This window comes from Streptomyces sp. NPDC024698, from assembly GCF_055559015.1.
In genome coordinates, this window is sequence record NZ_JBVHLK010000011.1 from 171338 (window position 1) to 226791 (window position 55454).

50 protein-coding genes, 1 tRNA gene and 1 pseudogene (1 of these 52 cut by a window edge) are annotated in these 55454 nt (G+C 71.6%); 24 read left to right on the forward strand and 28 right to left on the reverse strand.

The features are described from left to right. A protein-coding gene (locus ACZ4AA_RS24400) for a phytanoyl-CoA dioxygenase family protein (protein WP_467606468.1) crosses the window boundary here: on the reverse strand, positions 1-223 show its start. Its footprint begins 545 nt before the window's first position; the window shows 223 of its 768 coding nt (coding positions 1-223); its start codon is at positions 221-223; the stop codon falls past the left edge of the window. Between the two features lie 137 nt (positions 224-360). Between ACZ4AA_RS24400 and ACZ4AA_RS24405 the strand changes: the two genes are divergently transcribed. Continuing rightward, entirely contained in the window at positions 361-1326 is a 966-nt protein-coding gene (locus tag ACZ4AA_RS24405) for a methyltransferase domain-containing protein (RefSeq protein ID WP_467606470.1), read from the forward strand. 127 nt (positions 1327-1453) lie between these two features. After that, on the forward strand, positions 1454-2155 hold the full coding sequence (locus ACZ4AA_RS24410; RefSeq protein WP_467606473.1) for an SDR family oxidoreductase: 702 nt from the start codon (positions 1454-1456) through the stop codon (positions 2153-2155). Positions 2156-2247: 92 nt separating this feature from the next. On the opposite strand, the gene ACZ4AA_RS24415 is transcribed toward ACZ4AA_RS24410, so the two are convergent. The 4 genes from ACZ4AA_RS24415 to ACZ4AA_RS24430 form a co-directional block, all read right to left on the reverse strand. Then, a complete protein-coding gene (locus ACZ4AA_RS24415) occupies positions 2248-2943 on the reverse strand; it encodes a glycoside hydrolase family 75 protein (RefSeq protein ID WP_467606478.1) in 696 nt (231 codons plus the stop codon). A gap of 170 nt (positions 2944-3113) precedes the next feature. After that, the gene (locus tag ACZ4AA_RS24420) at positions 3114-3905 is read right to left on the reverse strand and encodes an aldo/keto reductase (protein WP_467606653.1); all 792 of its coding nucleotides are present in this window, start codon (positions 3903-3905) and stop codon (positions 3114-3116) included. A 198-nt stretch (positions 3906-4103) separates the two neighbouring features. Then, positions 4104-5930 carry an AMP-dependent synthetase/ligase gene (locus ACZ4AA_RS24425; protein WP_467606481.1) on the reverse strand — a complete coding sequence of 609 codons (1827 nt, stop codon included), beginning with the start codon at positions 5928-5930 and terminating at the stop codon, positions 4104-4106. Between the two features lie 229 nt (positions 5931-6159). After that, on the reverse strand, positions 6160-7074 hold the full coding sequence (locus ACZ4AA_RS24430) for a LysR substrate-binding domain-containing protein (protein WP_467606485.1): 915 nt from the start codon (positions 7072-7074) through the stop codon (positions 6160-6162). A gap of 173 nt (positions 7075-7247) precedes the next feature. Here ACZ4AA_RS24430 and ACZ4AA_RS24435 point away from each other — a divergent pair, with 173 nt between their 5' ends. Then, positions 7248-8276, forward strand: a complete 1029-nt coding sequence (locus ACZ4AA_RS24435; protein WP_467606655.1) for a bile acid:sodium symporter family protein — start codon at positions 7248-7250, stop codon at positions 8274-8276. Here ACZ4AA_RS24435 and ACZ4AA_RS24440 read toward each other — a convergent pair. Next, positions 8244-10115 (reverse strand): exo-alpha-sialidase, encoded by a 1872-nt coding sequence (locus ACZ4AA_RS24440; protein WP_467606488.1) that lies wholly within the window; start codon positions 10113-10115, stop codon positions 8244-8246. The two genes, ACZ4AA_RS24435 and ACZ4AA_RS24440, sit on opposite strands and share 33 nt — an antisense overlap. A gap of 231 nt (positions 10116-10346) precedes the next feature. Here ACZ4AA_RS24440 and ACZ4AA_RS24445 point away from each other — a divergent pair, with 231 nt between their 5' ends. Further along, positions 10347-10889 carry an isochorismatase family protein gene (locus tag ACZ4AA_RS24445; protein WP_467606491.1) on the forward strand — a complete coding sequence of 181 codons (543 nt, stop codon included), beginning with the start codon at positions 10347-10349 and terminating at the stop codon, positions 10887-10889. A 70-nt stretch (positions 10890-10959) separates the two neighbouring features. On the opposite strand, the gene fdhD is transcribed toward ACZ4AA_RS24445, so the two are convergent. Next, entirely contained in the window at positions 10960-11823 is an 864-nt protein-coding gene (gene fdhD, locus ACZ4AA_RS24450; protein WP_467606493.1) for a formate dehydrogenase accessory sulfurtransferase FdhD, read from the reverse strand. 278 nt (positions 11824-12101) lie between these two features. Here fdhD and ACZ4AA_RS24455 point away from each other — a divergent pair, with 278 nt between their 5' ends. The 4 genes from ACZ4AA_RS24455 (at position 12102) to ACZ4AA_RS24470 (ending at position 15478) form a co-directional block, all read left to right on the forward strand. Beyond that, on the forward strand, positions 12102-13433 hold the full coding sequence (locus tag ACZ4AA_RS24455; RefSeq protein ID WP_467606496.1) for an OFA family MFS transporter: 1332 nt from the start codon (positions 12102-12104) through the stop codon (positions 13431-13433). Then, positions 13402-13563 carry an MFS transporter small subunit gene (locus ACZ4AA_RS24460; protein ID WP_339132468.1) on the forward strand — a complete coding sequence of 54 codons (162 nt, stop codon included), beginning with the start codon at positions 13402-13404 and terminating at the stop codon, positions 13561-13563. Before ACZ4AA_RS24455 ends, ACZ4AA_RS24460 begins: the two co-directional genes overlap by 32 nt. A gap of 136 nt (positions 13564-13699) precedes the next feature. After that, the gene (locus ACZ4AA_RS24465) at positions 13700-14647 is read left to right on the forward strand and encodes a beta-ketoacyl-ACP synthase III (protein WP_467606502.1); all 948 of its coding nucleotides are present in this window, start codon (positions 13700-13702) and stop codon (positions 14645-14647) included. Between the two features lie 156 nt (positions 14648-14803). Beyond that, a complete protein-coding gene (locus tag ACZ4AA_RS24470) occupies positions 14804-15478 on the forward strand; it encodes a GntR family transcriptional regulator (protein ID WP_467606507.1) in 675 nt (224 codons plus the stop codon). Positions 15479-15559: 81 nt separating this feature from the next. On the opposite strand, the gene ACZ4AA_RS24475 is transcribed toward ACZ4AA_RS24470, so the two are convergent. Next, positions 15560-16891 (reverse strand): DUF2254 domain-containing protein, encoded by a 1332-nt coding sequence (locus tag ACZ4AA_RS24475; RefSeq protein ID WP_467606510.1) that lies wholly within the window; start codon positions 16889-16891, stop codon positions 15560-15562. Between the two features lie 142 nt (positions 16892-17033). Between ACZ4AA_RS24475 and ACZ4AA_RS24480 the strand changes: the two genes are divergently transcribed. Further along, positions 17034-17118 (forward strand) — tRNA-Leu (locus ACZ4AA_RS24480). 187 nt (positions 17119-17305) lie between these two features. Here ACZ4AA_RS24480 and ACZ4AA_RS24485 read toward each other — a convergent pair. Further along, positions 17306-18535: a L,D-transpeptidase gene (locus ACZ4AA_RS24485; RefSeq protein WP_467606658.1), complete on the reverse strand. Its 1230-nt coding sequence runs from the start codon at positions 18533-18535 to the stop codon at positions 17306-17308. Between the two features lie 319 nt (positions 18536-18854). Here ACZ4AA_RS24485 and ACZ4AA_RS24490 point away from each other — a divergent pair, with 319 nt between their 5' ends. Both ACZ4AA_RS24490 and ACZ4AA_RS24495 read left to right on the forward strand, forming a co-directional pair. After that, the gene (locus ACZ4AA_RS24490; RefSeq protein ID WP_467606513.1) at positions 18855-19649 is read left to right on the forward strand and encodes an SGNH/GDSL hydrolase family protein; all 795 of its coding nucleotides are present in this window, start codon (positions 18855-18857) and stop codon (positions 19647-19649) included. A 144-nt stretch (positions 19650-19793) separates the two neighbouring features. Continuing rightward, positions 19794-22562, forward strand: a complete 2769-nt coding sequence (locus ACZ4AA_RS24495) for a SpoIIE family protein phosphatase (protein WP_467606516.1) — start codon at positions 19794-19796, stop codon at positions 22560-22562. Between the two features lie 68 nt (positions 22563-22630). On the opposite strand, the gene ACZ4AA_RS24500 is transcribed toward ACZ4AA_RS24495, so the two are convergent. Both ACZ4AA_RS24500 and ACZ4AA_RS24505 read right to left on the reverse strand, forming a co-directional pair. Next, the gene (locus tag ACZ4AA_RS24500; RefSeq protein WP_467606521.1) at positions 22631-23509 is read right to left on the reverse strand and encodes an ABC transporter substrate-binding protein; all 879 of its coding nucleotides are present in this window, start codon (positions 23507-23509) and stop codon (positions 22631-22633) included. Positions 23510-23664: 155 nt separating this feature from the next. After that, entirely contained in the window at positions 23665-26190 is a 2526-nt protein-coding gene (locus ACZ4AA_RS24505; protein WP_467606524.1) for a heavy metal translocating P-type ATPase, read from the reverse strand. A 195-nt stretch (positions 26191-26385) separates the two neighbouring features. Here ACZ4AA_RS24505 and ACZ4AA_RS24510 point away from each other — a divergent pair, with 195 nt between their 5' ends. Then, a complete protein-coding gene (locus tag ACZ4AA_RS24510) occupies positions 26386-26787 on the forward strand; it encodes a hypothetical protein (RefSeq protein WP_467606528.1) in 402 nt (133 codons plus the stop codon). 13 nt (positions 26788-26800) lie between these two features. Here the strand turns inward: ACZ4AA_RS24510 and ACZ4AA_RS24515 are convergent, their stop codons facing one another. The 3 genes from ACZ4AA_RS24515 to ACZ4AA_RS24525 form a co-directional block, all read right to left on the reverse strand. After that, positions 26801-28435 (reverse strand): serine/threonine-protein kinase, encoded by a 1635-nt coding sequence (locus ACZ4AA_RS24515; RefSeq protein WP_467606530.1) that lies wholly within the window; start codon positions 28433-28435, stop codon positions 26801-26803. A 66-nt stretch (positions 28436-28501) separates the two neighbouring features. Then, positions 28502-30292, reverse strand: coding sequence for an aromatic amino acid ammonia-lyase (locus ACZ4AA_RS24520; RefSeq protein ID WP_467606532.1), 1791 nt, complete (start codon positions 30290-30292; stop codon positions 28502-28504). 107 nt (positions 30293-30399) lie between these two features. Beyond that, the gene (locus tag ACZ4AA_RS24525; RefSeq protein WP_467606535.1) at positions 30400-31359 is read right to left on the reverse strand and encodes an ABC transporter substrate-binding protein; all 960 of its coding nucleotides are present in this window, start codon (positions 31357-31359) and stop codon (positions 30400-30402) included. A 341-nt stretch (positions 31360-31700) separates the two neighbouring features. Between ACZ4AA_RS24525 and ACZ4AA_RS24530 the strand changes: the two genes are divergently transcribed. The 4 genes from ACZ4AA_RS24530 to ACZ4AA_RS24545 are packed head-to-tail and all read left to right on the forward strand — an operon-like array spanning position 31701 to position 35808. Continuing rightward, positions 31701-34256, forward strand: coding sequence for a sensor histidine kinase (locus ACZ4AA_RS24530; protein WP_467606539.1), 2556 nt, complete (start codon positions 31701-31703; stop codon positions 34254-34256). 2 nt (positions 34257-34258) lie between these two features. Continuing rightward, positions 34259-34732, forward strand: coding sequence for a roadblock/LC7 domain-containing protein (locus ACZ4AA_RS24535; RefSeq protein WP_467606662.1), 474 nt, complete (start codon positions 34259-34261; stop codon positions 34730-34732). Positions 34733-34790: 58 nt separating this feature from the next. Further along, positions 34791-35222 (forward strand): DUF742 domain-containing protein, encoded by a 432-nt coding sequence (locus tag ACZ4AA_RS24540; protein ID WP_339132494.1) that lies wholly within the window; start codon positions 34791-34793, stop codon positions 35220-35222. Continuing rightward, a complete protein-coding gene (locus ACZ4AA_RS24545; protein ID WP_467606544.1) occupies positions 35173-35808 on the forward strand; it encodes a GTP-binding protein in 636 nt (211 codons plus the stop codon). Before ACZ4AA_RS24540 ends, ACZ4AA_RS24545 begins: the two co-directional genes overlap by 50 nt. A 126-nt stretch (positions 35809-35934) precedes the next feature. Here ACZ4AA_RS24545 and ACZ4AA_RS24550 read toward each other — a convergent pair whose 3' ends face one another. From ACZ4AA_RS24550 to ACZ4AA_RS24570, 5 genes are all read right to left on the reverse strand, one after another. After that, on the reverse strand, positions 35935-36609 hold the full coding sequence (locus ACZ4AA_RS24550; protein WP_467606547.1) for an ABC transporter permease: 675 nt from the start codon (positions 36607-36609) through the stop codon (positions 35935-35937). Then, complete coding sequence (locus tag ACZ4AA_RS24555) at positions 36606-37310, reverse strand: ABC transporter permease (RefSeq protein ID WP_467606550.1); 705 nt, start codon at positions 37308-37310, stop codon at positions 36606-36608. Before ACZ4AA_RS24555 ends, ACZ4AA_RS24550 begins: the two co-directional genes overlap by 4 nt. Further along, complete coding sequence (locus tag ACZ4AA_RS24560; RefSeq protein ID WP_467606553.1) at positions 37307-38446, reverse strand: ABC transporter ATP-binding protein; 1140 nt, start codon at positions 38444-38446, stop codon at positions 37307-37309. Before ACZ4AA_RS24560 ends, ACZ4AA_RS24555 begins: the two co-directional genes overlap by 4 nt. Before the next feature lie 126 nt (positions 38447-38572). Then, entirely contained in the window at positions 38573-39460 is an 888-nt protein-coding gene (locus ACZ4AA_RS24565) for a DNA-3-methyladenine glycosylase family protein (RefSeq protein WP_467606556.1), read from the reverse strand. An 81-nt stretch (positions 39461-39541) separates the two neighbouring features. Further along, a complete protein-coding gene (locus tag ACZ4AA_RS24570; protein ID WP_467606560.1) occupies positions 39542-40348 on the reverse strand; it encodes a CDP-alcohol phosphatidyltransferase family protein in 807 nt (268 codons plus the stop codon). 108 nt (positions 40349-40456) lie between these two features. On the opposite strand from ACZ4AA_RS24570, the gene ACZ4AA_RS24575 reads away from it, so the two are divergent. The 5 genes and pseudogenes from ACZ4AA_RS24575 to ACZ4AA_RS24595 form a co-directional block, all read left to right on the forward strand. Next, positions 40457-41437, forward strand: coding sequence for a zinc-dependent alcohol dehydrogenase (locus tag ACZ4AA_RS24575; protein WP_467606563.1), 981 nt, complete (start codon positions 40457-40459; stop codon positions 41435-41437). Between the two features lie 137 nt (positions 41438-41574). Then, positions 41575-41973, forward strand: a complete 399-nt coding sequence (locus ACZ4AA_RS24580; RefSeq protein WP_467606567.1) for a 6-pyruvoyl trahydropterin synthase family protein — start codon at positions 41575-41577, stop codon at positions 41971-41973. Next, entirely contained in the window at positions 41970-43184 is a 1215-nt protein-coding gene (locus tag ACZ4AA_RS24585; protein ID WP_467606573.1) for a glycosyltransferase family 4 protein, read from the forward strand. The genes ACZ4AA_RS24580 and ACZ4AA_RS24585 overlap by 4 nt, the downstream gene beginning before the upstream one ends. After that, positions 43181-44152, forward strand: coding sequence for a class I SAM-dependent methyltransferase (locus ACZ4AA_RS24590; protein WP_467606577.1), 972 nt, complete (start codon positions 43181-43183; stop codon positions 44150-44152). Before ACZ4AA_RS24585 ends, ACZ4AA_RS24590 begins: the two co-directional genes overlap by 4 nt. Positions 44153-44331: 179 nt before the next feature. Next, a pseudogene (locus tag ACZ4AA_RS24595) lies at positions 44332-45189 on the forward strand (lysylphosphatidylglycerol synthase transmembrane domain-containing protein); the annotation flags it as partial. 95 nt (positions 45190-45284) lie between these two features. Here the strand turns inward: ACZ4AA_RS24595 and ACZ4AA_RS24600 are convergent. Continuing rightward, a complete protein-coding gene (locus tag ACZ4AA_RS24600) occupies positions 45285-46046 on the reverse strand; it encodes a creatininase family protein (protein ID WP_467606580.1) in 762 nt (253 codons plus the stop codon). A 38-nt stretch (positions 46047-46084) separates the two neighbouring features. Between ACZ4AA_RS24600 and ribA the strand changes: the two genes are divergently transcribed. Both ribA and ACZ4AA_RS24610 read left to right on the forward strand, forming a co-directional pair. After that, positions 46085-46792, forward strand: coding sequence for a GTP cyclohydrolase II (gene ribA, locus ACZ4AA_RS24605; protein ID WP_467606583.1), 708 nt, complete (start codon positions 46085-46087; stop codon positions 46790-46792). Positions 46793-46866: 74 nt separating this feature from the next. Beyond that, positions 46867-48054 (forward strand): MFS transporter, encoded by a 1188-nt coding sequence (locus ACZ4AA_RS24610; RefSeq protein WP_467606668.1) that lies wholly within the window; start codon positions 46867-46869, stop codon positions 48052-48054. Between the two features lie 77 nt (positions 48055-48131). Here the strand turns inward: ACZ4AA_RS24610 and ACZ4AA_RS24615 are convergent, their stop codons facing one another. Genes ACZ4AA_RS24615 through ACZ4AA_RS24625 form a run of 3 tightly spaced genes read right to left on the reverse strand, consistent with a single transcriptional unit; the run spans position 48132 to position 51445 of the window. Then, entirely contained in the window at positions 48132-49358 is a 1227-nt protein-coding gene (locus tag ACZ4AA_RS24615; RefSeq protein ID WP_467606588.1) for a serine hydrolase domain-containing protein, read from the reverse strand. A gap of 39 nt (positions 49359-49397) precedes the next feature. Continuing rightward, positions 49398-50864: an MFS transporter gene (locus ACZ4AA_RS24620; RefSeq protein ID WP_467606591.1), complete on the reverse strand. Its 1467-nt coding sequence runs from the start codon at positions 50862-50864 to the stop codon at positions 49398-49400. Beyond that, positions 50861-51445 carry a TetR/AcrR family transcriptional regulator gene (locus ACZ4AA_RS24625; RefSeq protein WP_467606595.1) on the reverse strand — a complete coding sequence of 195 codons (585 nt, stop codon included), beginning with the start codon at positions 51443-51445 and terminating at the stop codon, positions 50861-50863. The genes ACZ4AA_RS24620 and ACZ4AA_RS24625 overlap by 4 nt, the downstream gene beginning before the upstream one ends. 95 nt (positions 51446-51540) lie before the next feature. Here ACZ4AA_RS24625 and ACZ4AA_RS24630 point away from each other — a divergent pair, with 95 nt between their 5' ends. Further along, complete coding sequence (locus tag ACZ4AA_RS24630) at positions 51541-51978, forward strand: PPOX class F420-dependent oxidoreductase (RefSeq protein WP_467606600.1); 438 nt, start codon at positions 51541-51543, stop codon at positions 51976-51978. A 57-nt stretch (positions 51979-52035) separates the two neighbouring features. On the opposite strand, the gene ACZ4AA_RS24635 is transcribed toward ACZ4AA_RS24630, so the two are convergent. The 5 genes from ACZ4AA_RS24635 to ACZ4AA_RS24655 form a co-directional block, all read right to left on the reverse strand. Then, positions 52036-52701, reverse strand: coding sequence for a TetR/AcrR family transcriptional regulator (locus ACZ4AA_RS24635; protein WP_467606603.1), 666 nt, complete (start codon positions 52699-52701; stop codon positions 52036-52038). 103 nt (positions 52702-52804) lie between these two features. Next, positions 52805-53260, reverse strand: coding sequence for a tellurite resistance TerB family protein (locus ACZ4AA_RS24640; protein WP_355978438.1), 456 nt, complete (start codon positions 53258-53260; stop codon positions 52805-52807). An 87-nt stretch (positions 53261-53347) separates the two neighbouring features. Continuing rightward, positions 53348-53959 carry a histidine phosphatase family protein gene (locus ACZ4AA_RS24645; RefSeq protein WP_467606608.1) on the reverse strand — a complete coding sequence of 204 codons (612 nt, stop codon included), beginning with the start codon at positions 53957-53959 and terminating at the stop codon, positions 53348-53350. A gap of 9 nt (positions 53960-53968) precedes the next feature. Beyond that, complete coding sequence (gene gnd / locus ACZ4AA_RS24650) at positions 53969-54847, reverse strand: phosphogluconate dehydrogenase (NAD(+)-dependent, decarboxylating) (protein WP_467606612.1); 879 nt, start codon at positions 54845-54847, stop codon at positions 53969-53971. Positions 54848-54854: 7 nt separating this feature from the next. Beyond that, positions 54855-55454 (reverse strand): glucose-6-phosphate isomerase (locus tag ACZ4AA_RS24655; protein ID WP_467606615.1); only part of this gene is annotated, 600 nt, incomplete at its 5' end.

The following is a 55454-nucleotide window of genomic DNA, read 5'->3' on the forward strand; positions in this document are numbered from 1 at the left end:
ACGCCTCGTGCAGGGCAGGTGTGTTGACGGCGGCGGCGAAGGGGCCCTGGGCCATCCCGGAGACCCAGCGCACCGGCTCGGTCCAGGTGGCGGGGTCGTCCGGGGAACAGCCCGTCTCCTCCCACAGCAGCCGGACGCAGTCGGCCGCGACCCGTGGCGGGAAGGCGCCCTCGATCCGTACGAAACCGTCCGCGAGGAAGCGCTCCAGCATCACGTCGTCCATGCGGCCATGCTCGACGACGGCCCCCTCCGGGCGCACCCGGTTTTCAGGTGCGCTCTTTTGCCGTTCGAGCAACACGACTGGCCGTTTCCGGGACTGGTGGCGCAGGCTGGCCTCCTACCGCGAGAGAGGCTTCCCCCATGGCACAGGACCACGATCACGACCACGGCAGCGGCCACTGCCAGCGCTCGGCACAGGGGCACGGGAACGGGCACGCACAGGGCCACGGGCACGCGCACGGCGGGACCCATGACCACACCCACACCCACATCGACTTCGCCGAGATGCTGCCCATGCTGGTGCGGGAGGCCGAGCTGTTCACCCCGGCGTACACGCAGGCGGCCGAGTGGCTTCGGGAGCAGCGTCCCGATCCGGGACTGATCGTGGACGCGGGAAGCGGCCCCGGCGTCATCTCCGGCCTGTTCGCCGAGAAGTTCCCCCGCGCCCGGGTCGTCGCCGTGGACGGCGCCGAGCCCCTGCTGGCGGAGGCCCGCGCCCGGGCCGAGCGGCTGGGCTTCGCCGACCGCTTCGGCACGATCGAGGCCGAACTCGCCGACGGCGTGGGCGACCTGGAGTACCCCGCCGACCTGCTGTGGGCGAGCCGGTCGCTGCACCACGTCGGCGACCAGCGGGCCGCGCTCACGGGCTTCGTCCGGAGCCTGGCCCCCGGCGGCACCCTCGCCCTGCTGGAGGGCGGCCTGCCCACGCGGTTCCTCCCGCGCGACACCGGCATCGGCCGGCCGGGTCTCGAAGCCCGGATCGACGCGGTGCACGACGAGTGGTTCACCAGGATGCGGACCGAGCTGCCCGGTTCGGTGGCGGAGACCGAGGACTGGCCCGCCCTGCTCACCGCCGTCGGGCTCCGGCACACGGCGACCCGCACCTTCCTGGTCGACCTGCCCGCCCCGCTCTCGGACGAGGCCCGCGCCTTCGTCCTCACCGCGCTGACCCGCAGGCGGGAGGGGCTCGCCGAAGGGCTCGACGCCGAGGACCTCGCCACGCTCGACCGGCTCCTGGACCCGGACGACAAAGCGAGCGTGCACCACCGCTCGGACGTGTTCGTCCTGACGGCGATGACGGTGTACGTGGGCGTCAAGCCGGAGTAGCCCCGGTGGCCCTCGGCCGGTCGCGCACGGCCGGCGGGCCTTGACATCGAGTGTGCTCCAAGTGGTGAACTCCCCTGGTCCTGAGCACAGTTGGCCCGTCGGGGCCGGACACTCCTGGGGGTGCACCATGACCGATTCTCCTGTCGCGCTCATCACCGGGGGCGGAAGCGGCATCGGAGCCGCGGTCGCCCGCCGGCTGCTCGGCGCCGGGCACCGGGTGGCTGTCACCGGTCGCGGTGAGGAGCGGCTGAACGCGTTCGCCAAGGAACTCGGCCGCCCCGAGGGGCTGTTGACGATCGTCGGGCACGCGGCCGAGTACGACGAGGTGCGCGCCGCGGTCGAGACGACGCTCAAGGGATTCGGGCGGATCGACACCGTCCTCGCCAACGCCGGGTTCGCCACCCATGACACGGTCGCGGACGGGGACCCGGCCGGCTGGTCCGATATGGTGCTGACCAATGTGCTGGGTCCCGCGCTGCTCATCAGGGCGTCCATCGACGCGCTGAAGGAGTCCCGTGGCCGCATCGTGCTGATCGGCAGTGTCGCCGGGCATGTGAACACGCCCGGCAACATCTACGGAGCGACCAAGTGGGCGGTGACCGGGCTGGCCGAGAACACCCGGCGTCAGGTCACCGAGTACGGCGTGGGCGTGACCCTGGTCTCGCCCGGCCGGGTGGAGACCCCGTTCTGGGACAGCTACGGGAGCCTGCCGCCGGGGCATCTCCTGACGGCGGACCAGATCGCCGACTCGATCGTCTGGGCGGTCGGGCAGCCGGCGGGTGTCGACGTGAACACCGTCGTCGTCCGCCCGATCGGCCAGCCCGTCTGATCCGCGCCCGGGGGGGCCGGAGTCCCCGTCTCCCCCCAGGCCGTCACCCTCCGCCGTCCCTGTCCCCCGGACCGTCCCCACCTCGCGGGTCCTCAGTTGTTCGCGAGGAACTGCCTGGCCAGCGAGTCCCCGAGGGACACGGCCGCGCTGTGGCTATCGATGGGGGACACCTGCGAGTTCTTGAACAATATGTACGTCACGCCGCTGTCGGCCCCGCCCGTCTCCGGGTCGGGGTCGATACCGAGCGCGTTCGCCGTGGCGTACGACGCCTCACCGATGATCTTCGTCGGCCCGGTGTCGCCGACCACCGCGTACTCGACCTTGCCGTTGTAGACGACGGCGACCACACCGCCGCCCTTGATGCCCGAACTCGTGTACTTCCAGATGCTGCTGGAACTCGGCACGACGACGTACGGCAGGGAGTCGGCGCGCAGTGGCCTGCCGTCGGACTGGTGGAAGGCGGTGTCGTCCTGGAACCAGGGGTCGGTGTCGGCGTTGCACCTGGAGGTGACCTGGCCGTCGCAGTCGACGTCCATGTCGGCCTTCCAGAACACGGCGCCGTTCTTGCCGCAGACGGGGATCGTGGCCGAAGTCTCTTCGTCGGTCCTGTACTTGCCGTTCGAGATCTGCGAACAGGACGTCACCTTGGCGAGGAGGGCGGCCGCGCTGACCGAGCCCTCCTGCGCCGAGCGGGGGGCGGCGGTGCCGGAGGCACTGGCCGGGAGCGCGGCGACGGCGAGCAGTGCCGCTCCGGCGACCGCGGACAGGGTCAGTGTTCGAGTGCGCACTGTGGGGGACCCTTCTGTTAGGAAACTTTCCTTACCGGGTTGGATCCAAAGTGGCCCTGCTTGCATGACCGCGTCAAGACCTGTTCCCGGGTTGGTCCGGGCCAAGGGTGCGAAAAAGCCGCCGCCCGGATGCGGTGAGCATCCGGGCGGCGGCTGCGGTGCCGGGCCGGTCAGCCGACGTCGAAGGCGGCCGGGTCGGGGCCGATCCGGCGGTCCTCGTTCAGGGCCGAGATCGCCGCGATGTCCTCGGTGTCCAGGGAGAAGTCGAACACGTCGATGTTCTCCTTGATCCGGGACGGGGTCACGGACTTCGGGATCACGACGTTGCCCAGCTGGAGATGCCAGCGCAGCACGATCTGGGCCGGGGTGCGGCCGTGCTTCTGGGCGATGGCGACGATCGCCGGGACCTCCAGGAGGCCCTTGCCCTGGCCCAGCGGCGACCAGCCCTCGGTCGCGATGCCCTGCTCGGCGTGGAACTCGCGGGCCGCGCGCTGTTGGAGGTGCGGGTGCAGCTCGATCTGGTTGACGGCCGGGATGACGGACGTCTCGTCGATCAGTCTCGCCAGGTGTTCCGGCAGGAAGTTCGAGGTGCCGATGGCCTTCGCGCGGCCGTCGGCGTAGATCTTCTCCAGCGCCTTGAACGTGTCGACGTAACGGTCGCGGGACGGCGTCGGCCAGTGGATCAGATACAGATCGACGTAGTCCAGGCCGAGCTTTTCCAGCGAGGTGTCGAAGGCACGCAGCGCGGAGTCGTACCCCTGATCACTGTTCCAGAGCTTGGTGGTGACGAAGAGCTCCTCGCGGGCGATGCCGGAGGCGCTGACGGCCTTGCCGGTGCCCGCTTCGTTGCCGTAGATCGCCGCTGTGTCGATGCTGCGGTACCCGGACTCCAGCGCGGTGGCGACGGCCCGCTCCGCCTCGTCGTCAGGCACCTGCCAGACGCCGAAGCCCAGCTGCGGCATCTCGACGCCGTTGTTCAGGATGATCGGGGGGACCTTGCTCACGAGCTCTCGATCCTTCAGTCGTCGGATGGTTCTCGTATCGTCAACGATCACGGGCCGTGAAGCATTCCTGACCGGGCTCAGGGCGCGCGGAATCGAAGATTGGCTGAAATAGTCCGATCAATCATCCCCGCGCTTGCGCAGGAGCCTGATCCGGGATCACGTCCGGTACAGCGCCTCGACCTCCGTCGCGTACGCCTTCTCGATCGCCTTGCGCTTCAGCTTCAGCGACGGCGTCAGCAGCCCGTGCTCCTCGGTGAACTGGTTGGCCAGGATCCGGAACGTACGGATCGACTCGGCCTGCGAGACCAGGGTGTTCGCGGCGACCACGGCGCGCCGCACCTCGGTCTCCAGATCGGGGTCGCGCACCAGCTCACCGGCGGACAGCGGCGGCTTGCCGCGCATCTGGAGCCAGTGCTCGACGGCCTCGGAGTCGAGGGTGACGAGCGCGGCGATGTACGGCCGGTCGTTGCCGACCACTATGCACTGCGCGACCAGCGGATGGTCGCGCACCCGCTCCTCCAGCACACCCGGCGAGACGCTCTTGCCGCCGGAGGTCACCAGGATCTCCTTCTTGCGCCCGGTGATGGTGAGATAGCCGTCCTCGTCCAGGGACCCCAGGTCTCCGGTGGCGAGCCAGCCGTCGTGCAGGGTGGCGTCGGTGGCCTTGTCGTTGTTCAGATAGCCCTGGAAGACGTTGCGGCCGTTCAGCCAGATCTCGCCGTCGTCCGCGATGTGCACCGTGGTGCCGGGGATCGCCTGGCCGACGGTCCCGAACCGGGTGCGCTCGGGTGGGTTGGCGGTGGCGGCCGCCGTGGACTCGGTGAGCCCGTACCCCTCGTAGATGGTGATGCCCGCGCCCGCGAAGAACAGCCCGAGCTGCCGGTCCATCGCCGAACCGCCCGACATCGCGTGTCGGACCCGGCCGCCCATCGCGGCCCGCACCTTGGAGTAGACGAGCTTGTCGAGGACCTGGTGCTGCATGCGCAGGCTCGCCGAGGGGCCGGGACCGATGCCCCAGGCCTTGGACTCGACGGCGTCCGCGTACCGCACGGCCACGTCCACGGCCTTCTCGAACGGACCGGCCTTGCCCTCCCGCTCGGCCTTGCGGCGCGCGGAGTTGAAGACCTTCTCGAAGATGTACGGCACCGCCAGGAAGAAGGTGGGCCGGAACGCGGCGAGGTCCGGCAGCAGCGCGGACGCGTTCAGCTGGGGCTGGTGCCCGAACTTCACCCTTCCCCGGAACGCGGCGATCTGCACCATCCGTCCGAAGACGTGCGCGAGCGGCAGGAACAGCAGGGTGCTCGCCTCGTCGCCCCGCTTGGAGTGGAAGACGGGTTCCCAGCGATCGATGACGGTGTCCGCCTCGAACATGAAGTTCGCGTGGGAGATGACACAGCCCTTGGGGCGTCCTGTCGTGCCGGAGGTGTAGATGACCGTCGCGGTCGATTCCGGGGTGACCGCGCGGCGGTGCCGGTGCACCACCTCGTCGTCGAGGTGCGCTCCCGCCTCGTACAGCTCGTGCACCGCGCCCACGTCGAGCTGCCAGAGTCTGTGCAGCTGGGGCAGCCGGTCGACGACGGTGGCGATGGTCATCGCGTGGTCCTCGTGCTCCATCATGACCGCCGCCACCTGGGCGTCGTGCAGCATCCAGAAGACCTGCTCCGCCGAGGACGTCGGGTAGATGGGCACGACCTGGGCGCCGATCGTCCACAGGGCGAAGTCGAAGAGGGTCCACTCGTAGCGGGTACGGCACATGATGGCGACCCGGTCGCCGAAGCGGACGCCGTGGGCCAGCATGCCCTTGGCGAGCGCCAGGACCTCGTCCCGGAACTCCGCCGAGGTCACATCACGCCACTGTCCCTGGTCGTCCTTGCGGCCGAGAGCGACGTGGAGCGGGTCCAGGTGGGCATACTCGAACACGGCGTCGGCCAGGCCGCCCACCGGCGGCGCCGACGCCGACGGGGGGTTGGTGAACTCGCGCAATACCGCTCCTCGTGGCCTCCGCACAGCGCCGTGAAAGCTACCCCACCATGCGAGCGGGCGGGAGGGGGCTCGAACCGCCGGGGAGTGTGCCGAGCGCACAGGTCAACCGTGCGAAATGCCCGCACAAGGGGAACGGGCGGACAGTATCGCCTACGGTTCCGTAGGTTTCGGGCGCTTAATCTCCACGGAATCGCTACGACACCGATCGGCCCCGATCGACCACGATCAGTCACGATCCGGTGTCCGCCCGCCGGGTCGGTCCTGGGCCCCCTAGCTGCTCTGCCGCCCGGTGCAGCCGGTCCCCACCTGCGAGGATCGCCGTCGCGAGCGCGTCCGCGGCGCCCTGCGCGGACGGCCGCCGCCGGCCGTGCACCAGCACGAAGTCGACCTCCCCGAGCTCCGGGAGTCCCGCCCGCTCAGGGACCCGAACCAGACCGGGCGGCACCAGTCCACGGGAGTGCGCCATCACACCGAGGCCCGCGCGGGCCGCCGCGATCAGACCGTTCAGGCTGCCGCTGGTGCAGGCGACGCGCCACGGCCGGCCCTGACGCTCCAGCGCCTCCAGGGCGAGCGCACGGGTGATGCCCGGCGGCGGGTACACGATCAGCGGGACCGGTCGGTCCGGGTCGAGCCGCAGCCGCGGGGCGCCGATCCACACGAGACGGTCGTGCCACACGAGCTCGCCGCGCGGATCCTCGGGCCGCCGCTTCGCCAGCACCAGATCGAGATGCCCGGCGGCGAGCTGTTCGTGGAGGGTGCCGGACAGCTCGACCGTCAGTTCGAGGTCCACCTCGGGGTGGTCGGTGCGGAACCCCTCCAGGATCTCCGGCAGCCGGGTCAGCACGAAGTCCTCGGACGCGCCGAAGCGCAGCCGCCCGCGCAGCCGGGTCCCGGTGAAGAACGCCGTCGCCTGCTCCTGCACCTCAAGAATCCGCCGCGCGAAGCCGAGCATCGCCTCGCCGTCCTCGGTGAGCTCCACGGAGTGGGTGTCGCGGGAGAACAACTGGCGGCCGGCCGCGTCCTCCAGCCGGCGCACATGCTGGCTGACCGTGGACTGGCGCACCCCCAGCCGCCGGGCGGCCCGCGTGAAGCTCAGCGTCTGGGCCACGGCCAGGAACGTACGCAGCTGGGAGGGGTCGTACACCCCCCCCCACGTTATCGCGATCCGTGATGACAGTCAGAACGGTATGACGGATTCCTGATCGCACCGGGGCAAGGGACGATGGAGACGGCACGATCCGCCGACGGCGATCGGCCGCACCGAGCCGAGCGACCGAGCAGTGGAGCACCGTGAAACGCCTGACGTGGCCGAGCTGGATGCCGGTCGACCCCTTCATCCTGCTGCTGCTCGGCACCGTGGGCCTCGCCGCCCTGTTCCCCGCGAGCGGAACGGCGGCGGACGTCGCCTCGGGCGCGTCCACGGCGGCCATCGCCTTTCTCTTCTTCCTGTACGGCGTGCGCCTGTCCACGCGGGAGGCGGTGGACGGCCTCAAACACTGGAGACTGCACGGTACGGTCCTGATCTGCACCTTCGTGGCGTTCCCGCTGCTCGGCCTGGCCGCCCGCGGTCTGGAACCGGTGCTCCTGACGCACGACCTCTACACCGGCCTCCTCTTCCTCACCCTCGTCCCCTCGACCATCCAGTCGTCGATCGCCTTCACCTCGATCGCCCGCGGCAACGTGCCCGCCGCCATCTGCGCCGGCTCGTTCTCCTCGCTCGCGGGCATCGTCGTCACCCCGCTGCTCGCCGCGCTCCTCCTCGGCAACAGCGGCGGCGGCTTCTCCGCGGACTCGCTCGTCAGGATCGTGCTCCAGCTCCTGGTGCCGTTCCTGGCCGGACAACTGCTGCGCCCCTGGATCGGCGCGTTCATCACCCGCCACAAGAAGGTGCTCGGCTACGTCGACCGCGGATCGATCCTGCTCGTGGTGTACACCGCGTTCAGCGAGGGCATGGTGCAGGGCATCTGGAGCCAGGTCGGCGCCGTCCGACTGGGAGGCCTCCTCCTCGTCGAGGCACTGCTGCTCGCCGTGATGCTCCTGCTGACCTGGTACGGCGCGAAGGCCCTGCGCTTCGATCGCGGGGACCGGATCGCCATCCAGTTCGCCGGGTCCAAGAAGTCGCTCGCCTCGGGACTGCCCATGGCCGGTGTCCTGTTCGGCGCGCACGCCTCCCTCGCCGTGCTCCCGCTGATGCTCTTCCATCAGATGCAGCTCATGGTGTGCGCGGTGATCGCCCGGCGCCGGGCCCGTGACCCGGAGGTGAGCGGCCGGACCGGCCGGGGTGAGCCGGCCGGCTCCGGAGGCCGACGGTTTCTAGTCCGTGCCGCTCACCCGGTCCAGCGGTAGCCACAGGACGGTGTCCGGGGTCACCTTCCGTGCGGGCGGCGCCGACAGCTCGTCGTCGCTCAACGCGCGGTCGTAGACCCGTACATCGTCGATGGCTCCGGTGAAGTAGGCCCGGCTGTCCATCCGCTGGCCGATGTGCACGCCGAACGGCGAGTTCCGGCTCACCGATCCGGTCACGTCGGCCGTGCTCACGGTCGTCCCGTCGATGAACAGGGTGAGCTCTCCCGCGCCGCGCCGCAGCGCCAGGTGGTGCCACAGGCCGTCGTTGAAGGCGGCGGTGGTCCGCACGAACGCCGTGGCCGGGGGCGAGGCGCCGTTCCGGGTGGTGATCAGACCGGTGATGCGGTTCGAGGCGGGCTCCCCGCGCAGCCACACCTGCGGCTGGCTCGTCCCGATCCCGCCCATCCACAGCAGGGGCTGCTCCCCGCCGGTGGCGGTGTAGCGGAACCACAGGGACGCGGTGAAGTCCTTCGTCCCCAGCGGCAACCGGTCCTGATAGGGCAGCCGTACGGCGTCGTCGGCGCCGTCGAACTCCAGCGCGCCGCCGAGTACGCCCGAGGTCTCGCTCGCGCCGCCGAGGACCGCCGCCCGCCGGGTGTACGGAGCGAGGTCGGCCGTCGTCGGGTCCGGACCCCGGCGCCGCTGGAGCCAGTCCTCGGTGAAGCGGGCGAAGCGGATCTCGTCGCGCGCGTCGACCGCGCCGCCCTCGTAGACCAGGCCCACGGAGTCACCGTCGACACGCACCAGGTCGGAGTAGCCGGACCAGTCGGTGGTGACGACCGTTCCGCGGTCCACGCTGTCCCAGGTGCGCCCTCCGTCGTAGGAGGAGCGGATCATCATGGTCCGGCGGCGGTCCGGGTCGGCGGGGCAGGACAGCAGGATCCGGTCGCCGACCCGCAGCGTCGAGCCCTGCACCTGGGGCGCGTAGAGGCCGGGGAGGTCACGGAAGCGGGACACGAAGCTGTCGCCGCCGTCCCGGCTGACCGCCTCGGTGCGGTGGCCGAGATCGGTGCCGTCCTGTTCGCGGCCGCTGACCAGGACCGATCCGTCGGCGCGCTCGGCGAGCGTCATCTCGGACGGCTTCTGCCGGTAGGTGCCGTCGGCCGCGATCGGCCAGGAGTCCGCCGCCCCGATGCCCCAGTGGTCGCCGCCGTCGTCGCTGGTGATGAGGGCGGCGTTGTTGGCGGTGACCCGGCCGCCGTCCCAGGTCTCGGTGTTGACGGCGAACACCAGCCGGCCCGCGTGCCGGCCCCGGGTGAGCTGGATGCCGTGCACCGGACCGGTGGCGTACCAGGAGTTCCAGTTCGCGGGCAGGATCTCGGAGCTGAGATCACGCGGCCGGGACCAGCTCAGACCGTCGTCGTCGCTGTACTGGAGATGCGGGGTGCGGTCGCAGGGGACCGAGCAGCTCGCGCTGTCGGTACGGCCGGTGTTGTAGGTCTCCGCCAGCACGATCCGGCCGGTCTCCCGGTCCACGACCGGGGTGGGATTGCCGTGGGTGTCCCCGTTCCCGTCGTTGACGACCTGGAGCGGGCTCCAGGTGCGCCCGCCGTCGGTCGAGCGCTTCACCACGATGTCGATGTCGGCCGCGTCACCGCAGTTCAGGACGCGTCCCTCGGCGAACGCCAGCAGGGTGCCCCGGGTCGTCCGGACGACCGAGGGGATGCGGAAACAGGCGTAGCCCGGATCCTGGGACGCCTTGAACAGCACCTGCTGCTCGAACGCGTCGGCGGCGGACCCCGGTTCGGCCCGGGCCGTGCCCGGGAGCGTGACGAGCGCGGCGATGCCGAGCAGTGCGACGAGGAGGGACCTCGGACGGGTGGGGAGGCGTGACGGCATGGTGCGACCTGCCCTTCGTACGACGGCTGGGCATTCCGGATTCTATGGACATCCCACGTCCAACGTTCGCGCCGCAGAGGCTACTTGGGCGTTCACGCACCCCACAAGGAGCAAGCACCGGTCGTGTTCACGCCAGAATTCGCGGGTGCGTGGCCACCCGGCGGGAGCCGTTCACGGGCCCGTCGATCCGGATTTCCGGTACGGACGGCTGATGCGGGCTAACGTTCCGTCATGACCGCACCCGAAACCGAACCCCGCCTCGCCCTCGATCCGACGCGCACGGCCCTCGTGCTCGTCGATCTGATGGAGCGCATCGTGGCGTTGCCTCTCGAACCGCACAAGGGGACCGAAGTACTCGCCGCCGCTCAGGAGTTGGCGGAAACCTTCCGCAAGGCGGGCGCGCTCGTCGTCCTCGTCAGGGTCGAGCGGTCCGGGGTCGCGGAGCAGCCTCCCGGGAGCGGGCTGGTCGCCGGGCTCGTCGCGGAGGGTGATCTGGAGATCGTGAAGAGGACCATCGGCGGCTTCCAGGGCACAGGACTCGACGAGCGGCTGCGCGAACACGGCGTCTCCACCCTGGTGTTCGGCGGAATCGCCACCAACCTCGGGGTCGAGTCGACCGCACGGGCCGGTGGCGACCTCGGCTACGACCTGGTCTTCGTGGAGGACGCGATGGCCGCGTTCACCGCGGCCGAGCACGAGGCCTCGGTCCGTCTGGACTTCCCGCGCCTCGGCACGGTCGTGACCGCGGGCGAGGTGCGCTTCTCGACGGGGTGAACCCCGGCGGACGCCGAAGCCGTCTGCTCCCCGCCTTCCGGGCCCCGCCCGGTGTCGCGGGGAGCCGGTGTCAGCCCTGGCCGGCCGTGGCCCGCAGGCTGATGCGGTGTTCGCCCGCGTACACGTTCATGTTGGCGCCGCGCAGGAACCCGACGAGGGTCAGGCCGGTCTCCGCCGCCAGGTCGACGGCCAGCGACGACGGGGCGGAGACCGCCGCGAGCACCGGGATCCCGGCCATCACCGCCTTCTGCGCCAGCTCGAAGGAGGCGCGGCCCGAGACCAGCAGAACCGTCCGGGACAGCGGGAGCGTGCCGTTCTGGAGGGCGCGGCCGACCAGCTTGTCGACCGCGTTGTGCCGGCCCACGTCCTCGCGGATGTCGACCAGCTCGCCCTCCTCCGTGAACAGCGCCGCCGCGTGCAGGCCCCCGGTCCGGTCGAAGACCTGCTGCGCCGCGCGCAGCCGGTCGGGGAGGCTCGCCAGCAGACCGGGCTCCAGCCGCACGGGGGGAGTGGTGCCGTCCAGCGTGTCGTCGATGGTCCAGCGGGCCGTCGTGCGCACCGCGTCCAGACTCGCCTTGCCGCACAGACCGCACGACGAGGTCGTGTACACGTTGCGTTCGAGCGTGATGTCGGGAACGACGAGCCCGGGTGCCGTCCGTACGTCGACGACGTTGTACGTGTTGGAGCCGTCCACCGTGGCGCCCGCGCAGTACACGATGTTCTGGAGCTCGTCGGCCCGGCCCAGCACGCCCTCGCTCACCAGGAAGCCCGCGGCCAGCGCGAAATCGTCGCCCGGGGTGCGCATGGTGATCGCCAGGGGCTTGCCGTTGAGCCGGATCTCCAGCGGTTCCTCGGCGACGAGCGTGTCCGGACGGGTGCTCACGGCTCCGTCCCGGATGCGGATCACCTTGCGTCGTTCCGTGACTCGTCCCATGTCCTGATCAGTCCCGCTTCCATGCGTGCGGCCGGCCGGATCGGTCCTGGCGATCGCCGGTTGGCGTTCGGGCCACCCGGGGCGCGGCGCGGGGGTGGCCTTCACGCCTCATTGTCCTGCACCCGCGGAGCGGGCGGCGTGGTGCCTCACGGGAGCCCACGGATCCAGGCCGGGGGAGCGACCGTTCGTCGCGCCAGGGATACCGCTCACCGCATACGGCCGACGAGTTCGCGTCCCCCCGCTTCACAGCCCGGCAACCGCTTCCTATGGTCCGGATCATGAGCCCTCCCGTCGCACCCCCCGGTTGGAGCCGCTGGCTCGTCCCGCCGGCCGCCCTCGCGGTCCATCTCTCCATCGGCCAGGCCTACGCCTGGAGCGTCTTCAAGCCCCCGCTCGAATCCGCGCTCGGCCTCAGCGGAACCCAGAGCGCGCTGCCCTTCCAGCTGGCCATCGTGATGCTCGGCCTGTCGGCCGCGTTCGGCGGCACCCTCGTCGAGAGCAAGGGTCCGCGCTGGGCCATGACCGTCGCCCTCGTCTGCTTCTCCTCCGGCTTCCTCATCTCCGCGCTCGGCGCGGCCACCGAGCAGTACTGGCTGATCGTCCTCGGCTACGGCTTCGTCGGCGGCACCGGCCTCGGCATCGGCTACATCTCCCCGGTCTCCACGCTGATCAAGTGGTTCCCGGACAGGCCCGGAATGGCCACCGGCATCGCGATCATGGGCTTCGGCGGCGGCGCGCTCATCGCCTCGCCCTGGTCCGCCCAGATGCTGAAGTCCTTCGGGTCCGACTCCTCCGGGATCGCGCTCGCCTTCCTCGTGCACGGTCTCTCGTACGCCGTGTTCATGACGCTCGGCGTGCTGCTGGTGCGCGTGCCGCGTGGCGGGGCACCGGCCGCCGAAGGGCCGAGCGTGCTCGACGGGGTCCAGGTCTCCGCCCGCGACGCCGTCCGCACCCCGCAGTTCTGGCTGCTGTGGGTCGTCCTGTGCATGAACGTCACCGCGGGCATCGGCATCCTGGAGAAGGCCGCGCCGATGATCACGGACTTCTTCGCGGGCAGCTCCACCCCGGTCACCGCCTCCGCGGCCGCCGGGTTCGTCGCCCTGCTCTCCGCCGCCAACATGGCGGGCCGCATCGGCTGGTCCTCGGCCTCCGACGTGATCGGCCGCAAGAACGTCTACCGGGTCTACCTCGGCATCGGCGCCCTGATGTACGCGCTGATCGCCTGGCTCGGGGACTCCTCGAAGCCCCTGTTCATCCTGAGCGCGCTGGTGATCCTCTCCTTCTACGGCGGAGGCTTCGCCACGATCCCGGCCTATCTGAAGGACCTGTTCGGCACCTACCAGGTCGGCGCCATCCACGGCCGGCTGCTCACCGCCTGGTCCACCGCCGGCGTCCTCGGCCCGCTGATCGTGAACCGGATCGCCGACCACCAGGAGGCGGCGGGCAGGCACGGCCCGTCCCTGTACGGACTGTCGTTCCTGATCATGATCGGGCTGCTCGCCGTCGGCTTCGTCGCGAACGAGTTCGTACGCCCCGTGCACGCCCGCCACCACATCCCCGCGCCGAGGGAGGCCGCCGATGTCGCACGACAGCAGCCCGAGTCCGCCTGACGGCGGCGCCGTCCCGGGTCCCTCCGACCGGCGGGCGCTGACCGTCCTCGCCTGGCTGTGGGTGGGCGCGCCCCTGTGCTACGGCGTCTACGAGCTCGTCCAGAAGGCCACCCAACTGTTCTCGGGGTAGGTGTTCGGACGTCCCAAGGTCTGACAGAAGCCGACAAGCCTGGCGCCGCAATCCTGTGGCATCACCTGCCGTCGTACCCGTGAGTCACTGATCAGACTGGTGGATCCCGCTACCCGAAGCACGAGGGGGACCACTCATGAACGGCTCACGGATCGCCGCCGTCGGTCATTATCAGCCCGCCAAGGTACTCACCAACGAGGACCTGGCGGGCATGGTCGACACCAGTGACGAGTGGATCCGGAGCCGTGTGGGCATCCGGACCCGCCATGTCGCCGGGCCCGACGAACCGGTCGACGAGCTGGCCGCGCACGCCGCCGCCAAGGCGCTCGCCTCGGCCGGTCTGACGCCGGGCGACATCGACCTCGTCCTCGTCGCCACCTCCACGGCCGTCGACCGCTCCCCGAACATGGCCGCCCGGGTCTCCGCCCGTCTGGGCATCCCCTCGCCGGCCGCGATGGACGTCAACGTCGTCTGCGCCGGGTTCACCCACGCCCTCGCCACCGCCGACCACGCCGTGCGCGCCGGCGCCGCCACCCGGGCGCTGGTCATCGGCGCCGACAAGATGACCGACGTGACGGACTGGACCGACCGCACCACGTGCGTCCTCGTCGGGGACGGCGCGGGAGCCGCCGTGGTCGAGGCCTGTCCGGCGGGCGAGGAGCCCGGCATCGGGCCGGTGCTGTGGGGCTCGGTCCCCGAGATGGGGCACGCGGTACGCATCGAGGGCACCCCCTCGCGGTTCGCGCAGGAGGGGCAGAGCGTCTACCGCTGGGCCACCACCCAGCTCCCGCCGATCGCCCGGAAGGCCTGCGAGCGCGCCGGCCTCGCGCCCGAGGACCTGGCCGGAGTCGTCCTGCACCAGGCCAACCTGCGCATCATCGAGCCGCTGGCCCTGAAGATCGGCGCGGTCAACGCGGTCGTCGCCCGCGATGTGGTCGACTCCGGGAACACCTCCGCCGCCAGCATCCCGCTCGCCTTCTCCAAGCTCGTCGAGCGCGGGGAGATCTCCACCGGCGACCCCGTCCTGCTGTTCGGCTTCGGCGGCAACCTCTCCTACGCCGGGCAGGTCGTCCGCTGCCCGTGACGCGGCCCCGGCCGTCCGCCGGGCCCCGCCGCCCCCGGTATGACGGGCCCAACTCCCCTGTCTGCGGCGCGTTTGCGCGCCGTAGACTGCGGGCGCAAGACAGTTGACCGTCGACTTTCCTACCGCGGCGACGGCGCCGCCCGGGGAGGGGCCGTGATGTCGTCGCCAGGCCTGCCGCCGGGAGCGGTGCCCGGGCTGGAGCGGCCCGGGCCGCTCCGCGACCGTGTCCACGAGGCGCTGCTCGAACTCATCACCACCCGGGCCCTGAAGCCGGGCCGGCACCTCGTCGAGAGCGAACTCGCCGGTCGGCTCGGGGTCTCCCGGCAGCCCGTGCGGGAGGCGCTCCAGCGGCTGAGCACCGAGGGCTGGGTCGAACTGCGGCCCGCCCAGGGCGCGTTCGTGCACGAGCCGAGCGAGGCGGAGGCCGACCAGCTCCTCACGGTCCGTACGCTCCTGGAGGCCGAAGCCGCCCGGCTCGCCGCCGCCAACGCGGGGCCCGCCGCCGTCGGCGCGCTCCAGGACCTGTGCGCGCAGGGCGAGCGGGCGGTCGGCACCGACGACATCGACGCCGCGGTCGCGCTGAACGCGCGGCTGCACGCCACGATCATGGAACTCGCCGGCAACAAGGTCCTCGCCGAGCTCGCCGCACAGGTCGACGGCCGGGTCCGCTGGTACGGCGCACAGGTGGCCGGGCGGCGCGGCCGGCAGTCCTGGAGGGAACACCGCGAACTGATCGCCGCGCTCGCGGAGGGCGACGGACAGCGGGCCGGGGACGTCATGCGGGCCCACACCGAACGCACGCGGCAGGCGTACCACGACCGCGAGAAGTAGCCGGCCGACCGGTGCCGCCCGCCGGGACGCTTCCCGGAGAGCCCCCCCTGGCGCCCCGGCACCGGTCGCGAGCCCGGGTGGTCAGCCGATGCCCTGCCGGTCCGGGAGCAGCGCGAAGGCGCGGTCGGAAGGTTCGGGGACCGACCGTTCCACCGCCTCGACGAGCAGTGCCCGGTGCCGGAGCAGGGGCTCGCGGCGGTCCGCGGGAGCGATCGCGGCCAGATCGTCGAGCCCGGCGACGAGACGCCGGGTGACCTGCGGTGTGCCCACGGCGCAGCCGCGGATCTCGGCGAACCCGAGATCGACCAGCTGGGTCCACCCCGGCACCGGCTGCACCAGCCGCACCGTCCCGCGCCGGTCGCGATGGAGCGCCGCGTCGAGGGGCCGGCCGGCGACGGCCGCCAGGAACTGCACGATGCGGTCGATCGCCTGCACGGCCGTGGTCGGGTCGTTCACCGCGGCCGACAGGGCCCGCAGCCCGATGTCGGACAGCTGCCGCAGTCCGAACGCGAAGTCCTGGTGGAAGGTGCGCTCCACCCCGACGGACACGGTGCGGCCGAGCGAGCGGCCCGCCGGGGCGGGACCCCCGTGCACGGCGAACAGCGGCGTGCCCGGTACGACGAAGTCCCCGATCCGCGGGATCAGCCTCAGGACGACGTCGTCCCGCCGGGCCGCCCGCACCAGCCGGGTGATGTTCACGTCCCGCAGGACGCCGGCCCGCCCGTGGTGGGCGACCTGGGCGGTCTCGGGCCCGAGCGTCTCCTGCTCGCCGGTCGAGCGGCCCACGGGCATGCGCGCCACCACCTTGAAGGCCTCGCGGGTGATCCGGGCGATGACATGGCTGATGCGCATGAGACGCAGGGTCTGGTTCACGTACAGCACGAAGAGCAGCAGGCTCAGCCCCAGCATGGTGAGCGTCAGCACCGACTGGATCAGCGGGATCGAGGTCACGTAGCGCGCCTCGGTCTGCCCCTCGTACGAGGTCAGCACGAGCAGCGACAGCAGGAACGTGGCGAGGAACACGGCGAAGGTGGCCTTGGTGATCCTGCTCCGTACGAAGATCCGGACCACGCGCGGACTGAACTGCCCGCTGGCCATCTGCACGGCGACCAGCGAGATGCTGAACACCACACCGATGAAGGTCATCATCGCCGAGCTGACCACGGTCACCACGGCCTTCGCGTCCTCGGCCAGCCGCAGCAGATCGTCGAGGGTGTCGTAGTCGCGCGCGTCGCGCAGCGAGTCGACGATCGCGGTGTCGATCCCGGTCGCCACCGCCCACACCACGAAGACCAGCACCATGGCCGCGGTCGGCGCGAACCAGAACGTGTCCCGAAGGTGCTCCCGCCACGGCGACAGTGCCCTCGGACGCCGACCTTCCCGCAGACCACCGGTAGTCATCCAGTCACCCATGGTGAGACTGTAGGCGCACCCCCACCGCGCTCCGCGGACCCGCTCCGGAGGCCCGGATATGCAGGTGAAGGGCACTCCGAAACCTTGGTATTGTTGTCCATGTCGCCGCGGGGAACACCTCCGGCCAGGCGACAGACACCTTGTCCGGGTGGCGGAATGGCAGACGCGCTAGCTTGAGGTGCTAGTGTCCTTTATCGGACGTGGGGGTTCAAGTCCCCCCTCGGACACTTTATGTAGCGATACACGAATGAGGACCTCGGCCTGACGGTCGTGGTCCTCTTTGCGTTCCCCGGCTGAAGGACGTCCCCGGGCGAGTGCCGGCCGGGCGTCCCCCACGCCGCAGGCGGCGGCCGGCAGTGGGCCGGTCGCCGCCTTGCGGGAGGGATTCGGGTTCGCGGGGGGAGTGGTGGCGGGTCAGTTGGACGCGCTGCCCGAGACCCACTGGCTCCACGGCATGTTCCAGTCGCTCAGGCCGTTGTCCGGGGCCACCTTCGCCTTGTCCGCGGAGTTCTTGACGATCACGACGTCACCGACCATCGAGTGGTCGAAGAACCACGCGGCGGGCTGCGTGCCGTCGCCGGCGTTCCTGACGTCCTTCAGGCCCACGCAGCCGTGGCTGGTGTTGACCTTGCCGAAGACCGAGTCGCCGCCCCAGTAGTTGCCGTGGATGAACGTGCCCGAGGCGGTCAGGCGCATGGCGTGCGGTACGGCCTTGATGTCGTAGGAGGGCTTGCCGTCCTTCTCCGTGAGGCCGACCGTCGCCGCGTTCATGTGGACGTGCCGGAACTTCTCGGAGATGACCATCTGACCGTTGTACGTCGGGTGCTCGGGGCTGCCGGACGAGATCGGGACGGTCTTGAGCGTCTTGCCGTCCCGCACGACGGTCATCTGCTTGGTCTTGGCGTCGACCGTGCTGATCTGGCTTCGGCCGATCTTGAACGTGACCGTCTTCTGGACGCCGTCCAGGCTCATCCTGACGGTGACCGTGGAGCCGGGCTTCCAGTAGTGCTCGGGGCGGAAGTCCAGGCGGCTGCTGTTGAGCCAGTGCCCGGCGACCTGTTCGCCGCTGCTGGTGCTGACCTGGATCCTCGACTCCACGGAGGCCTTGTCGCCGATCGCCCTGTCGAAGGCGAACGACACCGGCATGCCCACGCCGACGGTCGAGCCGTTCTCGGGGGACAGGTGCCCGATGAAGTCGTTGGCCGGGGAGACCGTGGAGATCGTGGCGTTCTCCGTGGCGGAGCGGCCCTTGGCGTCCTCGGCCTCGGCGGCGACCTGGTACCGGGTGGCCTGCTTCAGCGGGCCGTCCGTCTTCCAGGACGTGCCGTCCGCGGACAGGGTGCCCCGGATCTCGGTACCGGTCGCGACGGCGGTCATGGTCACCTTGGTGAGCCTGCCGTCGCTGACGGTGACGCTGACGGGGTCGTTGATCCCGACGCTGTGAACCGCCTGCCCGGGCGATATCGCTATGCGGGCGTCGGACACGTCCTGGGTGCCCGCCTGGGACTGCTGCGCCTGGGAAGGCTGTGCCGTCGCCGGCGCCTGACCCTGCGCGTGCGTCTCCGAGCGGGTCCCGGTGTCGTTGGTGGCCGCATAGCTGGTGCCGCCCAGCGCCGTGAGGGCGAGTGCGCCGACCGTGACCATCAGTCCGGTGCGTTGCTTGCGTGCGGTGATCAAACGCTTCTCCCATGCCACTCGTCGTTGAATCCCTCGAACCGATCGCCGAGGGGGCAATCAGCTCCAAAGAAGCATTTTTACTCTTTAGTCCGTTTTGGGGGAGGGGTTTGTGGCGAGCTTCACGCGCATCGATCTCGACGTCCTGTCCGGCCGGACCGCGGGGGCCTGTGTTTCCGTGACGTCAAACGTGATGTTGAATACGGAAACAATGTTGACATGAACACTTCCGTCAAGTGGTTGCCGGTTGTACTAAATGAGGGCCAGCTTTCCCGCTCAGGGAGGTCCTGTGAGACGCGTCAACTTGCGATCCACCCTTGTCGCCTTCGGTCTCGCGATGATGTTCGGCCTGGTGCTGACCGGTCCGGCGCACGCCGCCGGACCGGCCTATGTCGCGCTGGGGGATTCGTACTCGGCCGGCAACGGCGCAGGGAACTACGACAGTTCGAGCGGAGACTGCCACCGCAGCCTCAGTGCCTACCCCTATCTGTGGAAGAACGCCCACGCACCGTCCTCGTTCGCCGACACCTCCTGCTCGGGCGCGGTCACCACCGACGTCACGAACGGCCAGCTCGCCCCTCTGAACTCCTCCACCGGACTCGTCTCGCTCACCATCGGCGGCAACGACGCCGGCTTCTCGGACGTCATGACCACCTGTGTGACCGGCTCCGACACCGACTGCGTCAACCGCGTCAACACGGCCGAGAACTACGCCCGGAACACGCTCCCCGCCCGCCTGGACGCCACCTACGACGCCATCCGCGCCAAGGCGCCCAACGCCAAGGTGGTCGTTCTCGGCTACCCGCACATGTATACGCTCAACGTCTTCTGTGTCGGCCTCAGCGCCACCAAGCACAGCAAGATCGACGAGGCCTCCGACGTCATCGACGGCGTGATCGCCGGCCGTGCCGCCGCCCACGGCTTCGTCTTCGGCGACGTCCGCACCGCGTTCGGCGGCCACGAACTGTGCTCCAGCGACGGCTGGCTGCACTCCCTGGTGGTCTCACCGAGCTGGGAGTCGTACCACCCCACCGCCACCGGCCACGCCAGTGGCTACTACCCCGTCCTCAACGCCAACAGCTGACCTCCCCCCGGGGCGGGCCGGCCTGGCCCGCCCCCTGACCTCCCCCGCCGAACGGCCGGCCCGGACGGCGACGGCGCCGCCCGGGAACCCGGGACCGGACCGCCCTGAGCCGCGCCCGCCCGGCCGGTCACTGATACTGAGGAAATGGGCAAACTTGGGCGAAAAGTCCCGGCGAGCCGCCGGGGCGATCGTGTGCCGCCGAAGGCCGGACCGCCGGAAGGCGGCCCGGAGGCCCATCGTCGGTCCACCGGCGCCCGCCTGCGGTCGCACCTGACCCCGCGCAGCGTCGCCGGGCAGGTCTTCCTGCTGCAACTGGTGGTCGTCCTGATGCTCATCACCACCGCCGTGGTGGTGCTCGTCATCCAGGACCGCAACCGCGCGATCAGGGAGGCCGCCGACCGGTCACTGGCGGTGGCCGAGTCGTTCGCGAACGCCCCGGGCACCGCGGCGGCGATGAAGAGCAAGCACCCGACGGCGCTGCTCCAGCCCCAGGCCGAGGTGGTGCGCAAGAAGAGCGGCGTCGACTACGTCGTGGCGCTGAGCCCCTACGGCTTCCGGTGGACCCATCCGGACCCGGCGCAGATCGGCAAGCACGTCTCCACCTCCTACAGCGACGCGCTCGGAGGCCAGCCCCACCAGACCACCTTCGACAGCAGTCTGGGCAAGGCGGTCGACTCGACCGTGGCCGTCTTCGACGCCAAGGGGACCGTCGTCGGCCTCATCACCGTGGGAGTCACCGTGGACAAGGTGGCCGGAGTGGTGCAGAACCAGCTCCCGGTGATCTTCGCCGCCGGCGGTGTCGCGCTGCTGCTGGCCGCGGGCGGTTCGGCACTGGTCAGCGGGCGTCTGCGACGCCAGACCGGGGGCCTGGGACCGGTGGAGATGACCCGGATGTACGAGCACCACGACGCGGTGCTGCACGCGGTCCGTGAGGGCGTGATCATCCTGGACGGCGACGGAAGGCTGCTGCTGGTCAACGACGAGGCGCGCCGACTGGTCGCGCTCCCGTCCGAGGCCGAGGGCAGGCCGGTCACCGAACTCGGACTGAGCCCGGCCCTGGCCGCGCTGCTGGCGTCGGGCCGGGCGGCCACGGACAAGGTCTTCCTGGCCGGGGACGTCCTGCTCGCCGTCAACGTACGGCCTGTGGGTCCGAACGGGGGCAGCGTGGCCACCCTGCGGGACACCACGGAACTGCGCGCCCTCGCCGGCCGGGCGGACGTGGCGGGCGGGCGCCTGCGCCTGCTCTACGAGGCCAGCACCCGGATCGGCACCACCCTCGACGTGACGCGTACCGCCGAGGAGCTGACTGAGGTGGCGGTCCCGCGCTTCGCCGACTTCGCCACCGTCGAGCTGATGGAGCCCGTGCTGCAAGGCGGGGAACCGACCGGGGCGAGCACGGACATGCGCCGCATCGCGGCCGCGGGCGTCCGGGAGGACACGCCCCTGCGCCCCCCGGGAACGCTGGTGCGCTATGTGCCCGGCAACCCCGTGACCATCGGGATGACCACCGGCCGTTCGGTCCTGGTGGAGGACCTCGCCCGGGCCGACGGATGGCGGGCCCAGGACCCGGAGAAGGCACGGAGGATCATCGAGTACGGCATCCACTCCATGATCTCGGTGCCGCTCAAGGCGCGGGGCCAGTTGCTGGGGGTGGTGGAGTTCTGGCGTTCGGAACAGGACGCCTTCGAGGTGGACGACCTGTCCCCCGCCGAGGAACTCGCCGCCCGGGCGGCCGTGTGCATCGACAACGCGCGCCGCTACACCCGGGAGCACATCACGGCCGTCACCCTCCAGCGCAGCCTGCTGCCCGGTGTGCTGCCCGAGCTGTCCGCGCTGGAGGTCGGACACCGGTACCTGCCCGCGCAGGCGGGGGTGGGCGGCGACTGGTACGACGTCATCCCGCTGCCGGGTGCCCGGGTGGCCCTGGTGGTCGGCGACGTCGTAGGACACGGTCTGCACGCCGCCGCGACCATGGGCCGCCTGAGGACGGCGGTGCACAACTTCGCCGCCCTGGACCTGGCCCCGGACGAGATTCTCGGGCACCTGGACGACCTGATCACCCGGATCGACGAGGACGCGGCGGCCGAGGCCGTCACCGGCGCCACCTGCCTGTACGCGGTCTACGATCCGGTCTCCGGGCGGTGTGTCCTCGCCCGGGCCGGTCACCCCGGCCCGGCGCTGGTCGCGCCCGACGGCTCCGTGACGTTCCCCGACATCCCCGTCGCCCCGCCCCTGGGCGTGGGGGCGGGTCTGCCGGTCGAGACGGCGGAACTCCGGCTGGCCGCCGACAGCCGGCTGGTCCTCTACACCGACGGCCTGGTCGAGGCCCGCGGACGGGACATCGACATCGGGCTCGGCATGCTGAAGGAGGCGCTCGACGAGACGGACGGCGCCACCCCGGACGACACCTGCCGGGTGGTGCTCGACGCGATGCTGCGCACCGGGTCGAGCGACGACGTGGCCCTGCTCGTCGCGCGGACCCGGCTGCTCGACCCGGACCAGGTCGAGGAGTGGGAGGTGCCCGACGATCCCGCGGCCGTCCCCCGGATCCGCGCCGAGGCCACGCGCAGGCTGGAGGCCTGGGGGCTCGGCGAGGCCGCGTTCACGACCGAGCTGATCCTCAGCGAGCTGGTGACGAACGCCATCCGGTACGGAGGAAGCCCCATCACCCTGCGGCTCCTGCACGACCGCGACAGCCTGATCTGCGAGGTCGGCGACGGCACCAGCACCTCCCCGCATCTGCGCCGCGCGACCCTCACCGACGAAGGGGGCCGCGGTCTGTTCCTCGTCGCGCAGATGTCCCGCCGCTGGGGGACCAGGTACACGGACCGAGGCAAGATCATCTGGGCTGAGCAGGCGCTCGACGCCGGAGCCGCCGGTGACCTGGGGGCTCTGTTGATGGCGGACCTGTGAAGCGGGACGGAACCGGGCAGCCGCACACTCCCGGGGCGGGGAGCGCCGGGCGCGGGAGCCCGGAGCGTTCAGGAGCCGCCGACGACCTTGAAGTACGGGATCTTGTCCGGGTCCTGGCCGAACGCGGCCCCGAGATAGACGACCGACAGTTTCGCGAGGGTCCCGTCGTCGATCAGCTGCTTGATGACCCGGTCCAGCTCGTCCCTGTTGGGCGACCCCATCGGGTACAGGGCGCCGTACCCCTGGTCGGTCCGGTACTGGCCCACCAGGCGCACCCTCCCGGCCCGCTTCTGGGGATACGCCAGCAGGATCGTCGTGTCGTGGACGACCGCGTCGATCCGGCCCTTCTCCAGCGCCGTGACCATGTCCGGGTCGTTGGGGAAGGCGGTGACGGGCTTGGTCGGCTTGAGACGGTTCTTGACGAACGCCTCGCCCGTGGTGCCCTCGGCCACTCCGATACGGACGTCACGGATGTTGTTCTCGTCGATCTTCTCGTCGTCCCTGATCAGCACTCCCAGGGTCGAGTCGAGGTAGGGCGGGGAGAACTCGGCGACCTTGCTCCGTTCCGGGGTGATGGTGATCTGCGCCAGGGCCAGATCGAAGTTCGTGGTCCGCCCGGACACGACCTCCGGGAAGGGCGCGTTCTCCACCTTCACCCGGTCGAGCCCGGACCGGTAGGCGATGTTGGCGGCCATGCAGTACTCGTAGCCGCTCTTGACGGTGGCCGGCGTGCTGCCGTTCCACCAGCCGGGTGCGGGCAGGGTCGTCTTGACCGTGAGGACGCCCGGTGTCCTGGGGGACAGGTGGAACTCCCCGTGATGTCCCGTGACCTGACAGTCCCCGTAGTAGGCGTTCTTCGGCTCCGACTCGCCCTGGTCGCACGCCGAGGTCGCGACGAGGAGCGCCACGCTGACAGCCAGAGGGCCGATCGCTGCCGCGGCGCGCATCATTGCACCTCCGGTCGGGGCATCCTCCTTGAGCCACCATAAATCACCCCGAACCGTACGACCGCCGGAGGCGCGGGGGAGGGGCGCGCCGTCCGGGGGCCGGGCGGATCGCGCGAAGGTACGGGCAGGTCGGAGATTCGGCGCCGGGTCCCGGTCTACTCCGGGGTGATCGCGGAGGGCCGTCCGGCGTCGGGCAGGTGAAGGGCCTTCAGCGCGAGGGCGTTGACGGCGACGATGAAGCTGGAGCCGGACATGGACAGCGCGGCGATCTCCGGACGCAGGACGAAACCGAAGGCCGGTTCGAGGACGCCCGCGGCGATCGGCAGCGCCAGCGGGTTGTAGCCGATGGCCCAGCCGAGGTTCTGACGCATGGTGCGCAGGGTGCCGCGACCGATGCGCAGGGCGGTGGGCACGTCGAGCGGATCGGAGCGCATCAGGACCAGGTCCGCCGTCTCGATGGCCACGTCGGTGCCCGCGCCGATCGCGATACCGAGGTCGGCCCGCGCGAGCGCGGGAGCGTCGTTCACCCCGTCGCCCACCATGGCGACCCTGCGGCCGCCGGCCTGGAGTTCGGCCACCTTCGCCGCCTTGTCACCGGGCAGGACCTCGGCGATCACGGTGTCGATGCCGAGCCGTCCGGCGATCCGCTCGGCGGTCGCCCGGTTGTCGCCGGTGAGCATCACGACCTCGACACCGAGCGCGCGCAGTTCGCGGACCGCGGCCCCGGACGTCTCCCTCGGCGCGTCCGCGATGCCGATGAGTCCGGCCGCGCGGCCGTCGACCGCCGCGATCACGACCGTACGACCCGTGGTGGCGAGCCTCTCCCGCTCCCCGGCGAGTTCCGCGAGGTCGACGCCCTCGCGCTCGGCGAGCCGGTGGTTGCCGACCACGACCCGGTGGCCCGACACCTCGGCGATCGCGCCATGACCGGGCACGTTCTCGAAGCCCACGGCCCGCGCGCCCGCGATCCCCCTGGCCTCGGCGTACCGTACGACGGCCGCCGCCAGCGGGTGTTCGGACTCGCGCTCCACCGCGGCGACCAGCCGCAGGAGTTCCTCCTCGGTCGTACGGGCGTCCGTGAGGACGTCGGTGACCTCCGGTTCGCCCCTGGTGAGCGTGCCCGTCTTGTCCATGACGACGGTTCGGACCCGGGCCGAGGTCTCCAGGCCCAGGGCGTTCTTGAACAGCACACCCCGTTTAGCGCCGAGTCCGGTCCCCACCATGATCGCGGTGGGCGTGGCCAGCCCGAGCGCGTCCGGACAGGTGATCACGACGACGGTGATCGCGAACAGCATGGCCTCGCTGAGCGAGCGGCTCGCGAGCAGCCACACGATCAGGGTCACGGCGCCGCCGATCAGGGCGACGAGCACCAGCCAGAACGCCGCGCGGTCGGCCAGCCGCTGCCCGGGGGCCTTGGAGTTCTGCGCCTGCTGGACGAGCCGCACGATCTGGGCGAGCGCGGTGTCGGAGCCGACCTCGGTCGCCCGCACCCGCAGTGTGCCGTTCGCGTTGACGGTGGCGCCGACGACCGGCGAGCCCGGTTCCTTGTGGACGGGCAGGCTCTCGCCCGTGACCATCGACTCGTCGATCTCGCTGGTGCCCTCCTCGACCGTGCCGTCCACGGCGATCTTGGCCCCGGGGCGGACCAGCAGCAGGTCACCGACCACGATCTCGGCGGTGGGCACCTCGACGGGCCCGCCGTCGCGCAGGACGAGCGCCTTGGGCGGGGCGAGGTCGAGCAGGGCGCGGATGGCGTCGTTGGCGCCACCGCGGGCCCGCATCTCGAACCAGTGGCCGAGCAGGACGAACGAGGCCAGCACGGTGACCGCCTCGTAGAAGACGTCGCCGCCGCCGGTGAGAGTGACGATCAGCGAGTACAGCCAGCCCGAGCCCACCGCGACCGCCACCAGCACCATCATGTCGAGGGTGCGGGCACGCAGGGCACGCCGGGCGCCGTCGAAGAAGATCGTGCAGGAGTGGAAGATCACCGGCAGGCTCAGCAGCAGCGCCCACACGTCCTCGCGCAGCCCGAAGGGGACGGGCAGGTCCAGGTGGAAGACGTCCCTGCCGATCGGCGACCACAGCACGATGGGGACCGAGAAGAGCGCGGCGACGAGGAACCGGTTGCGCATGTCGGCGACCATCCCGGCCATCGACATGCCCTCGGGCCCACCGTGTCCCGACATCTCGTCCGGAGGGGGCGAGGGCGCGGGGGCCGATGCTGATGCGGGGGTCGGTGCGGGTGCGGGGGCCGAGGTCGATGCGAGGGTCGGTGCGGGTGCGGGTGCGGGTGCGGGTGCGGGTGCGGGTGCCGGGGTCGAGGTCGGTGCTGGTGCCGGTGTTCGTGCCGGTCCGGGACCGGATGCCGGCGCGGGCGGTCCCGGTTCCGCCATCGGGTCGCAGAGGTGCGCCGGTACGGACCGGCCCGCGCAGTGGTAGCCGCACTCCGTCACCCAGTGCCGCAGCTCGGCCAGGGACGCACGACGCGGGTCGAAGACCACGGTCGCCGTCTGGGCCACCGGGTTCGTCTCGACGTCGAGCACCCCCGGCCGCCGTCCGAGGACAGCGGTGACGGTGCTCTGCTGGGAGGCCCAGCGCAGTCCCCGGACGTCCAGCACGGTGGTGCGGAGGTCTGTCGGCGCCTCGGCGCGGCCGCCGTGCTCCGTCTCATGGTCGTCCACGGCACCACTGTGGCGCAGCGGTCACCGGCACGGCGCCGCACCCGGGGCGGACACCGCCCCTTCCCACCGGATGACGCAGCGGTGCGGCGGCCCGGGGACGGGCGGGCTGATCCGGGGCAGGCGGTGTCGTGCGGTGGGGGTGATCGGTGCCGAGGGGCGCTGGTGCCGGGGAGTCCGGTGTGGGACTGTTTCGCGGTGACCGAACTCGCTCCCGGAACGACCGCGTCGGGGCGGCCCGACGACCGCATACCGTCCGTCCTTCGGTTCGCGACGGAGCTCGTGGCGTGGATCGCCACCCCCTGGGCGCTGTCCGACCGTTCGTGGCTGCTCGCCGTGGCGTCCGTGGTGGTGCTCATCGGTCTGCCGACCCTCTTCTCGACGCCGGGGGACAAGGCCAACGTCCTTGTCGCGGTGCCGGGTTGGGTGACCGTGCTGCTGGTCCTGCTTCAACTCGGCGCGGCGGTCGTCTTCTCGTGGCTCGCCTGGCCCGCCTGGGCGGCGGTCGCGGTCACCGTGCTGGCCGCCGCGACCTGTGTGACGGAGCGCGCGCGGTGGCAGTGGCTCTGTCGCGGGGGAACCGCCGGTCAGGTGAGCTGAACCCCGTACCGCCTCAGCCGTTCGCGCCGAAGTGGCTGCCGGTGGTCTCGCCGTCGTCCGTGAGCGCCGCGGCCACGCAGCGGAACACCCGGAGCCCCTCGGCCCATTGAGGAGCGGTCGGCGGCAGGACGTCCACGTCCCAGCGCAGACCGTCCGAACGGCTGGACGCCGTCCGGGAGTTACGCATGACCTGCTGTGAACACAGCGCCCTGACGTCCGGATGTCTGACGAGATCCCTCGCGTTGTACGTCATCCCGTCCTTGGGCAGCGGGGCGATGGCGAAGGTCTGCCACACGTGCGCGACATGGCAGTCGGCGCGGCTGACGGTGATCGTCCCCGAGATGTCGGTGATGCCGCTCCAGCACTCGGGGGTCGTGACGCAGCGGCCGCCCACCCCGTCGACGTCCGCGGCCGGGCAGTCGCTTCGGGTGGTCCGTACGCCTCCGAAGGCCGCGAGGGCGGCCTGCGAGGCCTGGCCCGAGGCGCTCGGGGCAGGGGATCCGCCCGCGGACGAGCCGGGGCCGTCCGGCGATCCGTACTCATGGACCACCCAGGTGACGGACACGCTCACCGAGACCACGGCCGCCAGCACACCGAGCAGCACCGGGCGCCGGCGCGCGGACCCGCGGGCCGCCCGGTCCGCGACCGTGCTCGCCGCTCCATCACCGCCTGGCCTCCGGCCGGCCGCAGGCAGCGGGCCCGAAGGGTCAGAGGGCGGTGGGGGGACGGTGCCGGGCGGGGGCGACGACGGGGGAGGGGCGTCCCGGTGGGCGGGGACGGTGGCGGCCGTGCGCGGCGCCGGTCCGAAGGCACCCCGTACGGTGCTGTCCACGTCGACGCAGGCCAGGGCGTCCCGCAGCGCCGACGCGTCCGGCAGCCGGGTGGCCGGGTCCGCCGCCAGGGCTTCTCTGAGCACGTCGTTGAGGGCGCCCGGTACCCCGGGCAGGTCGGCGTAGGGCCAGGTGTGCCGGACGATGAGCTCCGCGAGGCTGAGCTGGGTGCCGTCGTCGGGATGGTGCGGCGGGCGGCCGCGCAGGAGCGCGTAGAGCGTCGCGGCGAGCGAGTAGACGTCGCCCGTCGTCGTGGGCTCGGCCAGGTGGAAGGCCTCGGGCGGCGCGTACGCCGGGGTCAGCGCCTCGCGGGTCACCGACAGTTCCCGGCCGGGCCGGGGCATGGCGGCGAGGCCGAAGTCGGTGAGGGCCGCGGCGCCGTACCGGTTGACCATGATGTTGCCCGGCTTGATGTCGCGGTGCAGCACCCCCTCGGCGTGCGCCGCGGCCAGCGCGTCGGCGATGCCGAGTCCGATGTCCCGGGCCTCCTCGACGGCGAGCGGGCCCCGCCGGTGCAGCCGGTCGCCGAGCGAGCCGCCCGGACACAACTCCATGACCATGTACGGGCGGTGGTCGTCGAGGACGCCGGCGTCGTAGACCGGGACCACGTGCGGATGCCCGGACAGCCGGCCCGCGGCCGTGACCTCACGCAGGAAGCGCTGCCGGTCGCGGTCCGATGACAGGGCCCTGCCGTCGACCTTCAGCGCGACCTCACGGCCCACCGCCAGCTGGTGTGCCCGGTAGACCGTGGCGAACCCGCCCCGGCCCAGGACCTCCTGGATCTCGTACCCGGCGAGTTCCACCTGTTCGTACCGCATGGTGCCGCCATCCCCCAATGCACAGCCCGCCCACGGCACACCGTCCGGCCGGGGACCGCGCCGACTCTAGCCCAGCCGTCCGGGCGCTCGTTCCTCGCCGGTGAGTTCGGCGAACTCGTCGAGCAGGGCCGCCGCCGCGCTCACGTCCTCCGTCAGGGGCCGGTCCCGCATGTCAGGGTCCAGCACGGCCGCCGCGCGGAGGTAGGCGCGGCCCGCCGGGGTGTCCGGCGCGGGCGGAGTGCCCCGCTGACGCAACGCCCTTACGGCTGCCACGAGTTCGCAGGCCAGGACCAGCCGGTACGCCGGTGCCGCCCGGAGCGACTTGCGGGCGGCCTGGGTCGCGAAGGTCGCGGCCTCCTCCAGGCCCTGGGACAGCACCGCGTGCCCCAGGGCCGCCGGGGTGGCGCACGCCTGGATCTCGGCGAGAGCGGACGCGGTGCTGTACTCCAGGATCATCGTTCCGGACCCGGCCGAGGAGGCGTCGGCCAAGTAGGAGCGCCTTCCCGTCAGTTCGGGCCGGCCCAGGGCGGACAGCCGGGCCGCCGACAGCCGGGCCGTCCCGAGCACGGCGAGGCCCAGCCGGTCGAGTTCGAGGGTGAGCGGCGCGGTGAAGAACCCGCCGTGATGCAGGGCGACGGGAGTGCCCGTGGTGTCGTCCCAGCCGATGAGGGGGTTCTCCGTGGCGGAGTTGAGATCGATGGACAGCACCCGCTCCAGACCTGACCACGCCTGCATCGCGGGTCCGTGAGCCTGCGGGAAGCAGCGGAAGCCGAACGGGTCCTGCACCCGTGCCGGTGATCCGCCGGGCAGTACCGGTGCGGCCGTCCTGTCTCCGGCGGTCACACGACCTGCCGCCCCACGACCTGCCATCCCACCTCCTGCCATCCCACCTCCTGTCGCCCCACCTCCTGTCGCCCCACCTCCTGTCGCCCCACCTCCGGCGGGCGTACCGAGCAGTCGGCGCACGCAGGCGGCGGCCCGCGCGATCGCCGGGTGCGGATGGGCCGCGTGGACCTCGGGTGCGTACGGTTCGAGGGAGCCGTCCACCGCGTGCAGCGAGAGCGCGGCCACCAGGTGCGCGGCGCGCAGCGGGATCCCGAGGTCGTGCCAGGCCAGCGCGGACTGCCCGAGGGTGAGGGCGTTGCTGCTCAACAGGGCCAGCGCGTCCCCGCGTCGCAATGGAAGGGGCGCGGGGAGCGGCCGCCCGGCCGACGGCCCCTCGGGCGACCACGGGCCGTGGCCGAACAGCGCGAGCCCCAGCTGGGCCAGCGCCGTCAGATCACCGGTGCCGACGGACCCGTACTCGGGGACCACGGGATGCGCTCCCGCCCACAGCGCCCGCGTGATGGCCCTCGCGATCTCCGGGCCCAACCCCGAGCCCGCGGCGAGGAGTTGGTTCGTGCGCACCAGCATCATCGCGCGGACCTGTCGTGCGGGCAGCGGCTCGCCCGCACCGCCCGCGTGGCTCAGCAGCAGCCGCAGGTCGTGGCTCGCTCCGTCGTGGTCCTCGACGGCCAGCCCCCGGTGCGCGCCCACGCCCGTGCTGCGTCCGTAGACCCGGGCGCCCTCGGCCGCCAGCCGGTCCGCCGCCCGCCGGGTGTGTTCCATCGCCTCAAGTGCCCTGGGGCACAAGGAAGGTGGCTGAGCCCCGTCGGCGATCCTCGCCACCGTGGAGGCATCCAGACCCCGGCCGTCGAGGGCCGAGGAGGGAGAGGAGGGCGACGCGTTGCCCGAGGCGGCGCCTTCGGCGACCCCTCTTTCGGGCGCAGGGTTCTCAGCGACCGGGTCTTCGGCGACCGGGCCGGCGTCGAGCGGGCCTGCGTCGAGCGGGCCGGCGACGGCCGTGTGGTCGAGCATGGCGGACGTTCACTCCTCAGCCGTACGACGTCCCCTCAAAAAAGGCCGGGCCGGGAGGAGGTCCTCCCGGCCCGTGGGCACCCGTCAACCGGCTGCCTGCGTCGGCGTCAGCCCAGTCCCACCGAGGCCAGCCAGTCCTTGGCCACGTTCAGCGGGTCCTTGTTGCCGTTCTGCACATCGCTGTTGAGCTTCACCAGGGTCTCGGTGTCGAGCTTCGTCGAGACGTCGTTGAGCACCGCGACCCCGGCCGCGGGCAGACCGCTCTTGTATGTCAGCGGAGTTACGTTCTCGAATCCGAAGAGATTCTTGGAGTCCTGGAGCACGACGAACTTGTTCTTGCCGATTCCGGGGTCCGTGGTGAAGATGTCCGCGGCCTGGATGTTGTTGCCCTTGAGCGCCGCCACGGTGAGCGGGCCGCCCGCGTCCAGTGCCTTGAAACTCTTGAAATCGAGACCGTATACGGACTTCAGGCCCTTGAGACCCTGCTGCCGGGTCTGGAACTCCGGCGAGCCGCCCACGACCAGGTCCTTCGCCACGGAGGCGAGGTCGCTGATGCTCGACTTGGTGGTCAGGTTGTACTTCTTGGCCGTCGCCTCGTTCAGGGCGATCGCGTCCTTGTCCTCGGCCTTGGACGGCTCCAGCAGCGAGAGCTTCGGGTCCAGCTTGGCCGAGATGGCCTGGCTGGTCTCGTCGACGGACGTCGGAGCGGCCTTGGCGTCGAGGTAGGCGAGCAGCGCGCCGTTGTACTCCGGCAGGACCGTGATCGTACCGTTCTTGATCAGGCCGTACGAGGTCTCGCGGCTGCCGATGTTCAGCTTGTAACTGACTTTGATCCCCTTGGCCTTGAGGGCCTCGCCGTAGATGTCGGCGAGCAGGAAGCTCTCGGGGAAGTTGTTGGAACCGACCACGACCGTACCGGCCTTGGCGGTGTCGCCCTTCAACGGGTCCTTGCCGTTGCCGTCGTCGGAGGAGCCGCAGCCCGTCAGCGCGGCGGCGGCCACAACCAGCAGGGAAACAGCGGAGGTTGCGGAGGTTCGAGTGCTTCTGGCGATGGTCACGTTGGTCATCCAGACTTGGCAATCGGTGGGGCGTCGGCGGCCGGTGGGCGCGGGTGGCGGTCCTGTCGATCCAATCTAGCCACCTCAACCACCGTCAAGACACGAATAGATCACCGAAGGGGACCGCGCAGCTTCAGCCCGTAGGCGCAACCTGATCGAAACAGGAGCGAACCAGGCGTCCTCGCGTGCCACTTTTCGGTTGATCATGGCCGTAGTCTGACGGCAGCCGCTAGTGTTGGCCGCGTCGAGGGCCCCGTTCCACTTGTCGGCCCGATCGTGCTGCTCGTGACCATTGATCCATGCAGGCCTGCTTTAGGGCTTCCAACGGGGAATGAAGTCAAGGAGGTTGGGTGCCCGCGCACAGAAAAGCCGCCTCGGGGCAGCCGTCCACTGCTCTCGGGACCGGCCGGACACCATCCCTGCTGGACCGCTGGCCCTTCCGCCGGAAGCTCAACGTTCTGGTGATCGTGCCGCTCGCCGTCATCTCCGTGATGCTCGCCTATGTCGTCTCCGGTGAGATGGGCAAGGCCCGGTCCGCCGCCGACACCGCCCAACTCGTCCGCGACAGCACGCAGGTGACGAAACTCATCGACGCCGTGCAGACGGAGCACCGGCAGGCGCTCCTGGTCTCCCTGCGCTACGAGGCCGCCGGCTCGGGCAAGGGCGCACCGGACACCGCCGCCTACCTCGCCGCGCAGGACCAGGTCGACGCCCGCATCGAAGCGGTCAGGGCCGCCTACGGCGACCGGCTGCCCGACGGCGAGGCCGCGGCGCTCAAGGAACTCGAAGGCCTGGACAGCCTCCGCAAGACCGTCGAGCAGGGGCCCATCCCCGCCGACAACATCGACCCGGCCTACGGATCGGTGATCGAGGGACTCATCGACGGCCTCGGTCTCGGCCGCTCGGGCAGCGAGTCCTCCGCGTCCGCGGGCAATCTGCTCGACGCGCTGCTGCGCGCCGACACCGCCCACGCCTCCTTCGAGACCAGCGTCTTCGCCGCCCGTACCCGCGACGCCAACGCGCTCATCGAGTTCACCGGCGCGGTCGGCGACTACGACCAGTACACCTACCAGGCCGAGCGGTTCACCCGGTTCGCGGGACCGGAACAGGGCACCGACCTCGCCGAGATCGAGCACAGCCCGTACCAGAGCGTCATCACCCAGCACTGGGCCGCGCTCCAGGTCGACACCGGAGCGCTGGTCGCCGAGAACGCGACCCAGCTGCGGGCCGCGCTCGACGAGGCACTGCGCGCAGGACCCACCTACGAGCGGCAGGCCGAGAACCGGCTGAAGATCGTCCAGTCGCTGATCGCCGGGATCGCCGCGAACGCCCAGTCCGCCTCGAACGCGGCCTGGTGGCGGGTGGTCTGGCTGGTCGCCGGCATCCTGGCCGCCTTCGCCGCCTGGCTGCTGTTCTCCGTGATGACCCGGCGTTCCGTCGTGCGGACCGTGCGCACCCTCACGGCGGCGGCCCAGCACGTGGCGGGCGCCGCGAAGAGCGAACTCGCCCGCGTCGCGGACGACGACGCCGACGACGCGAGCCCGCCGCGTCTTGAGGCCGTCCCCGTGCCGGTACGCGACGAGATCGGCGAACTGGCCGAGGCCTTCAACCAGGTTCAGGTCACCGCGAGCGCTCTGCTGGAACGCCAGGTCGTCAGCCGGCGCAACATCGCCGAGATGTTCGGCAACGTGGGCCGGCGCGTCAGCAACCTGACCGCACGTCAACTCGCATTGATCGACTCGGTGGAGCGCGGGGAGACCGACCCCGAGGTGCTCGACCGGCTCTACCGCATCGACCACATCGCCGTCCGCCTCCAGCGCAACGCCGACAGTCTCATGCTGCTCGCCGGTATCAGCGAGACCGGCCTCAACACCGAGCCGATGCGCCTGAGCAACATCGTCCGCGCCGCGCTCGGCCAGATCGAGGGCTACCAGCGCGTCACCCCGCACGCCGAGGGCGATGTCACCGTCGTCCCCGACATCGTCGGCGACCTGACCCTGATGCTGGCCGAACTCCTGGAGAACGCCGTCATGTTCTCCCCGGCGACCAGCGGTGTCGAGGTCGTCCTGCGGCCCCGTCACCAGGGCGGCGGAGCCCTCGTCGAGATCATCGACCACGGTCTCGGCATGAGCCCCGAGCGGCTGGAGCAGGAGAACGCCCGGCTGATCCGGCGCGAGCGCCTCGACCTGGCGCCCACCGAGGTCCTCGGCCTGTTCGTGGTCGGCGGTCTGTCCCGGCGCTGGGGCATCGAGGTCGCCCTGTCCCGCACCCCGGGGGGCGGCGTCACCGCCACCGTCGCGGTGCCCGCGGTCCACCTCGTCTCCCGTGAGCAGGGCCACGCCGCCGAGCGGGCTCCGCGGATCGAGCCGCCCGCGCGCCGCCCCGGTCCGAGTGAGCCGCGCAAGGCGCGGGTCGAGGCGCCGCCGGGTCCCGCGGGCCTGCCCCGCCGGGTGCCCTCCTGGTCCAGCACCGCCGAGTCCGCGGGCCACGCCCGCCGTTCGGAGGCGGCGGACACCGGGGCGGAGCGGGCGACGACGCACGGCGGCGCCCGGCCCGGAAGCGGAGCCGAGCAGGCCCCCACCGGTCCGGCGCGCTCCGGTGACACGGGACCGCTGCGCCGCCGGGTGCGCGGGGCGACCCTGTCGGCCGCCACCGCGTCGAGCCGGCTGCCCCGGCCCACGGAACCGCCCACCCACCGCAGGCCGCCGTCCTGGCAGCCCACGGACGCCGAGGCGGCGCGCTCCGAGATCGACGAGTTCGAGGCCGCCGTCCTGCGGGCCGAGCGCGAGAGCGCGGCCGAGGACCACACGACAGCGGTGATCCGGCCGGACGGCAGAGCCCGCGGACCGGCCGGCACCGACCCCCTGAACAGAAGACCCTCTTCCCCGGAAGGCATGAGCACGTGACCATGTGGACAGGCGGGCCCGAGTCCCCGACAGCGGAACCCGCGGCGGACGTGAAGACCGCCGCGGCCGACTTCAACTGGCTGCTCAACCGGTTCGCCACCGAGACGGCCGGGGTCGTCGACGTGATCGGTGTCTCCTCCGACGGACTGCTCATCGCCGTCTCCCAGCAGCGCGGCCAGGCGGACTCCGAGCGGCTCGCGGCGATCGTCTCCGGAATCACCAGCCTCGCCATGGGGGCCTCCGGCAACTACGGTCTCGGCGGCCTCAACAAGGTCATCATCGACCTGGAGGAAGGCCACGTGCTGGTGTCCGCGCTCGGCGCCGGAGCCGTGCTCGGCGTGGTCGCCTCGAAGGAGGCGAAGCTCGGCAACATCGCGTACGAGATGACCCTGTTCGCCAACCGGGCCGGTGCGGTGCTCAGTCCGCAGCTCGTGATGGAGCTCAAGAGAACCGTGGGCATCGCACCGGCCGGCTGATGTCCGACGGCGCGTCACATGACCAGTGACGCGCGGTGAGTTGAAGGGGGAGGACGTGATGACGTCCGGCGAGCCATTGGCCGGCGGCGACGCCGAGTGGGGGGTGGAGCGCCCCGCATCGGTCGTCCGGCCGTTCCTGCTGACCGCGGGGCGGATCGCAGGCGGCGACAGCCTCGTTCCGCCCATCCCGATCGAGACACAGGTGGTGGCGACCGATGCGGGACTGGCGACGCTGGACCGCTTCGTGTTCGACCAGCACCGCGACATCATCTCGGTCTGCCGTGAGCCGCAGTCGCTCGCGGAGATCGCGGCGAGACTCCGGATGCACTTGAATGTGGTCCGGGTTCTCGCCGACGATCTCCGTGCCGATGGTCAACTGGCTCTGTACGCACCGCAGGCCCGCTCCAACCGCGATGTCACTGTTCTGCGAAGGGTGATCGATGGTCTCCGAGCTGTCCCCGACTCCCGGGGCGCGATCCGTGAGGGATGACGACGGGCGCCCACGGCCGCCGCTGCCGGTGAAGATGGTGATCGCGGGCGGCTTCGGCGTGGGCAAGACCACCACGGTGGGGGCGATCTCCGAGATCGAGCCGCTGACCACCGAGGCGTCCATCACCTCGGTCGCCGCCGGTGTCGACGACCTCAGCCACACCCCGGAGAAGGTGACGACGACCGTCGCCATGGACTTCGGCTGTGTCACCCTCGACCCGACGCTGAAGCTCTACCTGTTCGGCACCCCCGGTCAGGAGCGGTTCGGGTTCATGTGGGACGACCTCGTCGAGGGCGCGCTGGGCGGACTCGTCATCGTCGACACCCGGCGCCTCGACGACTGCTACGCCGCCGTCGACTACTTCGAACACCGCCAGATCCCCTTCGCGGTGGCCGTCAACGCCTTCGACGGCAAGGTCGAACACGATCTGAACGACGTACGGTGGGCCCTCGACGTGGCCGACCATGTGCCGCTGACCGTGTTCGACGCACGCGACCGGGGTTCCGTGCGGGACGCCCTGCTCGTCGTCCTCGAACACGCCCTGGCCAGGGCGGAAGCCGGAGCGCGGTCCCGGGAGAAGGACTGAGGGGACCCGCGCCGCGGCAGGCCCCCGTGCGTACGCGGTCACACGGCTGTCCCCCGTCCGGCGGGGCCGGGCGACGCGGACGGGGACGACCCGAGAGCCGCCCCCGCCGGATCGCCCACGCGTGCTCTACGCGGCCCGGCGCCTGCGTACCCCCGGGGAGACCGCCACCCGGCCCACCGCCCAGAACAGGATGAGGACGAGCAGCGCGAGTCCGGCCGTGAGGGCGGCTCCGCCGACCACCTTCTCGTAGTCGTGCTGGTAGAGGCCGTCCAGGATGTACCGGCCGACCCCGCCGAGGGACACGTAGGCCGCGATCGTCGCCGTCGAGACGATCTGGATCGTCGCCGAGCGCAGCCCGCTGAGGATCAGCGGCAGCGCGGCCGGGACCTCGACCTGGAAGAGGATCCGCGCCTCGGTCATGCCCATGCCGCGGGCCGCGTCGACGGGGGAGGGGTCCACCGTGCGGATCGCCTCGTAGGTGGTGATCAGGACCGGCGGGATGGCCAGCACCACGAGCGGGATCATCACCGGCACGATCCCGAGGCCCAGCCAGACGAACATCAGGACCAGGAGCCCGAAGGTCGGCAGCGCGCGCGCCGCGGTGGACAGGAAGGCCAGCGCGTTGCCGCCGCGCCCGGTGTGCCCGGTGACCAGACCGATCGGCAGCCCGATGAGCGAGGCGATCGCCAGGGCCGCGGCCGTGTACTGGACGTGCTCCCACACCCGCTGCGGGATGCCGTCGTAGCCGTGCCAGTGCGCGCCGTCGCTGAAGAAGGACTGCATGAAGTTCAGTACGTTCACGAGACGCCCTCCGGCGTGGGGGCGGCGGCGTCCGCGGGGGCGGGGCGCCCGGCTCCGCCGCCGGACGGCGGCTGCCAGGGGGTGAGGACCCGCCGCAGCAGGACCAGCAGGGCGTCGATCACGACCGCGAGAGCGGCGGTGGTGACCACCGCGGTCACGGCGAGCCGGGGGAGGCCGTACAACTGCGCGTAGATCAGGAGGTTTCCGAACGCCCCCTGGTTGCCGATCAGACCGCCGACGCTCACCAGACTGATGCTGGAGGCGACGGCCACCCTCAGCCCGGCCATGATCGCCGGTACGGCGATGGGCAGTTGGACCTGGAAGTAGCGGCGCACGAGGCCGATGCCCATGGCGGTGGCGGCGGCGTTGGTCTCCTCGGAGACCGAGCGGACCCCGTCGACCACCGCCGGGACGAGCACGACGAGGCTGTACAGACAGAGCGGGATCATCACCGTCAACTGGCTCAGCCCGGTGTAGTCGATGAGCACCACGAAGAAGGCGATGGAGGGGATCGCGTAGAGCAACGTCGAGGTCCACAGCACCGGCGCGTAGAGCCAGTCGAAGTGGACGCAGAGCAGTCCGATCGGCACGGCGAGCAGCAGCCCGGCCAGCACCGGGACGAGTGCCTCCTGGAGATGGAGCGCGATCAGACCGCCGTAGCTGTGCTGGATGGCGCTCGGGATGTCGAAGAACCCGTTCATCGCCCGGCCTTCACCGTCGGCGCGTCCTCGGGGGCGTCCGCCGCCCGTCGCCGCCGGGCCGACCGGATCGCCGCGGCCACCGTCTCCTGCCCGGCGACCCCGAGCACCTTCCCGGAATCGTCGACGCCGACCGCCTGACCGGTCGGCGACAGCACCGCACGGTCCAGGGCGACCCGCAGCGAGTCACGGCCCACCTCGAAACTCGGGCCGTACGGTTCCAGGGCCTCGGCCTGCCCGTCCCAGCTGCCGGGGTCGGCCCAGCCGAGCGGCCTGCCGCCGGCGTCGGTGACCAGCACGGGCGTTCCCTCGGGTGCGCGTCCGGCGATCTCCCGCCAGTCCGAGCCGACGGGGAAGACCCGGGAGCGGTCGAGTTCGAGCTCGCGGGTGGAGAGGAACGACAGCCCGCGGATGCCCCGGTCGGAGCCGAGGAACTCCTCGACGAACGCATCGGCCGGCGCCGAGAGGATCTCGTCGGGCGCCGCGAACTGGGCGAGCTTGCCGCCGGTGCGCAGGACGGCGATGCGGTCGCCGATGGTGATGGCCTCGTCCATGTCGTGGGTGACGAACACGATGGCCTTGCCCAGTTCGCTCTGGATGCGCAGCAACTCCTCCTGAAGCCCCCGGCGTACGACGGGGTCGACCGCGGAAAACGGCTCGTCCATGAGCAGGATGGGCGGGTCGGCCGCCAACGCGCGGGCGACGCCGACCCGTTGCTGCTGGCCGCCGGAGAGCTGGTAGGGGTAGCGGCGGGCCATGGCCGGGTCGAGGCCGACCCGTTCCATCAGTTCCGCCGCGCGCTCCCGGGCCCGCTGCTTCGACCAGCCGAGCAGCCGGGGCACGGTGGCGATGTTGTCGAGAATCGTGCGGTGCTGGAAGAGGCCGGCGTTCTGGATGACGTAACCCATGGAGCGCCGAAGGGTGTTGACGGGCCGGGCGCGGATGTCCTCGCCGTCGACCCGGATCGTGCCGCTGCTCGGCTCGATCATGCGGTTGATCATGCGGAGGGTGGTGGTCTTGCCGCAGCCCGAAGGTCCGACGAGAACGGTGATCGAGTGGTCCAGTATCTGGAGGGACAGGCGATCGACGGCCACCGTGCCGTCGGCGTATCGCTTGCTGACATCTTCGATGGCTATCAAGCGTCGAAACCCTTCGGGAACGGCCTTGCCCGCGCCTGGCGCGATCATGTGCACGGGGGTGCGTAGTCTAGTCAGTCGATGTTCGTTCCCGGCCATGACAGATCGTGAATGTCGTGCGTACGTCCGCTATTTCTGGGCGCCCCCGGGCCGTTCGGTACGGGACCCTCCGCTGTCGAGGCGCTCACCGCGCAGGATCCGCAGATGGAGCGCGGCCCAGGTGCGCAGCGGCCGCCACTTCTCCGAGATCTCGGCCAAGTCGCGGTCGCTTCCGTACTGTTCGGCGATCTCCGCGGCGAGCCTGCGCTCCTCGGTCGGCAGGACGTCGGGGTGGTTGGCCCCCCGGACCACGACGAGTTCACCGGCGAAGGCGCCGAGTCCCTTGACCTGCCGCACCTGCCGCATCGCGTCCCCGGCCTCCAGGGACCGCAGCCGGGCGCCGTCGAGAACTCCGTCGAGCGCGGACCGTGCGACGGCGTGCAGGTATTCGGTCTTGCGCCAGGGCAGTTCGGCGTCCAGCCGGAGCAGGGCCCCGGGCGCGGGGAACGCGCCGCCGGTGCCGTAGGCGGAGATGAGGTCCCCGCGCATCGCGCGGGCGGCCGGCATTCCGGTGCGCTGGGTCAGTACCGCCCAGCAGGCGGCCTCGTAGGGAGAGTGGAACCCGCACGGGCGAAGCCCCGGCCGGCGCGCCTGGATCCGGCCGATCACCGGATCGCGGTCGCCGACCTCCGGCCAGCCGGTGGCGTCGATGTCCAGGGACAGGAAGCGGCGCACCTGCTCGGCGGCTGCGTCCAGATCGCCGTCTCCCGTGACCGTGATCCGGGCGGTGGACCCGCGCTGGGTCACGTCCGCACCGACCCGCCGCCAGTCGGCGTCGGCGTGGAAGACGGTCCGCAGCGCCGCCCCCGCACCTGCGGTCACGGCGGGTGGCACGGGTGCCATCTCCTCCCAGAACGCCCTGCTGTTCTCCAGGGACCAGGGACCCGCCACGTCGGACTCGACCGTGTGCATCGCCATGCCACACCTCCCGCTCGGGACACGTTCACCGTGTCGGTGAGCACCACTGTGGAGGCGAAACCTGACAATATCCGTCAGCTATTACGCGTGGCCCGCGGAACCCGCGCTGACCAGCTCCCGCGACGGCACCCGCTCGTGGCACTCGCGGTTCTCCGGGGTCCGCTCGACGGGCCGCTGCCCGCCCTGCCGCCACAGCCACAGGATGTCGCGGCCGAAGGACCACACGAGCAGTGCAAGCGCCGTCAGCACGGCGCCCGCCTCGACGCCGTAGGGCAGGAGTCCGGAGCCCGCGACCAGCAGGATGACGCCCTGGAGGGCCGCCACCGTCTTGCGCGCCATGCTCGGCGGCAGCTCGCCGTTCAGCCACGGCAGCACCCGGGCGGCGGCGACGAACGCGTACCGCATCGTGCCGATCAGCAGCACCCACGGGCCGAGGGACATCGCGAGGTACACGCTCAGCACGAGGATCAGGAACGCGTCCACCTCCATGTCGAAACGCGCGCCCAGCGCCGAGGACGTGCCCGTGCGCCGGGCGACCTTGCCGTCGACACCGTCGAGGATCAGGGCGACCGCCGTCAGGCCGACCAGCAGACTCACCGGCGGCGAGCTCTCGAAGGAGTCCGCGACCAGCGCGGTGACACCGCCCACCAGGATCGCGCGGCCGAGCGTCACCCGGTTGGCGGGTCCGAAGGAGCGGGGCCGTGTGCGCCGCAGCGCGCGGGTGAGTACCGCCCAGGTGGCGAACGCGAAGACCAGACCGGTCAGCCAGCCCGCGGGCCCCATCCCGATCGCCGTGCCCAGCAGAGCCAGGACCAGGAGCTGCACGCCGGCCCCCACCATGGTCTCCTGCTGGGGAAGCCTCGCGCCGTACATGTTGTTCAGGGCCACCGCAGATCCTCCGGCCGAATGACAGATTCGATCAACGCCGCGTACCGTGTGCGCGACTTGTCACTGCTCCGTACGTGAAGAGCTGCGGAATCGTTCAGGGGGACGCTCATGGAACTCACAGCTCGCGCCTTCTGGCTCGCGTCTCCGGGCCACGGCGAGCTCCGTGACGTCACCCTCGCCGCGCCCGCGGAGGGCGAGGTCCTGGTCCGTACGCTCTACTCAGGAGTCAGCAGGGGCACCGAGACCCTCGTGTTCCGCGGGGGAGTCCCCGAGAACCAGCACGCCTCGATGCGCGCGCCGTTCCAGGACGGCGATTTCCCCGCTCCGGTCAAATACGGCTACCTGAATGTCGGCCTGGTGGAGGAAGGGCCCGCGCATCTGCTCGGGCGGACGGTCTTCTGCCTCTACCCGCACCAGACGCGGTACGTCGTCCCGGTGAGCGCCGTGACGCTCGTACCCGAGTCGGTGCCCGCCTCCCGCGCCATCCTCGCCGGCACCGTCGAGACCGCGGTCAACGCCCTGTGGGACGCCGCCCCGCTGATCGGCGACCGGATCGCCGTCGTGGGTGGCGGCATGGTCGGCTGCTCGGTCGCCGCCCTGCTCGCCCGCTTCCCCGGAGTCCGGGTCCAGCTCGTGGACGCCGACCCGGCACGCGGTGCCGTCGCCCGCGCGCTCGGCGTCGGCTTCGCGCTCCCCGAGGACGCCGAGGGCGAACTCGACCTCGTCGTGCACGCCAGCGCCACCGAGGCCGGACTGAACCTCGCCCTCGGGCTGCTGGCCCACGAGGGGACCGTCATCGAGCTGAGCTGGTACGGGGACCGCCGGGTCGCCCTGCCGCTCGGAGAGGCGTTCCATTCGCGCCGGCTGACCCTGCGCAGCAGCCAGGTGGGTTCGGTCTCCCCCTCCGGCCGGGCCGGAAGGACGTACGCCGACCGGCTGGCGCTCGCGCTCGAACTTCTCGCCGATCCGGCCTTCGACGCCCTGATCACAGGCGAGTGCTCCTTCGGCGAACTCCCCGACGTGATGGGGAAACTGGCCTCCGGATCGACACCCGCCCTGTGTCACCGGGTCGCCTACGAAGAGGTTTGAGCCGACGAGAACCGGCCTGACCTCCACGGACTCCGAAGAAAGGGCAACGCCCGGCTGAACAAGGTGAACCGGGCAGCCGTACTACACGACGTGATCCCGGCAGGGGATCAGACGCACCGCACCTGGAGGGTCGTCCGTTGTTCAGCATCACCGTCCGCGATCACCTGATGATCGCCCACAGCTTCCGTGGCGAGGTCTTCGGACCCGCGCAGCGTCTGCACGGGGCGACGTTCCTGGTGGACGCCACCTTCCGCCGCCCCGAGCTGGACGACGACAACATCGTCGTCGACATCGGACTGGCCACGCAGGAGCTCGGCGCCGTCGTGAGCGAGTTGAACTACCGCAATCTCGACAGCGAGCCGGACTTCAAGGACACCAACACCTCGACCGAGTTCCTGGCGAAGGTCGTCGCCGACCGGCTCGCCGACCGTGTGCACGCCGGAGCCCTCGGCGCGGGCGCCCGCGGCCTCACCGGCATCACGGTCACCCTCCACGAGTCGCACATCGCCTGGGCGAGTTACGAGCGTGCCCTGTGACCGACGTGACCCTGGACCAGGCCTCCCCGGCGTCCGGCCGCGCCGCCGGGCCCGGCGCCCTGAACTACGTTCCCGTGCAGAACGCGGCTCTCAAGAACGCCGAGATCATCCCCATGTCCCTGCGCACCGTGCACTTCGTCATGCCGGGCGGCGTCGACGACCCGGCCACGCCCAGCGGGGGCAACGCCTACGACCGGCGGCTCTGCCTGGACCTGCCCGGCTTCGGCTGGCACGTGCAGCGGCACGTCCTGCCCGGCGAGTGGCCCCGCCCCACGGCCGCCGCCCGCACGGAACTCGCCCGGACCCTGGCCGACCTCCCCGACGGCACGGTCGTCCTCCTCGACGGGATCGTCGCCTGCGGAGTCCCCGAGATCGTCGCCCCCGAGGCCGACCGGCTGCGTCTCGTCGTCCTCGTCCACCTGCCGCTCGGCGACGAGACGGGACTCGAACCCGCCGTGGCCGCCGAGCTGGACGCCCTGGAACGAACGACCCTGCGGGCCGTGTCCGCCGTCGTGGCCACCAGTGAATGGGCCGTCCGCCGCCTCGTCGCCCACCACGGCCTCGCCCCCGACCGGGTCCACGCCGCCGCCCCCGGCGCCGACATCGCCCCGCTCGCCTCCGGAACCGACGGTGTCTCCCGGCTGCTGTGCGTCGCCGCGATGACCCCGCGCAAGGGCCAGCACCGGCTCATCGAGGCCCTCGCCACCGTCACCGACCTGCCCTGGAGCTGCGTCTGCGTCGGCGGGCTCACCCAGGACCCGGCCTACGTCGACCAGCTGCGCGCCCTGATCGCGAAGCACGGCCTCGGCGACCGGCTGCACCTCGCCGGGCCCCAGGCCGGAGCCGAACTCGACGCCAGCTACGCCTCCGCCGACCTCATGGTCCTCACCTCCTACGCCGAGACCTACGGCATGGCCGTGACCGAGGCCCTGGCCCGTGGCATCCCGGTGCTGGCCACGGACGTCGGCGGTGTGCCCGAGGCCGTGGGCCGTGCCCCCGACGGCGGAGTCCCCGGCATCCTCGTGCCCCCGGAGGACCCGGCGGCCCTCGCCGCCGAGCTGCGCGGCTGGTTCGGCGAGGCCGACGTCCGCCGCCGGCTGAAGGCCGCCGCCCGCGGACGGCGCGCCGCGCTCGACGGATGGGCGACCACCGCGCGCAGCCTGGCCGGTGTGCTCGGCCGGCTGCCCCAGGAACCCCGGAGGGCGGCGTGAGTACCGCGACGACTCCCACCAGCGGGCCGGACTCCGGCACCCCGGAGGAGAAGGCCACGGGCGGGCCGGACTTCCGCGCCCCCGAGGAGAAGGTGAGGTCGGGCGTGCCCGGTCAGCGAGTCGGCGACCCTGACACCGAAGAGGTCCGCTACGCACCCCAGTGGCTCCAGCTGCGCGAACCCGCCGACGCCGCCGCGCGCGCGGTCGACCTGCTCGACCCGCTGCGCATCCGGCTGGCCAACCGGCCCGGACGCGGTGACCTGGCCATCCACGACCTCGGCTGCGGCACCGGCTCCATGGGCCGCTGGCTGGCGCCCCGGCTCGACGGCGCCCAGCACTGGATCCTGCACGACCGGGACCCGTACCTCCTTCACTTCGCCACGGTCGGGGCCCCCAAGGCCGCGGCCGACGGCAGCCATGTCGGTGTCACCACCCAGCGCGGTGACATCGGGCGGCTGACGGCGGACGCCCTGGCCGGCGCCTCCCTGGTGACGGCGTCGGCACTGCTCGACGTGCTCACCGCCGAGGAGATCGACCGGCTCGCGGCGGCCTGCGCCGGCGCGGGCGTGCCCGCCCTGCTCACGCTGTCGGTCGCCGGCCGCGTCGAACTCGGCCCGGCCGACCCGCTGGACGCCGAGATGACCGAGGCGTTCAACGCCCACCAGCGGCGCGGCGAACTGCTCGGCCCGGACGCCGTCACCGCCGCCTGCGAGGCTTTCGCCCGCTACGGCGCGACCGTACGGGTGCACCCGAGCCCCTGGCGGCTCGGCCGCGAGGAGGCCGCCCTCACCGCGGAGTGGCTGCGCGGCTGGGTCGGCGCCGCCGTGGAGGAGCGCCCCGAGCTCGCGGAACGCGCGGAGGCGTATCTGGAGTCCCGGCTGGCGGCCTGCGCCGCGGGCGAGCTGCGGGTCGTCGTCCACCACAGCGATGTGCTGGCGCTGCCCCACCCCGCCGGGGGTGCGACGTGAGCGCGGGCCTGGAGACACTGGGCCCGTCCGTCGCCCCGGCGGCCGTGACCCCGGACCTCGACGGCCCGCCCCCGAACCACCCCGCGGAGTCCGGTGCGCCCGCCGCGCGGACACCGGCCCCCGCACCGGCAGCGGGCTCCGGGAGCCCCGCGGCCGACGCGGCCTCCCCCGTCCGGCGCGTGTCCGGCCGGGTCCGCAAGCACGTCGGCACCGCCGCGGGCGTCCTGATCCTCGGAGTGCTGCTCTGGCGCCTGGGTACCGGGGTGTTCGTGGACGGGCTACGCAGGATCGACGGCACCACGCTCACGGCGGCCATCGGCATCGGGCTGCTCACCACCGTGTTCAGCGCCTGGCGGTGGTGCCTGGTCGCGCGCGAGCTGCGCATCGAACTCCCGCTGGGCGCGGCCGTCGCGGACTACTACCGCGCGCTGTTCCTGAACGCCGCGCTGCCCGGCGGGGTCCTCGGCGATGTGCACCGGGCCGTGCGGCACGGGCAGAGCGCCGGTGACATGGGCCGGGGCGTGCGCTCGGTGGTGCTCGAACGCACCGCGGGACAGGCCGTGTTGGTGGCCTTCGGCGCGGTGGTGCTGCTCACCCAGCCGTCACCCGTGCTCGCCCGGGCCCGTGAGACCGCGCTGGTCCTCGCGATCGTCGCCCTGTGCGGCGCGACGGCGTTCGCCGTCGTCCGCCGGCGGCGGGGATCCTCCGGCACCGGACGCTACCGAGCCGTCCGCGGCGCGCTCGTCGAGGCCCGGGGCGCCCTGCTGGCCCGGCGCGCCTGGCCGGGCGTCGCGCTCTCGTCGGCCCTGGTGCTCGCCGGGCATCTGGCGATGTTCGTGCTCGCCGCCCGGGCCGCCGGATCCGCCGCGTCCGTCGCCGTGCTGACGCCGCTGGCCCTGCTGGCCCTGCTGGCCATGGGACTGCCGCTGAACGTCGGCGGGTGGGGCCCCCGCGAGGGCGCCACCGCCTGGGCCTTCGGCGCGGCCGGACTCGGCGCCGGCATGGGCCTGACCGTCGCGGTGATCTACGGGGTGCTCAGCTTCGCGGCGGCCCTGCCCGGCGCCGTGGTTCTGGTCGTGCGGTGGGGTGCCGCGCTCCGGCGCCCCCGCGAGGAGAGCGCGGGAGGGGCTGATCAGTGCAGCGACTCGGACGTCACCAGGGAGAAATACGCTCCGAAGGCCTCGGTCAGCCCGGCCAGGAGTTCCTTCCCCTTCTCGGCGCCGGCCATCGAGGGACGGCCGATGACCCCGGACTCGGTGTAGGCCGACATGCCGAGGGTGAGCAGATGCCGGCGGTCGTCGGCGACGAAATCGGAGGTCTCATAACCGTCTTTGACGCATTCCGGATGGGCATGCAGGAGAATGGACGTCTCGATTTCTCCGGCGTGCATATCGGTGAGCAACGACGTTTGCACACCGGCCCGTTCACACGCGCCTTCCCAGTCCTCCGCGGCAGGGAAAAGCGCCATGCGAGTACCGGTGCCCGCGGATTCCTGGACCACATTGCCCAGGACGTAATTCCCTCCGTGCCCGTTGACCACGACCAGGGTGTCGACGCCGGATCGCCGCAACGAAGCGGCGATGTCCCGGACGACGGCGTACAGCGTCACGGAGGAAATGCTGACGGTGCCCGGCCAGTCGGCGTGCTCGTGCGAGCAGGAGATCGTCACCGGAGGAAGAAGATGCACCGGATAGGCGGCCGCGATCTCCCGCGCGATGGCGCACGCCACCAGTGTGTCGGTCGTCAGAGGCAGGTACGCGCCGTGCTGTTCGAGGCTGCCGACGGGAAGGACGGCGACCTGGCGGGCGACACCGGACCCCCGCTCGCGGACATCCTCCGTGGTGTCCAGTGACAGCACACCCGACGCCATCACGCGTGTTCCCGAACTACTCATCTCTCACGGCCCTTTCGACTCTGCTTAGGAACCAGATCATGACAGATAATTTTGGCGTACTCGGCGGGAATGCCCACCTCACAGGTGTCGAACGAGTCGTGATTGCCCCGCTGCCCACCGTGTACGGCGATTTCCACGCCGTCGGATTCCTCGACCACGACCTCGGCGAGGAACAAGTCGTCCTCGTGCACGGCGACTTGGACACCCTCGGACAGGGGGACGTCCTGACCCGGCTGCATTCCGAATGCCTCACCGGCGACTCCTTCGGCTCGCAGCACTGCGAGTGCGGCCCCCAGCTCACCGCCTCGCTCCAGGCCATCGTGGCCGAGGGTCGCGGAATCCTCGTCTACCTCCGCGGCCACGAGGGCCGGGGCATCGGCCTGCTCGCCAAGCTCAAGGCGATGAAGCTCCAGGCGGAGGGCCTGGACACCGTAGAGGCGAACGTGGCCCTCGGGCTGCCGGTCGACGCCCGCGACTACCGGGTGGCGGCGGAGATGCTGCACGACCTCGGCGTACGGTCCGTGCGCCTGCTGTCGAACAACCCGCGCAAGCGCGAGTCGCTGCTGCGCAACGGCATCAAGGTCGCCGAGCAGGTGCCGCTCCTGATACCGCCGTGCGAGGACAATCTCACCTACCTGCTGACCAAGCGGGAGCGCCTCGACCACTACCTGCCGCACCTGGACGGCGAGGAGTGGGCGAAGGCCATCTTCGCCGGGTCGGCGAAGACGGTCGTCACCGAGGAATGACGGAAGCCGACGACCACAGCGGCACGACGGAGACGAAGGCGGCGGCGCGGGGGCCGAGGGCAGGGACGGCACCCCTGCGCAGCGCCGCCTTCCGCCGGTTCGTGCTGGCCGGCCTGATCTCGGCGACGGGATCGGCGATGGCTCCGATCGCGCTCGCCTACGCCGTGATCGGGCAGGGCGGCGGAGCCGGATCGCTCGGCCTGGTGCTCGCCGTGAACACCGTTCCGACGATCGCCTTCCTGCTCCTGGGCGGGGTGCTCGCCGACCGGATGTCCCGCAGCCGGATCCTGCTCCTGGGCAACCTGGGCGCGGCGGTCGCCCAGGCGGCCCTCGCGACCGTGGTGCTGACCGGCACGGCCTCGACCGGCTCCATCGCCGCCTGCGGCTTCCTCTCGGGAGTCGCCGTGGCGTTCACGGTGCCGGCCGGCCAGGGCGTGGTGAACCAGCTGGTGGAGCCCGGACAGCTCCAGCGGGCCAACGCGCTGGTCAGACTGCCGACCAACGCCGTACGGGTGCTCGGACCCGTGGCCGGCGGGCTGGTCGTCGCCCTGTGCGGACCGGGCTGGGCGCTGGCCTGGGACGCGTTCACCTTCCTGGTCGCGGCCCTGCTGCTGCACGGACTGCGCCTGGACGCACCGGTCGCCGTGGGCGGTGTCCTCGGCGCTCTGCGTTCGGGCTGGTCCGGATTCCGCTCCCGCACCTGGCTGTGGACGTACACGCTGGCCGGGACGGTCGTGGTCGCCGCCTGGCTGGCCGGATTCCAGCTGCTCGGACCGGTTCTCGCCGCGCGGCTCTACTCCGGAGCGAGCTCCTGGGGGCTGGTCCAGGGGGCGTTCGCGCTCGGGCTGCTGGCCGGGGCGCTGGTGTGCCTGTGGTGGAAGCCGTACCGGCTGCTCGCCGTCGCCGTGTGCACCGCCGCCCTGCTCTTCCTGCCGCTGACGGCGATGGGGCTCGCGCTGCCGCTGCCCGCCGTCCTGGCCGCGGCCCTCGTCGCGGGCGTCGGTCTCGACATCGCGATCGTGGCGTGGACCACCGCGTTCCAACTGCACGTTCCCGAGGCCGAGTTGGGGAGGGCCGCCGCGTTCAACAGCGTCGGGGAGCGCTGCGCGATCCCGCTCGGCTACCTGCTCGCCGCGCTGGCGGCCGGCGCCTGGTCGGACCGTGAGGTGCTTCTCGTCTGCGCGGGCGTGATCGTGGCCGCGTCCCTGCTCAACCTGTGCGTACGGGACGTCTACCGCGTCAACCGGACGGCCCCGGGGTGACCGGGACCGTCCCGCGCCGATCGGATCGGCCCGCGTTGATGAGGCCCGTACCGCCTCGATCGGACGAGCCCCGGTGATCAGGCCCGTACCGCCTCGTGCAGCAGCCGCTTGAGCTCAGGGAAGACCGAATGGGAACCCTTCGGGCGCAGTTGGCTCATGAACTGCACGGTCAGATCGCGCCGCGGGTCCACCCAGAAGGTCGTGGTCGCCACCCCGCTCCAGCCGAACGCGCCCTCGCTGGACGGCGCCCGGGTGGCCGCCGGGTCCACCACGACCGAGACGCCCAGACCGAAGCCGAGGCCCGCGTTGCCGGGCTCCCGGTGGACCTGGCTGCCGAAGGAGAGCCGGTCGGCGTCGCCGGGAAGCTGGTTGGCGGCCATCAGGTCGACGGTGGCGGGGCGCAGCAGCCGGGTTCCGTCGAGTTCGCCGCGGCGGCGCAGCATCTCCATGAAGCGGTGGTAGTCGTGGGCCGTGGCGACCATGCCGCCGCTGCCGGACAGGAAGCGGGGCCGGCCGCGCAGCGGGAGACCGGCGACGGGCGTGAGCTCCCCCGCGGTGTCCTGTCCGTACAACTCGGCCAGTCTGCCCGCCTGTTCGTCGCTGACCTGGAATCCGGCGTCCGTCATGCCGAGGGGCCCGAGGACGCGCAGGTGCAGGTGCTCGTCGAGGTCCTGGCCGGACACCACCTCGATGACCCGGCCGAGGACGTTGGTGGCCACCGAGTAGTTCCACTGGGTGCCGGGCTCGAACTGGAGCGGCAGCCGGGCGTACACCTCGCAGGTCTCGGCCAGGTCGGCGCCCGGTGCCACCGAGGACTCCACACCGGCGTCGCGGTAGAGGCCGTCGACGGGATGCGTGCGGTAGAAGCCGAAGGTCAGACCGGCGGTGTGGGTCAGCAAGTGCCGGATCAGGATGGGCTGTTCCGCGGGCCGGGTCCTCGTGTCGGGGCCCGCCCCGCCCGCGTACACGCGCGGTTCGGCGAAGGCCGGCAGGAAGTCGGCCACCCGGTCGTCGAGTCCGAGGCGGCCCTCCTCGATCAGCATCAGCGCGGCGACCGAGGTGACCGGCTTCGTCATGGAGTAGATCCGCCACAACGTGTCGCTCCGCACCGGGAGTCCGGCCGCGAGGTCACGCCGGCCGTACGTGGTGAGGTGGGCGACCTGCCCGTGCCGGGAGACGGCGACCAGGAAGCCGGGGAGCCGGCCCTCGTCGACCAGCGCGGCGAAGTGCCGGTCGAGCCGTTCCAGCGCCCCGGGATCGAGGCCGACCGATCCCGGCTCGACTTCCTGTCGCAGATCTCCCATGGTTCTCCTCCGGACCGCGGCTCGTGTGCTTCATCGTCCCTAACGTGCTGGTGAGACGTCGGCCGGGCGTCCCCGGGCGGTGCTCATGGTGTCCTTGTGCCCCGGAAGCCCCAGGGCGAGCAGGGTTCCGGCCGCGGAGAACCCGGCGAGCACGGTCAGCGGGGGGCCGATGGCGGCGCCGGGCGTCTGCGACATCAGCGTGGCCGCCACCGCGATCCCCGCCGTGGGCCCGATGTTCATCGCCGTCTGCTGGAGCCCGCCCGCGACACCGGCGGACGCGGCGGACGCGTGCCGTACGACGACCGCCGTCGCGGTCACCATCACCGTGACGAAACCGGCGCCCAGCAGCAGAAACGCACAGGCGACGGGCAAGGCCGCGGACTTTGGCCCGAGCCGGGCCAGGAGCAGGACACCGAGTGTGAGGACGATTGTTCCCGCCACGGCGGTCCGGCGGGGGCCGAGCCCCCGCAGCAGGACGGGGACCAGGGGAGCTCCGAGAATCATCATCGCTCCGGCCGGCAGCGCCCGCAGACCCGCTGCCTGCGGGCCAAGGCCCAGGGCTCGCTGGAGGAAGTAGCTGGCGACGAACAGGGTGCCGAGCAGGGCGGCGGACACGAGGACCAGGATGCCGAGCGCCGCGCCGATGACCGCCGAGCCGAGGATCTCGGGCGGCACCAGCGGGCTCGCGGCCCGGCGCTGCCGCCGCAGGAACGCGGTGCCAGCGGCAGCCGCCACGACGAGTCCCGCCACGGTCGCCGCCGTCCAGCCCGTTCCCGGCACCGAGACCAGGGTGTGCACCAGGGCGGCCAGGGCGACGGTGAGCAGACAGGCGCCCGGAACGTCCAGACCGCCGCCTGCCGAGGACCGGCCGGTCGGGGGCTCCGGGACGGCCGGGGTCCGCACGGTGAGCGCCGCGACGCCCATCGCCAGGGCGGGCGGAACGTTGAGGAAGAAGACCGACCGCCAGCCGAAGTGCCCGACCAGCGCGCCGCCGAGCAGGGGACCGGCGGCCGCGGCGACACCGATGGCGCTCGCCCGCAGCGCGATCGGCGTCCCCAGCCGCTCGGGCGGGTACGCGGCGCGCAGCATGCCCAGGGTGGCTGGCTGCGACAGCGCGCCGAAGACGCCCTGGACGACCCGCAGCGCGATCACCCATCCGATGCCGGGCGCCAGACCGATTCCGGCGGAGGCCGCCCCGAAGCCCAGGATGCCGAGGGCGAAGATCCGCTGATGCCCGTAGCGGTCCCCGAGGCGCCCCGAGAACACCAACAGGCCCGCCACCGCGATGAGATATCCGGTGCTGGTCCACTGGACCCGCGCGAACGAGGCGCCGAGGTCACCCTGCATGGTGGGCTGCGCGACGGTGAGGACCGTGCCGTCGAGGGCGACGATCACCGCACCGACGACGCTGCTCGCGAGGGTGATCCCGCGGCGCGCCGTGCGCCGTGCGGCGGGGCGCGCTTCCGGGGAGCGATCGCCCACGGCACTGCCGGAGACCGGTGTCATCGACGGTCCTCCGGTCCGAGATGCGCGTCGAGCGCGGCGTTCAGCAGGGGTACGTGGTCGGCGGCGCCCGTGGCGAGGGGCAGGCTCCCCCAGCCCCACAGCTGGGCGATGCCGTGCAGGTTCGCCCACAGGGCGCCGGCCAGGACGCGGGGGTCGGCCTCCGGGCGCACCCGGCCGACGAGGTCCACCAGCGTCTCGAACATCGGCAGGCTGGTCTCGCGGAGTCCCAGCCGGCCGCTCTCCAGCAGATCGTGACGGAACATCAGCTCGTACATGCCACGGTGGGAGAGCGCGAAGTCCAGGTACACCTCCGCCAGGGCGGTGAGCCGGGCGCGGGGGTCGGTCCCCGCGCCGTCGGCCGTCTTCGCCGCGCGGTCCTGGAGGTCGGCGAAGCCCCGGCGCGCGATGGCGGACAGCAGCTCCACATGGGTCGGGAACCAGCGGCGTGGCGCGCCGTGCGAGACCCCCGCCCGGCGTGCGATCTCCCGCAGGGTCAGCGCCTGCGCGCCCTCCGCCGTCACGAGATCGACTCCGGCGTCGATCAGCCGCGTCCTGAGGTCGCTGGTCTCCGGCTCGCCCATAGACAGTGTCTACCAGCCGTCGGTAGACACTGTCTACGGATGGAGGGGGCCGGTCGTGCGGAATGACGTGCGGGATCCGGAGCGTTGACGCGGATATGACTGAGGAAGCGACCCAGGACGCACTGCTGAAGCTGCTCTCGGAGTACAAGGGCGGGGTGCTCGTCACCCTCAAGAAGGACGGCCGGCCCCAGCTGTCGAACGTCAGCCATGTGTACTACCCCGACGAGAAGATCATCCGCGTGTCGCTCACCGACGACCGCGCCAAGACCCGCAATCTGCGCCGTGACCCACGGGCCTCGTACCACGTGACCAGTGCGGACCGGTGGGCCTACACGGTCGTGGAGGGTACGGCCGAGCTGACGCCGGTGGCCGGTGATCCGCACGACGAGACCGTGGACGAGCTCGTCCGGGTCTACCGGGACGTCCTCGGTGAGCACCCGGACTGGGACGACTACCGTGCCGCCATGGTCCGCGACGGCAGGCTGGTGCTGCGGCTGCACGTGGAGCGGGCGTACGGCATTCCCGGACGCTGAACGGGAGTCGACCGGGAGTTTCGCGGACACGCGCCGTGCGCGCGAGGTTCCCGGTCCTCAGTCTGTCGCGCGATCGGCGGTCAGATAGGCGATGACCATGTCGCCGAGCATCGCGCGGTAGTGCTCCCGGCGGCCGGGCGCGACCAGGTTGCGGCCGAACAGGGCCTTGAACGTATGGCGGTTGGAGACCCGGAAGAAGCAGAACGCGCTGATCATCGCGTGCACGTCCACGGCGTCGACCTCGGCGGTGAACAGACCCGACGCCCGGCCGGCCGTCAGTGTCCGGCCGATCAGGGCGAGTGCCGGCGACCCGGTCGTGCCCAGCTTCTCCGAGGTGGCGATGTGCTCGGCCTCGTGGATGTTCTCGATGCTCACCAGGCGGATGAAGTCCGGGTGCGCCTCGTGGTGGTCGAAGGTCAGCTCGGCGATCCGGCGGATGGCCGCGACCGGGTCCAGGCGCTCGACGTCCAGCTCCTCCTCGGCCTGCCGGATCACCGCGTAGGCGCGCTCCAGGACCGCCGTGAAGAGCTGCTCCTTCCCGCCGAAGTAGTAATAGATCATCCGCTTCGTGGTGCTGGTGCGGGCGGCGATCTCGTCGACCCGGGCGCCCGCGAAACCGGCGCGGGAGAACTCCTGGGTCGCCACGTCGAGAATCTCGGCCCGGGTGCGGGCGGCGTCGCGCATCCGCCCGTCTGCTCGTGCCGGTTCCGCGGCGCTGTTCATCGGCTTCCTTCGGGCGAGTCGATCGGTGCCCGCGATTCTAGGAGCGGGCCGGCGATCGGCTCGCCCGAAGGGGCGCCGCGAGCGAAGGCGGTGAACCGGTGTCCTACAGGTCGAACTCGTGCGGCGGCAGGTCGAGCGTGAAGCACGCCTCCCGCACGACGGCCTGCTCGGTCTTGTCGAAGTCGCCGTCGGCGCCGCCGATGACGATGCCGATCTGGATGACCGCACGGGCCTCGGCGGGCTTCTTCTTCGCCTTGGCGATCTCCTGGAGGACGCTGACCTTGCCGAAGGCGAAGTCGGCGGTCAGCTTGTTCAGGTTGTCGTCGAAACGGCGCTGGAGGTCCATGGCGTCGAAGTTCTGGAGCACTTCGTTCGTGGCGATGAGCTGGGCCACGCGCTGCCGCTCGGACGGGTCGATCGAACCGTCCGCCGCGGCCACGAGCGCGCACATGGCCATGCTCGCGTCGCGGAAGGCGCCGCTCTTGAGATCGTTCTTCTTCGCCACGAGCTGGGTCTGCATCGTCGACGCGGACTCCTTGACGCGGTCCCACAGGGCCATGAGAACTCCAAAATGTGGTCAAGAGCCCGGTCCGCCCGAGCGGGCGGACCGGATACCTCTTCGTTTTCTACAGCGGCACCGTGGAAACTAGCGGACCGTGACGGAAGTTCCCGGTTGATTCCACGCGGCGATCACGGGGTCCCCGTGCTCGCTGGAGAGCCGGCTGACGGTCCCGGTCGAGAGCTGGAACAGCCGTCCCGACTCGGGCGGCAGCCCCAGCCGCCGGGCCGTGAGCACCCGCAGGAAGTGCGCGTGCGCCACCAGCACCACGTCACCGGGGCGGTCGCGGAGCGCCGCGTCCACCCGGGAGAGCACCCGGTCGGCGCGCACCCCCACCTCGCGCGGTGATTCGCCGGGGTGGCCGTCCGGTCCTGGCGGCACCCCGTCGTCCCACAGCACCCAGCCGGGCCTGGCCCGGTGGATGGCGCGGGTGGTGATCCCCTCGTAGCCGCCGTAGTCCCACTCGTGCAGATCCGGGTCGACGCACGGCCCGGAGAGCCCCGCGAGTTCGGCCGTGCGCACCGCACGGCCGAGGGGACTGACGAGGACCTGGGCGAAGGAGCGCCCGGCGAAGAACGGCGCCAGGGACTTGGCCTGCTCCTCGCCGTGATGGGTGAGCGGAAGGTCGGTCCAGCTGGTGTGCTGTCCCGTCAGGGTCCACTCCGTCTCTCCGTGGCGGACCAGGATGAGATCGCCCATGGTCCTTGCCTACTTCGCCGACTCGACGGCGTGGCCGCCGAACTGGTTGCGCAGCGCCGCGATCATCTTCATCTGCGGCGAGTCGTCCTGGCGGGACGCGAAGCGGGCGAAGAGGGACGCCGTGATGGCGGGCAGCGGAACGGCGTTGTCGATGGCCGCCTCGACGGTCCAGCGGCCCTCGCCGGAGTCCTCCGCGTGGCCGCGCAGCTTGTCCAGGTGCTCGTCGCCGTCCAGGGCGTTGACGGCGAGGTCGAGCAGCCAGGAGCGGATGACGGTCCCCTCCTGCCAGGAGCGGAACACCTCGCGCACGTCGGTCACCGAGTCGACCTTCTCCAGGAGCTCCCAGCCCTCGGCGTAGGCCTGCATCATGGCGTACTCGATGCCGTTGTGGACCATCTTGGAGAAGTGGCCCGCGCCCACCTTGCCGGCGTGCACGAAGCCGAAGTCGCCCTCCGGCTTCAGTGCGTCGAAGACGGGCCGCACCTTCTCGATGTTCTCGGCGTCGCCGCCGACCATCAGCGCGTAGCCGTTCTCCAGGCCCCACACACCGCCCGAGACACCGGCGTCGACGAAGCCGATGCCCTTGGCCGCCAGCTCCTCGGCGTGCTTCTCGTCGTCCGTCCAGCGGGAGTTGCCGCCGTCCACGACGGTGTCGCCGGCCTCCAGCAGGTCACCGAGTTCGTCGATGACGGTCTGGGTGGGGGCGCCGGCCGGCACCATCACCCAGACCACACGCGGGCCTTCGAGGCCGCTCACGAGTTCGGCGAGGCTGTGGACGTCGGCGAGGTCCGGATTACGGTCGTAGCCGATGACGGTGTGCCCCGCGCGGCGTATGCGCTCGCGCATGTTGCCGCCCATCTTGCCGAGACCGATGAGTCCGAGCTGCATTGTCAGTTCACTTCTTCCGGAGAGTGCGGTAAGCGGCCACGAGAGCGGCCGTGGAGGGATCGAGACCGGGGACGTCCGCGCCCTCGGTGAGGGCGGGCTCGACGCGCTTGGCGAGCACCTTGCCGAGTTCGACGCCCCACTGGTCGAAGGAGTCGATGTTCCAGACCGCGCCCTGGACGAACACCTTGTGCTCGTAGAGGGCGATCAACTGGCCCAGGACCGAGGGCGTCAGCTCGGCGGCGAGGATCGTGGTCGTCGGGTGGTTGCCCCGGAACGTCTTGTGCGGCACCAGTTCCTCGGGAACGCCCTCGGCGCGGACCTCGTCCGGGGTCTTGCCGAACGCGAGCGCCTGGGTCTGTGCGAAGAAGTTCGCCATCAACAGGTCGTGCTGGGCGGCGAGTTCGTCGCTCAGTTCACCGACCGGGTTGACGAAGCCGATGAAGTCGGCGGGGATCAGCTTGGTGCCCTGGTGGATCAACTGGTAGTAGGCGTGCTGGCCGTTGGTGCCGGGCGTGCCCCACACCACCGGTCCGGTCTGCCACTCCACCGGGTTGCCGTCCCGGTCCACGGACTTGCCGTTGGACTCCATGTCGAGCTGCTGGAGATA

Bases quoted from the DNA above. Each gene is read 5' to 3' on its own strand.
- ACZ4AA_RS24405 (WP_467606470.1), top strand. From the start codon at position 361: ATGGCACAGGACCACGATCACGACCACGGCAGCGGCCACTGCCAGCGC.
- ACZ4AA_RS24410 (WP_467606473.1), top strand. From the start codon at position 1,454: ATGACCGATTCTCCTGTCGCGCTCATCACCGGGGGCGGAAGCGGCATC.
- ACZ4AA_RS24420 (WP_467606653.1), bottom strand. From the start codon at position 3,905: ATGCCGCAGCTGGGCTTCGGCGTCTGGCAGGTGCCTGACGACGAGGCG.
- ACZ4AA_RS24435 (WP_467606655.1), top strand. From the start codon at position 7,248: ATGCCGGTCGACCCCTTCATCCTGCTGCTGCTCGGCACCGTGGGCCTC.
- ACZ4AA_RS24440 (WP_467606488.1), bottom strand. From the start codon at position 10,115: ATGCCGTCACGCCTCCCCACCCGTCCGAGGTCCCTCCTCGTCGCACTG.
- ACZ4AA_RS24445 (WP_467606491.1), top strand. From the start codon at position 10,347: ATGACCGCACCCGAAACCGAACCCCGCCTCGCCCTCGATCCGACGCGC.
- fdhD (WP_467606493.1), bottom strand. From the start codon at position 11,823: ATGGGACGAGTCACGGAACGACGCAAGGTGATCCGCATCCGGGACGGA.
- ACZ4AA_RS24455 (WP_467606496.1), top strand. From the start codon at position 12,102: ATGAGCCCTCCCGTCGCACCCCCCGGTTGGAGCCGCTGGCTCGTCCCG.
- ACZ4AA_RS24460 (WP_339132468.1), top strand. From the start codon at position 13,402: ATGTCGCACGACAGCAGCCCGAGTCCGCCTGACGGCGGCGCCGTCCCG.
- ACZ4AA_RS24465 (WP_467606502.1), top strand. From the start codon at position 13,700: ATGAACGGCTCACGGATCGCCGCCGTCGGTCATTATCAGCCCGCCAAG.
- ACZ4AA_RS24470 (WP_467606507.1), top strand. From the start codon at position 14,804: ATGTCGTCGCCAGGCCTGCCGCCGGGAGCGGTGCCCGGGCTGGAGCGG.
- ACZ4AA_RS24475 (WP_467606510.1), bottom strand. From the start codon at position 16,891: ATGGGTGACTGGATGACTACCGGTGGTCTGCGGGAAGGTCGGCGTCCG.
- ACZ4AA_RS24485 (WP_467606658.1), bottom strand. From the start codon at position 18,535: ATGGTCACGGTCGGCGCACTCGCCCTCACGGCGCTGGGCGGCACCAGC.
- ACZ4AA_RS24495 (WP_467606516.1), top strand. From the start codon at position 19,794: ATGGGCAAACTTGGGCGAAAAGTCCCGGCGAGCCGCCGGGGCGATCGT.
- ACZ4AA_RS24500 (WP_467606521.1), bottom strand. From the start codon at position 23,509: ATGCGCGCCGCGGCAGCGATCGGCCCTCTGGCTGTCAGCGTGGCGCTC.
- ACZ4AA_RS24515 (WP_467606530.1), bottom strand. From the start codon at position 28,435: ATGCGGTACGAACAGGTGGAACTCGCCGGGTACGAGATCCAGGAGGTC.
- ACZ4AA_RS24520 (WP_467606532.1), bottom strand. From the start codon at position 30,292: ATGCTCGACCACACGGCCGTCGCCGGCCCGCTCGACGCAGGCCCGCTC.
- ACZ4AA_RS24525 (WP_467606535.1), bottom strand. From the start codon at position 31,359: ATGACCAACGTGACCATCGCCAGAAGCACTCGAACCTCCGCAACCTCC.
- ACZ4AA_RS24535 (WP_467606662.1), top strand. From the start codon at position 34,259: ATGTGGACAGGCGGGCCCGAGTCCCCGACAGCGGAACCCGCGGCGGAC.
- ACZ4AA_RS24540 (WP_339132494.1), top strand. From the start codon at position 34,791: ATGACGTCCGGCGAGCCATTGGCCGGCGGCGACGCCGAGTGGGGGGTG.
- ACZ4AA_RS24545 (WP_467606544.1), top strand. From the start codon at position 35,173: ATGGTCTCCGAGCTGTCCCCGACTCCCGGGGCGCGATCCGTGAGGGAT.
- ACZ4AA_RS24555 (WP_467606550.1), bottom strand. From the start codon at position 37,310: ATGAACGGGTTCTTCGACATCCCGAGCGCCATCCAGCACAGCTACGGC.
- ACZ4AA_RS24565 (WP_467606556.1), bottom strand. From the start codon at position 39,460: ATGGCGATGCACACGGTCGAGTCCGACGTGGCGGGTCCCTGGTCCCTG.
- ACZ4AA_RS24575 (WP_467606563.1), top strand. From the start codon at position 40,457: ATGGAACTCACAGCTCGCGCCTTCTGGCTCGCGTCTCCGGGCCACGGC.
- ACZ4AA_RS24600 (WP_467606580.1), bottom strand. From the start codon at position 46,046: ATGAGTAGTTCGGGAACACGCGTGATGGCGTCGGGTGTGCTGTCACTG.
- ribA (WP_467606583.1), top strand. From the start codon at position 46,085: ATGACAGATAATTTTGGCGTACTCGGCGGGAATGCCCACCTCACAGGT.
- ACZ4AA_RS24615 (WP_467606588.1), bottom strand. From the start codon at position 49,358: ATGGGAGATCTGCGACAGGAAGTCGAGCCGGGATCGGTCGGCCTCGAT.
- ACZ4AA_RS24620 (WP_467606591.1), bottom strand. From the start codon at position 50,864: ATGACACCGGTCTCCGGCAGTGCCGTGGGCGATCGCTCCCCGGAAGCG.
- ACZ4AA_RS24625 (WP_467606595.1), bottom strand. From the start codon at position 51,445: ATGGGCGAGCCGGAGACCAGCGACCTCAGGACGCGGCTGATCGACGCC.
- ACZ4AA_RS24630 (WP_467606600.1), top strand. From the start codon at position 51,541: ATGACTGAGGAAGCGACCCAGGACGCACTGCTGAAGCTGCTCTCGGAG.
- ACZ4AA_RS24635 (WP_467606603.1), bottom strand. From the start codon at position 52,701: ATGAACAGCGCCGCGGAACCGGCACGAGCAGACGGGCGGATGCGCGAC.
- ACZ4AA_RS24640 (WP_355978438.1), bottom strand. From the start codon at position 53,260: ATGGCCCTGTGGGACCGCGTCAAGGAGTCCGCGTCGACGATGCAGACC.
- ACZ4AA_RS24645 (WP_467606608.1), bottom strand. From the start codon at position 53,959: ATGGGCGATCTCATCCTGGTCCGCCACGGAGAGACGGAGTGGACCCTG.
- gnd (WP_467606612.1), bottom strand. From the start codon at position 54,847: ATGCAGCTCGGACTCATCGGTCTCGGCAAGATGGGCGGCAACATGCGC.